Below are 56,731 nucleotides of genomic sequence, written 5' to 3' on the forward strand. Positions count from 1 at the left end.
ATGCGCAGGACATCGACTGGCGTCTGCTGGCGGCCATCGCCTATCAGGAATCTCACTGGGATCCGCAGGCCAAATCGCCGACCGGCGTGCGCGGGATCATGATGCTGACCCGGGCAACGGCGGGAGGGCTTGATGTGGATGACCGCACCGATGCCGAGCAGAGTATCCGCGGGGGCGCACAATATCTGTCGCATCTGATGGCGAAAATGCCGGAGACGATTCCGCAGGATGAACGGATCTGGTTTGCGCTGGCGGCCTATAACATGGGGTACGGACATATGCTCGATGCCCGTAAACTGACGGCACAGCAAAAAGCCAATCCGGACAGCTGGGCCGATGTGAAACAGCGCCTGCCGATGCTGAACCAGAAACGCTTCTTCAGCCGCACGACGTACGGGTATGCGCGCGGCACACAGGCGTATAACTACGTGGAAAATATCCGCCGCTATCAGCTGAGTCTGGTGGGATACCTGATGGAAAAAGAGAAGCAACAGGCGCAGAAAGCCGCGTTACAGGCGCAACTGGGTCAGGGCTATCCGGCCGTGGCTCCGCAGGAAGCACTGGCGCAGTAAGGCCGGTGCGGTTTATTCCTGAGATTTATCGTCGGTTGGTTGCGCGGCCTGCGCCGCACGTTCGGCCTGTCTGAGGGCTTTTTTCTGGCTGCGGCGAAAACGGAAGAAGGCGCTCAGCTGTTCCGAACATTCTTGCGCAAGCACGCCAGCGGTGATGTCGATCTGATGATTCATGCCCGGATGACGCAGGATATCCATCAGGGAACCGGCAGCGCCGGTTTTGGCATCTGCCGCGCCATACACCACGCGGCGGATCCGGCTGTGAACCATCGCCCCGGCACACATAACGCAAGGCTCCAGCGTGATATACAGCGTGGCATCGAGCAGACGATAGTTTTGCACGGCACTTCCGCCCTGACGCAATGCCATAATTTCCGCATGCGCCGTCGGATCATGATGGCCGATAGACCGGTTCCAGCCTTCGCCAATCACCTGATTGTCTAAAACCAGCACCGCGCCGACCGGCACTTCGCCCTCTTCCTGCGCTTTCAGCGCCAGCGTCATGGCGTACCGCATCCAGTGTTCATCGTCATTCATTACTGCCAACTCAGCCTCTGCCACTTCAACCTCAATCATTTTTTACCGGCAGACATGTTATCTGAATTTTGCGCTGGCCGTTATTCCAGTTGCTGTAACTCGCCCTGTTTACTGACGCGGAAACGATGCTCACAGAAGAACAGCAGCGGGTTGTCCTGTTTGCTGTCGCTGTAACCGCTGTACAGTTTAAGCGGTGAACCGATACGGCTTTCCAGCTGGGCGACCTTTTCTTCTCCCAGACAACGCAATGGCAACACCCAGCCGCCTTTACCGCGCGCAATCCGGCTGCCGACCAGACGAACCTGCGGTAAAAACAGAGAGGTGTTGTATACCTGCTGCACCAGATTTTCCGGTGAGCCGGTGATCAGCCACACTTGTGTATCATCGCTGTCGAGATATTCCCGCAGCCTGCGCTGCACCACCGGAAACTCCACCACTTTCTCACGAAACGCAGTGACAAATTGCAGCTCCAGCGCCTTCAGCCGTGCCTCACTGTGACCGAAGGTAATCGACCACAGTAACAGGCTCATCGGCCAGCGCGCGGCGCGTCCGTGGATAAACAATCCTATCCCCACCAGCGGCAGAACCGGCACTACGAGGATCAGATTCTGCGGCATGCGTCTGAGCAAAAACCGCAGAAAGCTGCCGAACATATCCTGCTGGTGCAGCGTGCCATCGAGATCAAAAAAGACCACCCGTCGATCAGGCTTCGTACTCAATCCGTTACTCCTCGGGATCGTTGAACCCCATCAACCAGGTAAAAATAAAACCTGCTATTACCGTAATGACTAAACCGATCAGATACAACATCACCTTGCCGGAAATAATGGTCAGTGCCAGCGGCAGGCCGGAAATGCCGAATGTGATGACAGTCGCGACTTTCCAGTAACAGATTAGCGCACCGCCGACGGCTCCGCCCAAACATGCACCAATAAAAGGACGACCGAGTGGCAGCGTAACACCGAATATCAGCGGCTCGCCGATGCCTAAAATCCCCACCGGCAGCGCCCCTTTGATCACTTTTTTCAGCCGTGCGTTGCGGGTTTTCATGTACACCGCGATCGCCGCCCCCACCTGTCCGACACCGGCCATGGCTAAAATCGGCAGCAGCGGGTTGGAGCCGTGCGCCTGGATCAGTTCAACGTGGATCGGCACCAGCCCCTGATGCAGGCCTGACAGCACCAGCGGCAGGAACGCCCCGGCCAGCACCGCGCCCACCAGTAATCCGCCTTTATCGATAGCAATATTGACGCCGTGAGCAATGCCATCCGAAATGTAACCGCCGATGGGTTGCAGGATCACAATCGCCAGCGTGGCGGTGATCAACGTGGTGATCAGCGGATTGAGGATCAGTTCGACCGATTCCGGCAGCCACTGGCGCAATCTTTTCTCCAGCCAGCACATCAGGGCGACCACCAGCAATACCGCGATCACCCCGCCACGACCGGGCTGTAACGCTTCGCCAAACAGGGTGATTTGCGCCAGCGCAGGGCTGGAGAGAATTCCCGCCATCACGCCACCCATCGCCTGTGAGCCGCCGAAAACCCGCGCCGCATTCACGCCGACCAGAATGTTCATGATGGCAAAAACCGCCCCGCCAAAAATCGCCAGCAGGCCGAGGATATTGGGGTAATCAAGGGCAATGGAACCGGCGATATCAGGCCGTTTGAGCAGATTGATAATGCCCATAATCAGCCCGGAAGCGATAAAGGCTGGGATCAGCGGAATAAAGACGTCAGCCAGTTTGCGCAGCGCCCCGCTCATCGGGGCAGAGTATTTTGCTTTGGCGCTGGCTTTGTTGCGGGCGATCTCGTTTTCACCCGCCCCGCTGACCGCTCCGGCCGGACTCAGCAACAGACGCATCGCATCCACCACTTTTGCCGCCGCACCCGGCCCGACAATAAACTGATGCTGTTCGCCCTGCTTCAGGTACCCTTTGATGCCTTCCAGCGTTTTCAGGCTGGCCAGATCCAGCCGTTCATCGTCGCGCACTTCCACGCGCACGCGGGTCATGCAGTTTTCCAGCTTGCTGATATTGCCCTCGCCGCCGACCCCCAGCAAAATCTGCGAAGCCAGCCGCTGCGTTTTATCCATTGCCATCGCCATGCTCAACTCCTTGAGGTTAATCCGCCAGTGCGGCGCGCAGGAATCCGTGGTGTTTCGCCAGTCGCGTTTTTGCCTGTCCGGCATCAATGCCCGCCAGCAGCATCAGAATGGCCGGTTTCACTTCAAAATCAGTCTGAGAAAGTGCCGCTTCGGCATCACTGCGCGCCGCGCCCGTGGCCTCGACCACAATGCGGGAGGCACGATCGACCAGCTTCACGTTGGTGGCTTTCACGTCCACCATCAGGTTCTGGTAAACCTTGCCACTTTTGACCATCGCACCGGTTGAAATCATGTTCAAAACCAGTTTCTGCGCAGTGCCGGATTTCAGGCGGGTGGAGCCGGTCAGCGCCTCCGGCCCGACCACAGGTGAAATGGCGATAGCCGCTTCGCGGGCAATCGGCGAATCCGGATTACAGGAAATCGCCACCGTGGCGCAACCCAGTCCGCTGGCGTAGCGCAGGGCGCCGATCACGTAAGGCGTCCGGCCGCTGGCCGCCAGCCCGACCACGGTATCTTTTGCGCTGAGGTTGAGATTCTTTAAATCCTCCACACCCAGCGATTCGCTGTCTTCCGCGCCTTCCACCGCTTTGAGCAACGCGCCTGGCCCGCCGGCAATCAGGCCAACCACCATGCCGTGCGGAACACCAAATGTTGGCGGGCATTCTGACGCATCAAGAACGCCAAGACGGCCACTGGTGCCAGCACCAAGATAAATCAGTCGTCCGCCAGCCTGAAATGACGCTGCGGCTTTATCGATGGACTGCGCAATCTGTGGCAGAACAAGGCTGATGGCTTCCGGCACTTTGCGGTCTTCACGGTTGAAGCAGGCCACCAGTTCCAGCGTGGACATTTCATCGAGATTCATCGTGTCCGGATTGCGGCTTTCTGAAACCAGCGCACCGAGATTGAGGGTTGTGTTCATGTTTCTCTCCTGAATTTTTAATTCAAATTTATTACACAATATTTGAATATATTATTCATCAATGCGAGGAATATTTGCTATTTTAGATAACATAATCCGTAAAACGTGATGTAAGTATTCAGAGACGCCGGGATAACCCACCATGAGTTGTATGATCCGTATCCGCCAGCTATATCCGACACTGGCGCAAAATGACCGTAAACTGGCTGATTTTTTACTGGCTCAGCCGGAAAAAGCCCGTCATATGAGTTCGCAAAAGCTGGCTGAGATGGCCGGCGTCAGTCAGTCTGGCGTGGTGAAGTTTGCCCAGAAACTCGGTTATAAAGGCTTCCCCGCGCTGAAACTGGCCATGAGCGAATCGCTGGCCTCAGCCGAACACAGCGAGCCGGTTACCGTCCATAATCAGATTTTAAGCACCGACAGCCTGCATGTGGTGGGCGAAAAACTGCTGACAGAAAAGCAATCGGCATTGCGCGCCACCCTCGATATCAACAGCGAACCCCGCCTGCAAATTGCGTTGTCGATGCTGACGGATGCCCGGAAAATTATCCTCACCGGGATTGGCGCGTCGGGACTGGTGGCGAGAGATCTGGCGTATAAGTTGCTGAAAATCGGGGTCACGGCAATCGCCGAATCAGATACGCATGTGCTGGTGGCGACTGCGCAGGCCCTGTCAAAAGAGGATTTATTGCTGGCGATTTCTTTCAGCGGAGAGCGCAGTGAGATCAATCTGGCGGCACGGGTAGCGCGGGAAAGCGGCGCGAAAGTGCTGGCGATCACCGGCTTTTCGCCTAACCCGTTGCAGCAACAGGCCGACCACTGTTTATACACCGTGGCAGAATTACCGGCGACCCGCGGCGCGGCGCTTTCAGCCACCACGGCACAATACTCCCTGACCGATTTACTGTTTGTGGCGCTGGTTCAGCAAGATACAGCACACGCACCGGAGCGCATCCGCCATAGCGAAGAACTGGTGAAAAAGCTGGTTTGATCAGGATCATTTGGCAGGCGGAAAGGCGCAGGAGCAGAACCTACGCCAGCGCAATTCTGCTATACTGCGCGCCCTGATGACTGAACGATACGAGAAAACGCCATGGCCCTGCTGATCACACACAAATGCATTAATTGCGATATGTGCGAACCGGAGTGTCCGAATCAGGCGATCTCGATGGGTAATGAGATTTACGAAATCGACAGCGATCGTTGTACGGAATGTGTCGGCCATTACGATAAACCGACCTGTCAGAGCGTCTGTCCGATCGACAATACCATCATCATCAATCCGCAACACACCGAAACTAACGAACAGCTTTGGGATAAGTTTGTGGTGTTGCATCACGCCGTGTAAGGGCACGTGATGCATTGTGAAGGATGAAGGGTATTAGTTTTCGATAATCACTGTGGCGCAGGCATAACGGCGCTCATCGGCCAATGTGACATGCACTGATTTCACGCCCATCTGTGCCGCCATTTCTGCCGCGCGGGCATGAAAAACCAGCCCCGGCTTGCCCAGCACATCATTGACCACTTCGAATTGCTCAAACGCCAGCCCGTTGCGGATACCGGTTCCCAGCGCTTTTGCGGCGGCTTCCTTAACGGCAAACCGCTTCGCCAGAAAACGTACCGGCTGCTGATGCTGCTGATAAACCGCCCATTCACTGGCGCACAAAATACGCCGGGCCAGGCGGTCACCACTGCGTTCAATCACTGCCTGGATACGGGAAATTTCTACGATATCCGTACCTAAACCTAAAATGCTCATTACCGGCGCGCTTCCCGCATCAGGTTTTTCATTTCACGCACTGCACCTGATAATCCGTCGATCACTGCCTGACCAATAATGGCGTGGCCGATATTCAGCTCATGCATTTCCGGCAAGGCCGCGATCGGCTGAACGTTGTGGTAAGTCAGGCCGTGGCCCGCATTCACTTTCAGGCCCTTACCCGCTGCGTAAGCCGCGCCCTGTTTGATACGCTCCAGCTCCGCCTGACGCTCAAGATCCGTTTGCGCTTCGGCATAGGCACCGGTGTGGATCTCAATGTAAGGTGCGCCAACGGCCACCGCGGCATCGATCTGACGCAAATCAGGATCGATAAACAAAGACACCAGAATACCGGCTTCGCTGAGACGGGAAACTGCCACCGTCATTTTATCCAGCTGACCGGCAACATCCAGACCGCCTTCGGTGGTCACTTCTTCACGTTTTTCCGGCACCAGACAGCAGAAATGTGGCAGGATTTCGCAGGCAATCCCCACCATTTCATCGGTGACGGCCATCTCGAGATTCATACGGGTTTGGATAGTCTGACGCAGAAGGCGCACATCGCGATCGGTGATATGACGGCGGTCTTCACGCAGATGGACGGTGATCCCATCGGCACCTGCCTGTTCAGCGATAAATGCTGCCTGAACCGGATCAGGATAAGCCGTACCGCGTGCATTACGCAGTGTCGCAATGTGATCAATGTTAACGCCCAACAGCAACTCAGCCATAACAGCTCCAGATTTAAGAATGAATTGATTTATGAATGGAACAACAACGCTAATTTCTGCAGTTTACACCCTTGAGAGTGGCAGCGTGTAGCCCGGAGTCTGAATTAGCTGGAAGAATTGTCAGAAGGTGAAACAGGCTTTTTAACCTGAAACTGGCGGAACAGTTCGCGGCTTTTCAGGGGCTTGCCGCCAAGGTAAGGTTTCAGCGCCATGCGGGTAAAACGTTTTGCGGCGCGCAACGTCGCAACATCCGGAAAATCACGGCTGGCCAGCGCTTTTAAATCCCGCCCCGTAAAGCTGGAATTATCAATCACCAGACTGGCGATAAAGCCTTTTTCTTCACGGTACCGGTAAGTCATGGTGTCGCTGACTTCTTCACCGCTGCCCGCGCAATGCAGAAAATCCACGCCATAGCCCAGATGATGCAACAAAGAAAGCTCGAACTGGCGCAACGCATACTCCGGAGAGCCGCTGGCACCCGCCAGATTTTGCAGACAATTGAGGTAATCGAAGAACAGGGAAGAGTAATTCGCTTCCTGCTCAAGAACCCGGGAAACGAGTTCGTTGACGTACAGGCCGCTGTAAAGCATCAGACCCGACAGAGGAAGGGCGAGAGAGACAGGTTCGGCATTGCGCAGGGTTTTCACTTCTCCCCGCCCGCTCCAGCGAACCAGTAAAGGCGTAAAAGGCTGCAGGCAGCCTTTCAGATTGGACCGGCGGCCACGCGCACCTTTAGCCAGTATGCGTACCCGCCCTTGTCCCTCAGTGAATAAATCCAGCATCAGGCTGGTTTCACTGTAAGGTCGCCCATGCAAAACAAATGCGCGTTGCCAGCCTTCCATAGGCGCGGACCTTATAAGTCGTCTACATAACCCAGACTGCGCAGCGCACGTTCGTCGTCTGCCCAGCCGGATTTAACCTTAACCCACAACTCAAGATGGACTTTCGCTTCGAACATGTTTTCCATGTCCTGGCGGGCTTCAATGCCAATCGTCTTGATTTTAGAGCCTTTGTTACCGATAACCATTTTCTTCTGGCCTTCACGTTCTACCAGAATCAGGCCATTGATGTCGTAACCGCCGCGTTCATTGCTGACAAAGCGTTCGATTTCAACTGTCACGGAATACGGCAACTCTTCGCCCAGGAAACGCATCAGTTTTTCACGGATGATTTCTGAGGCCATAAAGCGTTGTGAACGGTCAGTGATGTAATCTTCCGGGAAGTGATGAACCGCTTCCGGCAGACGCTTACGCACCAGTGCCGCGATGGTATCGACGTTAGTCCCTTTCTCTGCAGAAATAGGCACGATATCCACGAAGTTCATCTGCTCACTCAGGAATTGCAGATGTGGCAATAATTTAGACTTGTCGGTGACGTTATCAATCTTATTGATCGCCAGCAGAACCGGTGATTTCAAATCACGCAGTTTGTTGACCACCATTTCGTCATCGGCAGTCCAGTGGGTGCCTTCGACCACGAAGATCACCAGTTCAACATCACCAATCGAGCTGCTTGCAGCACGGTTCATCAGGCGGTTAATGGCACGTTTTTCTTCAATGTGCAGCCCCGGGGTGTCCACATAGATGGCCTGGTAAGGCCCTTCGGTATGGATACCCATGATGCGGTGACGCGTGGTTTGTGGTTTGCGGGAAGTAATGGAGATTTTTTGCCCCAATAATTCATTCAGCAAGGTCGATTTGCCGACGTTAGGTCGGCCGACGATTGCAACAAAACCACAGTAATTCTTTTCTTCGCTCATTCAAGCTCCAGCTGTATCAGCGCTTGTTCCGCTGCCGCCTGCTCGGCTTTACGGCGACTTGAACCGGTTCCTACAACCGGCTGGCTCAAGCCACTGACCTGGCAGTGGATGGTAAACTCCTGATCGTGCGCTTCACCGCGAACCTGCACAACCAGATAAGAAGGCAACGGCAGATGACGACCTTGCAAAAACTCCTGTAAACGGGTTTTTGGGTCTTTCTGCTTATCACCGGGACTGATTTCGTCCAAACGACTACGGTACCAATCGAGAATCAGCTTTTCGACGGTCTGGATATCACTGTCCAGGAACACGCCGCCAATGAGTGCCTCCACCGTATCCGCAAGAATCGACTCGCGGCGGAAACCACCACTTTTCAATTCGCCCGGCCCTAAGCGTAAACATTCGCCGAGATCGAATTCACGTGCCATTTCAGCTAACGTATTTCCACGTACCAGGGTGGCACGCATACGACTCATATCGCCCTCGTCGACGCGAGGAAAACGATGGTACAGCGCGTTAGCAATGACATAACTAAGAATTGAGTCACCCAGGAACTCTAAACGCTCATTGTGTTTACTGCTTGCGCTGCGGTGAGTCAGTGCCTGCAATAAAAGCTCCTGCTGTTGAAAAGTGTAGCCCAGCTTCCGCTGAAGCCTGTTTATTACGATGGGATTCATGAGTTACCAATAGATCAAGAATGCGTCAAAAACTTCAGCATACGGAACAGGCCTGCTTCGCCCTAAGCCAATCCAAAGCTGTTTCGTTTGCAGTGGCTCCCTCTGTGCGTTTTAAATTTAGATTTAAAATCAGGGGAGCCAACTTTTATCGCCCGAAAGGATATTCTACAACGAGTGGAAATATAATGCTGCGCTAATAGCCACCATTAAATTAATGAATTCCACCGATACGGCTTAAACGAACACCGGTAGGCCATTCACCTTCCTGTTTTTTAAAGCTCATCCAGATAGCAGAGGCTTTACCGACTAAATTCTGTTCCGGAACAAAGCCCCAATAACGGCTGTCAGCGCTGTTATCACGGTTATCGCCCATCATGAAATAGTGCCCTGCTGGCACGACCCATGTTCCCAGCGGCTGACCCGGTTGCTGATAATAAGCACCCAGTTGGTCACGCGCACCCGGTACCGTCAGAATACGGTGTGTCACGTTGCCCAATGTTTCATTGCGCTGAACCAGACGGACACCGTCCTGCGGCACATTGCTGGTTGGTGGCGTTTCAAAGAAACCGCTGCTGGCTTCACCACCGGTAGACTGACCAAACGTCTGCACGAAATCGCTGGCCACACCGGTGTCATACGTCACCGCTAAAGCCGTATTGCAATTTTTACCGCTCTCACAGGCTGGCTGAACCGTGACCTGTTTGCTGAACGGATCGTACGTCACGCGGTCACCGGGCAAGCCGACCAGACGTTTAATATAGTCCACGCTCGGATTCAGGGGATATTTAAATACCACCACATCGCCGCGCTTAGGCTCACCCGTTGGGATCAGCTTGGTCTGAGTAATAGGATCTTTCAGGCCATAAGCATATTTCTCAACCACGATGAAATCGCCAATCAGCAAGGTTGGCATCATGGAGCCGGACGGGATCTGGAAAGGTTCATAAATAAATGAACGCACCACAAACACGACTAACAATACCGGGAATACCGATGCACAGGTTTCCACCCAGCCCGGCTGCTTTGCCACTTTACTCAGTGTTGAATCGTCAACGGCGCCGCCCGTTTCAGCCTTAATTTTGGCAATTTTCGCCCGGCGTGCAGGTGCCAGCTTGAAACGATCAAGGCACCAGATAATCCCTGACACCAGCGTTGCAACCGCCAGAATCAGGGCAAACATGTTAGCCATGCATACTCCCTACGACTCAATTAAGGATTTACTTGCTGTCTTTGCCCACGTGAAGAATGGCCAGGAACGCTTCCTGTGGTAACTCGACGTTACCCACTTGTTTCATGCGCTTCTTACCATCTTTCTGTTTCTGCAAGAGTTTCTTCTTACGGCTGACGTCGCCGCCATAACATTTGGCGAGAACGTTTTTACGCAATTGCTTCACAGTGGAACGGGCAATGATGTGAGCACCAATTGCCGCCTGAATAGCAATGTCGAACTGCTGACGCGGGATCAGTTCCTGCATCTTCTCAACCAGCTGGCGTCCACGGAACTGTGAATTGCCACGGTGAGTGATCAGCGCCAATGCATCCACACGGTCACCGTTGATTAGAACATCAACACGCACCATGTCAGAAGCCTGAAAACGTTTGAAATTGTAATCAAGCGACGCATAACCGCGCGAGGTTGACTTCAGACGGTCGAAGAAATCGAGCACCACTTCCGCCATTGGAATTTCATACGTCAGCGCAACCTGGTTACCGTGATAAACCATGTTGGTCTGAACGCCACGCTTCTCAATACACAGGGTGATCACGCTGCCGAGGTATTCCTGCGGCATCAGCATATGACACTCAGCGATCGGTTCGCGCAGTTCCAGAATGTTGTTCAGGGCTGGCAGTTTGGACGGGCTGTCGACATAGATGGTTTCATTCCCCGTCGTCAGCACTTCATACACTACCGTTGGCGCCGTGGTGATCAGATCCAGATCGTATTCACGTTCCAGACGTTCCTGAATGATTTCCATGTGCAACAGACCCAGGAAGCCACAACGGAAGCCGAAGCCCAGCGCAGTAGAACTTTCTGGTTCGTAGAACAGGGAAGCATCGTTAAGGCTCAGTTTGCCTAATGCATCACGGAAGTTTTCATAGTCATCAGAGCTGACCGGGAACAAGCCGGCGTAGACCTGTGGTTTAACTTTCTTAAAGCCAGGCAACGCTTTTTCAGCTGGCTGACGCGCTAACGTCAGCGTATCGCCGACCGGTGCGCCCAGAATGTCTTTAATCGCACAAACCAGCCAGCCTACTTCGCCGCAGTTCAGGATATCGCGATCGACACGTTTAGGCGTGAAAATACCCAGACGATCGGCGTTATACACCTGTCCGGTACTCATCACTTTAATTTTGTCGCCCTTTCTCATGGTACCGTTTTTGATACGCACCAGAGAAACCACGCCAAGATAGTTATCGAACCAGGAGTCGATGATCAATGCCTGAAGCGGGGCTTCGGGATCACCTTCCGGCGGTGGCACATCACGCACCAGGCGCTCGAGGACTTCAGGCACACCGACACCAGTTTTCGCGGAACAGCGAACGGCATCCGTCGCATCAATACCCACGATGTCTTCGATTTCCTGCGCAGCGCGATCAGGATCGGCGGCAGGCAGGTCGATTTTGTTCAGAACCGGAACGACTTCCAGATCCATTTCCATCGCGGTATAGCAGTTCGCCAGCGTCTGTGCTTCTACGCCCTGACCCGCATCCACGACCAGCAACGCGCCTTCACAAGCTGCGAGAGAACGGGAAACTTCATAGGAGAAGTCGACGTGACCCGGCGTATCGATAAAGTTGAGATGGTAAACCTGACCATCTTTAGCTTTGTAATCGAGCGTAACGCTTTGCGCTTTGATCGTGATGCCGCGCTCACGTTCCAGATCCATTGAATCGAGGACCTGCGCTTCCATTTCACGGTCGGATAAACCGCCGCAAATTTGAATAATACGGTCTGACAGCGTCGACTTACCGTGGTCAATGTGGGCAATAATGGAGAAATTTCGTATATGCTTCATTATAAAAGTTTTTCTACCTTGGTATTTCTGAATCATTCGCCATGAACATACAGCGACGGTTTGTAGGTTGGCTGTCTTTCGCCTAAGTCGCAGCATTCTACATGCCAGCACCGTGAAAACCTAGTCTCGGCAGATGCTAACTCCAGATTATGCGAGCTTTCACGAGACGAAATCCTTCCGTTTTCATTTGTTTTCATCATCGGTGCGTGCCGTCGCCCCTTTTCGGGACATCAGGAAAGTATTTTATGTGTGGGCTTCCCCCGCTCCGTTTTAGGAAAATACCCATTTACAGAAAGCGACTCTGAATCTTAATATATTGTTATAAAAGAAATTACATAATTTCACACTCATAAAGCTCTCATTAAACTTCTTCCTTAAATATCTTTTTTTCTTTTTAATTCAATCCGGTCACAAGGTTATCAATATGATCAATGAAGGGCGGCTGCTCAGTCAGCATGGCTTTGCCAAAGCCAACTCTTGGATCACTCTGGTCCTGTCGGTACTTTTACTGATTGGCGGCGCGGTGCAAATTGCATTCCTGCTGGCTTTTGGCCATACCGCAGAAGGGCTGCACAGCGTGATTCTGTCTGCTCTGCTCAGTATTGCACTTGGTGTGGTTCTCATCATGCTGCGGCGTATTATCAGGCCAAATCAATTCTATCAGCTTCATGAAAACGGTATTTTAGTTATAAGCCAGACGGATCAAAAAAACCGTTTCATCCCTTTTGAACGGATTATGGATATATATCGTTTCAGAACCGGGAAATACACGCGACGTATTTTAAATACCATGACGTTCCGTGAGGAAAATAGCAAAGTCTGGCATCGCATCACGCCTGACATCGCCAATTCTGAAAGACTGATCGAGGTGATTAAGAACGAACAGCTAATGTTCCGCGGCCCATGGGCATTAAATACCCTGGCGCAAGGTGGGGATATTTTATTTACTAAACTCGACAACTCACATTGCGGTTTGAAACGGTTTATCGGTGCCAACCTGCTGGCCGGACATGAAAAAAGGATCCGTCTGAGCGCCCTGATGCTGACTACGGATGAAGGCAAAACTGTGCCTGTTGAGGATATCCAGTTTATTAGTGGCGGCAGTAACAGTCCGCTGATCAGGCTGCTGGACAAGCATGGTCGTATCCTGTTTTCTGTGGCTTATACGTCACTCTCAAGCGCAGATCTCTTCATCGCGCTGATCGAACATATGATCCAGAACCGGATACCGGTCAGAAACTAAAAATGCCACCGGTTTCAGAAACACGGTAGCACATTGGCATGTTGCGGTTTGAGAAATATCAGGAAGGAAGTTTGCTGTCTGAGGCGTACCGGAAGGCATCGGGAGGTAATCCGACCTGTAAGATGACAGGTTGATATCCGGCCTTTCCGTCCACTTTCGCCGCCAGTGCTTTGGCAATCAGAAAACCTAATCCACCACCCAGCACGGCACCAATCACTGCGTACATGTCTGCTTTCAGCAGTGCCTGCAGTATTCCGCCGCCCGCGATCACACCGAATAACGGCGTCATGTAAACCAGAAATGCTGAACGCAGCAGGCTGCCTTCCTGTATCCCCAGTTCAACTTTCTGACCCGGTGCAAGAGGTTCGTTGATGCTGACCTGGAGATTATGTTCGGTCTGCGGCCCCAGCTCGTTCAATACGCGGGCACCACAACCTGAACGGGAATGGCAGCTACTGCAACCAGCCTGCGTTTCACAACGCAGAGTCGCAATACCATCTTGCCACGACACAACCGTGGCCCATTCTTTCATCATGTGATCACCCTGTATTTCTTTCGCTGAGACAGTCGTTGTGAGTAATGCTATTTCGCTGCGAAAACAATGCTCTCTGCGATACGCTTGGCGGTTGAAGGCGGCAATTCGCCCACAACAGTAATTTCGTTGCCGTTACGTATTTCAGTCTGCACCGTTCTGCGCCCTTGCCTGATAAGTTGCTCAGAAGGGCCGTTAGTTGTGGCACTGATATTGACAGAGAAGCTGAACAATCCGTCAGTGTACAACCGTGATTCTATCGTGACTGGCATATTTGGCAAGGTTCGGCGACTGCTGGCGACTTCGGTCACCCCAGCCGGCAGCCATTTCACCTGCCAGCCAAACTTCACCTGCTCGGAAGCGGGTAAAGAAAGCACAGGTGGCAGATTGGCTTTTTCGAGATCAGCAAGCGAGGTAAGCGCCTGTTTCCCGTCATCAAAACTGATGACCCGGAACTGCTCCAGTGTTTCGCCATCGCGATCCAGCAAATCCACGCGCATAGGTAACTTCGTCTCTTCATCAACCCAGATAACATAGCTGAATCGCGTACCATCACGCGAAACAACACGGATCACCTGGCTCAGACGATCGGCGGCACGCGCGCGCCCTACGGCGATAAAATCGTAGTATTTTGTCAGAAGAGAGAAATCACTGAACACAATGGAAGGCAGGGAATCAACGATGTGATCGCCATCCAGCGTAAAAGGCTGCAACCCGGTCTCAAAGTAGCTGATATCTTTTCCGCGCTGGACAATTTCACGGCGCGGTCCATCCATCAGAACCAGTTGAGCGAGTGAGGCTTGATTGGAAACGGCATGACGAAAGCGGAAGGAATCAATCCCTTGCTTCGTGATGTTGATAAAACCCATTTCATAATTCAGCGTCTGACTGGCCTTGCCCATCTCTTGCAGTAACGCCTCGGAAGTGGGATCTGCCGAGGCGATACTTGGAGTAAGCAGGCTGCCCGTTGCTAAACAAACGGCAAACCAAAATTGCTTCATTACTGCGTTTGCGTTCCTAAAGACTGTGTACCAGGGACCTGAACAGCGGCTTGCTGAGGAGTAATCGGTTCGAGTTGAAGCTGCTCTGAATGCAAGCGACGCTGCAATTCGTAATCCTGCAACATCGCGTTAATGCGCTTGCGTTGCTCTTGCACGTTTTGTTGCCCGCTGGCGGTATTGCCTTCATTCGGTACGCCGAAGCTCACCGGAGACGCTTTACCCATCATAGGCAAGGTATTAAATGCAGGGGTTTCCGGAGAAGCGCCTGTCGCATCAGGCTGATTGTAGTGCTGAACACCGACAATCACCGCCAGAGAAACACAGGCTGCAACACCAACCTGAGTCAGCTGGCTCGCCCACGGGCGCACCTTCTGCCAGAAAGGCATTTTTTGCCAGGTATGAGGCTGAGGTTGTGATTCAGTGGCTGAACCCGGAACCAGTTTAACCGGCTCATTTGCCAGCGCTGCGGCCACACGGTCTGCGATATCCAGATGCACCACATTCCCAATATCACCGCGTAAGGTATCGCGGATCAAATGATAACTCTGCCAGTCTTGCTGAAGCTTAGGATCGGTTGATAAAGAACTTAACAGTTCAGAATCAATGGCTTCACCATCCATCAGAGCGGAAAGCTTTTCTTTCTGCATGCCTAAGTACCCTTCCTGTGTCCGTCATCTCTAACGCTGGATGAGCGGTTGAACCTTGTTATCAATTGCTTCCCGGGCACGGAAAATTCGCGATCTTACCGTACCCACCGGACAATCCATGATGGAGGCTATTTCTTCGTAGCTCAATCCATCCAACTCCCTTAAGGTGATCGCCATGCGAAGATCTTCAGGAAGTGCTTCAATAGTACGGAAAACTATCTGCCGTAACTCTTCAGACAACATTAAGTTCTCAGGGTTCGAAATTTCTTTCAGGGCACCGCCACTTTCGAAATTCTCGGCTTCGTTCGCATCAACATCACTGGATGGCGGACGACGCCCCTGAGCGACTAAATAATTTTTCGCTGTGTTGACTGCAATACGATACAGCCAAGTGTAAAAAGCACTGTCGCCGCGGAAAGATTCCAGCGCACGATACGCTTTAATAAAGGATTCCTGAACCACATCAGGCACATCGCCTTGTGGCACATAGCGGGATACAAGGCTCGCTACCTTATGCTGGTAACGAATAACCAGTAAATTGAACGATTTTTGATCACCTTTCTGGACCCGCTCAACCAGAACCTGATCGGCTAACTGCTCGCTCATCCGAGGTAAAATCTCCCCAAAACTATCTCCGCGCATAAAGTCGTACTGCCAGCTTTCATCATTATATTCCTGAGCAAGTACTGCTTGGAGTTCACATGGATCATTAAGTTCCACATCGTCATTGTTTTTTCTATTGAAGTCTCAAGCCCGTGGCTTTTGCACGGAGGTTTAGGCTAACATGAATTTCCCTCTTCTTCTGCAAACATCATACGTTATGCAACCTTCATCTGAATTTGTTAGCGATGTATTGATAATCGGAAGTGGCGCTGCGGGCCTTTCGTTGGCTTTGCGACTAGCAGACCACTGTCATGTCACTGTTCTCAGTAAAGGCCCCCTCAACGAAGGCTCCACGTTCTACGCACAAGGCGGTATCGCCGCAGTTTTCGACGAAGCAGACAGCATTGCCTCACACGTTGATGACACATTAATTGCCGGCGCAGGTTTATGCGATAAAGAAGCGGTTGAATTTATCGCCAGTAATGCGCGTCATTGCGTCCAGTGGTTGATCGACCAGGGCGTGCTGTTTGATACCGAAACCAACGCCAGCTCAGAAGAGCGCTATCACCTGACTCGCGAAGGCGGTCACAGCCACCGCAGGATCCTGCATGCTGCTGATGCTACAGGTAAAGAAGTAGAGACTACGCTGGTAGGGAAAGCAAGGGCGCACGCCAATATTTGCGTGAAAGAGCGCTATAATGCCGTTGATTTAATTACCTCAAGTAAACTCGGATTAGCGGGCACGCAACGCGTCGTGGGCGCGTATGTCTGGAACCGCGATAAAGAACATGTGGAAACCTTGCGCGCCAAAGCCGTGGTTTTGGCGACAGGCGGCGCAGCAAAGGTGTATCAGTACACCACCAACCCGGACATTTCCTCCGGTGACGGCGTGGCAATGGCGTGGCGCGCAGGCTGTCGTGTTGCCAACCTCGAATTTAACCAGTTCCATCCGACCTGCCTTTATCATCCCCAGGCACGCAACTTTCTGCTGACAGAAGCCCTGCGGGGTGAAGGCGCACTGCTCAAACGTCCGGACGGCACCCGTTTCATGCCTGATTTCGATGAACGTGGCGAACTGGCACCGCGCGATGTGGTGGCAAGAGCCATTGACCATGAAATGAAACGTCTCGGCGCGGATTGCATGTATCTCGATATCAGCCACCGGCCACCGGAGTTCATTAAGCATCATTTCCCGATGATTGATGAAAAGCTGCAATCACTGGGGATTGATCTGACCAAAGAGCCGATCCCGATTGTGCCAGCGGCACATTACACCTGCGGCGGCGTCATGGTCGATCAGCACGGCCGTACCGATCTCGACGGGCTCTACGCTATTGGTGAAGTCAGCTATACGGGCCTGCATGGCGCAAACCGTCTGGCATCGAATTCCCTGCTGGAATGCGTGGTCTACGGCTGGTCAGCGGCGGAAGACATCATCAAGCGTCTGCCTCATGCCAGACTGGCAAAAAACATTCCGCAGTGGGATGAAAGCCGGGTGGATAATTCCGATGAGCAGGTGGTGATCCAGCATAACTGGCATGAACTGAGGCTGTTTATGTGGGATTACGTCGGGATTGTGCGCACGACCAAACGACTCGAACGCGCCCTGCGCCGTATCATGACCCTGCAACAGGAAATTGATGAGTATTACGCGAACTTCCGCATTTCCAACAATTTACTGGAACTGCGAAATCTGGTGCTGGTCGCCGAACTGATTGTAAGAAGTGCGCTGGAGCGTAAAGAAAGTCGCGGACTGCATTTCACGCTCGATTATCCGGACTTACAGGAAAATCCGCAGCCGACGATTTTGCAGCCATAACGCCAAAAAGTGCGAAGGAACGCACTTTTCACCACCGCAACACTCTCTGTCAGTAATTCAGATAGAAATCCGTAATCAGTGCGCAAAACGCCTCACTGTAAACCCCTTCCGACTTTCGCAGCGCCAGCTCGTGATCTTCCCGTGCAACGGCTTGCCGGGATAATGTCAGCAGCAAACGGTTTAACGGCTTGCCCGGCCTGTCGCGAACCGCCATCTGCCATGCGCTGTACCAGCCTTTCTGATGCGCGAGCGCCTCAAAGGCCAACCCGATGTCATATGGCAACACGACACTGAATAATCCTTCTGGCGTGATCAGCCTCTGCGCGCAATCCAGCAGGGCTGCATGCGTCAGGGTTTCCGTGTAACGGGCCGCATTTCGGGCCTCGTCGCGGCAGGCTACGGCAGATTCAAAATAAGGCGGATTACTGACAATCAGATCGTATTGCGCGGGATGTTCCTGCGCATACACATTGATGTCCTGCGCAAACACCGCCAGACGGTGTGACCATACGGACTCACGGAAATTCTCATCGGCCTGAGCCGCCGCAGGCGGATCGAGTTCCACGGCATCAATGCGCGTCTCATCGGAACTGCGCTGCGCCAGCATCATGGCAATTAACCCGCTGCCACAGCCGATATCGAGAACGCGCCGCGCTTTACTGACCGGTGCCGTGGCGCCGAGCAGAACGCCATCGGTGCCGACTTTCATCGCACAGCGGTCATGGGCAACGAAAAACTGTTTAAAGGTAAATCCATTACGCCGTAAAGGCTGTGCGGAACTGACTTCTCTGGTCACTGATTTCACCGTAATTACGCCCGCCAACAGGCCTGTAAACGAAAACTGTCGTAGCATAGGGGAAAGAGAAGCAGAGTAAAAGCCACGCAAACCGCTTAAATAGGTGAAGATCGCGTCTAACACGTCTATAATCGGCGCCCCAAGTAGAGGTAGACCATGACTGTAACCACTTTTTCCGAACTCGAACTCGATGAACGCCTGATTGACGCCCTTGGCGACAAAGGCTATAGCCGCCCTACTGTCATCCAGGCAGAGGCCATTCCGCCAGCAATGGACGGACGCGATGTGTTGGGTTCGGCTCCTACCGGCACCGGCAAAACAGCGGCATTCCTGCTGCCTGCATTGCAGCATTTGCTGGATTTCCCGCGTAAGAAATCTGGTCCGCCACGTATTCTGATCCTCACGCCAACCCGTGAACTCGCCATGCAGGTGGCGGAACAGGCGCGTGAGTTAGCCAAACACACCGATCTGGATATCGCTACCATCACCGGTGGTGTGGCGTATATGAACCACGCAGAAGTATTCAGCGAAAACCAGGACATTGTCGTTGCGACAACCGGTCGTCTGCTGCAATACATCAAAGAAGAAAACTTTGACTGCCGTGCCATCGAAACGCTGATCCTCGATGAAGCCGACCGCATGCTGGACATGGGGTTTGCTCAGGATATCGAAACCATTTCTGCCGAAGCACGCTGGCGTAAACAGACGTTGCTGTTCTCCGCAACGCTGGAAGGGGAAGCCATCCGTGAATTCGCAGAACGCATTCTGACAGAGCCGGTAGAAATCGAAGCCGACCCGTCACGCCGCGAACGCAAGAAAATTCTGCAATGGTATTACCGTGCCGACGATCTGGCGCATAAAACCCAGATGCTGATCCATTTGCTGAAACAGGAAGACGTCACGAAATCAGTGATCTTCGTGCGTAAACGTGAGCGGGTACATGAACTGGTCGCGTGGCTGCGTGAAGCCGGGATCAACTCCTGTTATCTCGAAGGCGAAATGGTACAGGTCAAACGCACCGAGGCCGTCAAACGTATGGTTGAAGACCGCGTTAACGTGCTGGTTGCCACTGACATTGCTGCCCGCGGTCTGGATATCAACGACATCAGCCACGTCTTTAACTTTGACCTGCCGCTGACCGCTGACATTTACCTGCACCGTATCGGCCGTACGGGTCGTGCCGGTCGTAAAGGCACCGCGATTTCCTTCGTGGAAGCGCATGACCATCTGCTGCTCGGTAAAATCGGTCGTTATCTGAACGAACCGCTTAAAGCTCGTGTGCTGGAAGGATTCCGTCCAAAAACCAAAGCGCCAAGCGAAAAAGTGACCGGTAAGCCATCGAAGAAAGTGCTGGCGAAACGCAAAGAGAAGCAGAAAGCGGATCAGGAAAAATCGAAGGTGAAAGTGAAAGTTCGCCATCGTGACAGCAAAAATGTCGGCAAGCGCCGCGTTAAACCTGACGCTGCGAAAGACGCCTCGAAATAAGCATTGCCTGATTGAATGCAAAGAAAAACCGCCCCGAAAGGCGGTTTTTTTATATCCAAAATCTGCAGCTCTCTGAAAACTCAGAAGCGATTACAGGCTTTCAGTAAAAGTACGGGTAATCACGTCACGCTGCTGTTCAGCAGTCAGTGAGTTGAAACGTACCGCATAACCAGACACACGAATGGTCAGCTGTGGGTATTTTTCCGGGTGCTTAACGGCGTCTTCCAGAGTCTCACGACGCAATACGTTAACGTTCAGGTGCTGACCCCCTTCCACGCGTACAGTCGGTTGAATTTCCATCGGCACTTCACGGTATTCGAACTGGCCCAGCTCGCTGACAGCAACGATCTGGTCTTCCGCATAACCCGCTTTTGCACATACACAGCGCGCTTCCGCTTTCTCGTCATCCAGCAGCCAGAAAGAGTTTTTCAGCGCTTCGTTGTTGGTTTTGGTAATTTGGATCCCGGTGATCATATGTTGCCTCCATAATTGGCTACGATACTGTTAATTGATGGGTGTCAGGCTTTAACCTGCTTTCCTGTTGTCAGATATAACAGCACGGCACCCTGTATTCTTTGATAAATATCAATCTTTACCGTGTGGGTGTTCTTAGCTCTCAGCATATTTATGTTTTATATCAATTTTTCCAAGGACTCCGATTAAATTATTTTTGTAAATTATCAAAAATAATTTATACAGAAAGGTTAAGTCGCAGATAAACATCAGCAAAAGCTCAGGCGGGTTTCACTCAGCAGGATGAGCAGGTAAGCTACCGTCAGTTAAATTTACCGGTAAAGGAGAGCGTCAATGTCTTCAATTCTCACCTGGCATGACGTGATTGGTCAGGAAAAGGAACAACCCTATTTTGTGGATACGCTGAAGTTTGTGGCCGCCGAACGCGCCGCGGGCAAAACGATTTATCCGCCCCAACAGGATGTCTTCAACGCATTTCGCTCGACGGAACTGGCTGACGTCAAAGTCGTTATTCTCGGGCAGGATCCGTACCACGGCCCAAATCAGGCGCACGGGCTTTCTTTCTCCGTCCGTCCCGGCATTCCGGCGCCGCCTTCTTTAGTGAACATGTACAAAGAACTGATCACTGATATTCCGGGCTTTGAGCGCCCTGTCCATGGCTATTTACAGAGCTGGGCAGATCAGGGGGTGTTATTGCTTAATACCGTGTTAACGGTCGAAGGCGGGCAGGCGCATTCCCACGCCAAACTGGGCTGGGAAACCTTTACAGACAAAGTGATTGCCGCACTGAACGATAATCGTGAGGGCGTGATCTTCCTGCTCTGGGGATCTCATGCGCAGAAAAAAGGCAATATCATTGACCGCAACCGTCATCACGTCCTGAAAGCGCCGCACCCTTCTCCGCTCTCAGCGCATCGCGGGTTTCTGGGCTGTAAACACTTCTCGCAGGCAAATAATTTGCTGGCGCAGCAAGGTCTGGCACCGATTGACTGGGTACCGCGATTGCCGGAATAGTAAAAAAAGAGGCACCCGCAAAGGTGCCTCTTTCGTTATATCAGTCTGCTTAAAACTGAATCAGGCTTTGGCTTTAGAAACTGCCACCATTGCCGGACGCAACAGGCGGCCATTGAGCGTGTAACCCTTCTGCATCACCATCATCACGTGATTAGGTTCCAGCTCTTCTGATTCCATCATGGTCATCGCCTGGTGCAGTTCAGGATTGAATGGCACGTGAATATCACCCACCACTTCCATACCGAACTTGCGAACAGCATCCAGCAGAGATTTCAGGGTCAGCTCGACGCCTTCAATCAGACCCGCCAGTTCTGAATTCGATTTATCAGCCAGATCCAGCGCACGTTCCAGATTATCGATAACCGGCAACAGTTCGCCAGAGAATTTCTCCAGAGCGAATTTGTGGGCTTTCTCAATATCCAGCTCGGTACGACGGCGGATGTTTTCCACTTCCGCTTTCGCACGCAGCAGGCTGTCACGCTCACGCTGCTGGAGTTCTTTCAGCTGTGCTTCCAATTCAGCAATACGTTCATCGCGCGGGTCAACGACATCTGCCGCCTGAGTTTCCGCTTCCGCATGCAGCTCTTGTTCCTGATTGAGTTCTTCAGAGACTTGCTCGTCAGGTGTCTTATGTTCTTTACTACTCATGAATCTCTCCGCGTTTTAGCATTAATCTTGCTAGTTGGCTTATTATGGGGATCAAAACCGGGGTTTCAAGGTTTGGTTTTTAATGAAACCGGTCATAATGCAGGAGTCATCACACCCTGCTGAGGATAACCACAGCGATGAATAAAAAATTTGAGTGCATTGGGATTGTCGGACACCCTCGTCATCCTTCCGCACTTGCCACCCATGAAATGCTTTACCACTGGTTAATCTCCAAAGGTTATCAGGTCATCGTTGAACGACAGGTGGCGCAAGATTTAGCCCTGGAGGGCGCACAGACAGGCAGCCTGGCGGAGATCGGTAAACTGGCTGATCTCGCCGTGGTCGTCGGCGGTGACGGCAATATGCTGGGCGCTGCCCGCGTTCTGGCACGCTATGACATTAAAGTCATCGGTATCAACCGCGGCAACCTGGGCTTCCTGACCGATCTGGATCCGGACAACGCGCTGCAACAGCTCGATGACGTGTTGCAGGGCGAATACATCAGCGAGCAACGTTTCCTGCTGGAAGCGATGGTACGCTGCAAAGACCAGCAATGTCGCGTCAGTACCGCCATTAACGAAGTGGTGCTTCACCCCGGGAAAGTGGCTCACATGATTGAATTTGAAGTCTATATTGACGACAAATTTGCCTTTTCCCAACGTTCAGATGGCCTGATTATTTCTACGCCAACTGGCTCGACCGCCTATTCGCTTTCCGGCGGCGGTCCGATCCTGACGCCGACCTTAGAAGCCATCGCATTGGTCCCTATGTTTCCACACACGCTCTCGGCGCGACCGCTGGTCATCAACAGCAGCAGCACGATTTGCCTGCGTTTTTCACATATGAGCAATGACCTGGAAATCAGCTGCGACAGCCAGATTGCCCTGCCGATCCAGCCGGGTGAAGAGGTCGTCATCCGTCGCAGTGACTTCCACCTGAACCTGATCCACCCTAAAGACTACAGCTATTTCAATACATTAAGCACTAAACTCGGGTGGTCAAAAAAACTCTTCTGATCAGATAAAAATAATTCGCCAGCCCCTTTACTGTATATAAAACCAGTTTATACTGTATGTAATTACAGGTCTGTTGTTATGTACAGGAAGGTGATCATGCTGGCGCAATTAACTATCAGTAACTTTGCCATTGTCCGTGAAGTAGAAATCGATTTTCATGCCGGGATGACGGCTATTACCGGCGAAACCGGTGCTGGTAAATCCATTGCCATTGATGCGCTCGGGCTTTGTCTGGGTAACCGTGCAGACGGCAGCATGGTGCGTCTCGGCGCCAGCCGTGCCGATATCTGTGCACGCTTCACTTTAGCGGATACCCCCTCGGCAAAACACTGGCTGGCTGAGAATCAACTCGATGAAGGTCAGGATTGCCTCCTGCGCCGCACCATCAGCAGCGATGGCCGCTCCCGTGGTTTCATCAACGGTACGCCGGTTCCCCTGTCACAACTTCGTGAACTGGGTCAGCATCTGATTCAAATTCATGGACAGCACGCCCATCAGCTTCTGCTCAAACCTGAGCATCAGAAAGATTTGCTCGACGCTTATTCCGATCAGCCTCTGCTGCTGGCTGAGATGCGCAAAGCTTACCAAAACTGGCATCAGAGCTGCCGCCTGCTGGCGCAGTATCAGCAGCAGGTCAGCGAACGCGAATCGCGCCGTCAGTTGCTGCAATACCAGTTAAAAGAGCTCAATGAATTCGCTCCTCAGGCGGGGGAATATGAGCAAATTGACGAAGAATACAAACGACTTGCCAACAGCGGGCAACTGCTTTCACTGAGTCAAAATGCGCTTTATTTACTGGCGGATGGTGAAGAACAAAATATTGTCAGCCTGCTCTACAGCGCCCGCCATCAGTTGGCTGAGCTTGCAGAACTCGACAGCAAAATGAATGATCTGATTGTGATGCTTGATGATGCGTCCATTCAGGTCAGCGAAGCCAGCGATGAATTACGTCATTACAGCGAACGTCTGGAAATGGATCCCAACCGTCTGTTCGAGCTGGAGCAACGCCTGTCCCGCCAGATGAATCTGGCCCGTAAACACCATGTCAGTGCTGAAGAGTTACCTGAATTACATCGCCAGTTGCTCGAAGAGCAGCAGGCGCTGGACGATCAGGAAACCAATCAGGCAGAACTGAGCGAAGCGGTACAGCACCATTATCAACAGGCCGTGGCTATCGCTGAGCAGTTGCACGAAAAACGCCAATATTTTGCCAATGAATTAACCCATCTGATCACGCAAAGCATGCAGGCGCTTTCCATGCCTCACGGTAAATTTAATATTCAGGTGCAGTTCGAACCTGAGCATTTAAATATGGAAGGGGCAGATCGCCTTGAGTTTCAGGTCACCACCAACCCCGGCCAGCCGCTTCAGGCGCTGGCGAAAGTGGCTTCCGGCGGTGAACTGTCCCGCATCGCACTGGCGATTCAGGTGATCACCGCGCAGAAAATGGAAACACCGGCATTGATTTTCGATGAAGTGGATGTAGGGATCAGCGGTCCGACAGCCGCGATCGTAGGTCGCCTGTTGCGTCAGTTAGGGGAATCCACGCAAGTCATGTGCGTCACCCACTTACCTCAGGTTGCAGGTTGCGGTCATCAGCATTATTTTGTCAGCAAAGAAACCGACGGCGAAGTGACAGAAACCCAAATGCATCGCCTCGATAAAAAGGCGCGATTGCAGGAACTGGCCCGTCTGCTGGGCGGAAGTGAAGTCACCCGAAACACGCTGGCCAATGCAAAAGAGTTGCTCGCAGCGTAAAAAGCTCAACTTTTTTACATTTAAGCGGTCATACAGGTGCCCCGCAAAGGTTTCAAACTGATGAAAGGTCTATTATCATCGGCATCTTATGCCCTAAAGGAATGTAATGACTATGCGCTGTAAAACGCTAACTGCCGCCGCTGTAGCTCTTGTAATGCTTACTGCGGGCTGTTCCACTCTGGAAAAGGTGGTTTATCGGCCTGACATCAATCAGGGGAACTACTTATCTCCTGCTGATGTTCAAAAAATTCATACCGGTATGACTAAACAACAAGTTGCTTATGTTCTTGGCACGCCGATGCTGCACGACCCGTTTGGCAGTGATGTTTGGTATTACGTGTTCCGTCAGGAGCCAGGTCATGAAGGTATCACTCAGCAGACTTTAACGCTGACCTTCAACCAGTCTGATACGCTGACTAACATCGACAACAAACCAAAGTTGAGCGATCAAAAATAAATCGCCCGGTGTGATGGTCTCTGGTAGTTACCAAAAATCATCTTTCAGGGTAAAAAAATAAGGCGCCTGAGGCGCCTTATTTTTTAGAACGTTCGGCTCTGATCCGCCGTAACTCTTTCGGGTCTGCAATCAGTGGCCGGTAGATTTCAATGCGATCACCGTCGCTGACCACGTCGGCAAGCTTCACCGGCCGGCTATAGATACCTAATTTATTTTGTTTTAAATCGATATCCTGACGCAACTCAAGTAAACCGGAAGCCTTTACTGCCTGCTCGACACTGCTCCCCTCTTCCAGTTTTACCGTCCGCAGATACTGACGTTCCGGCAACGCGTAAACCACCTCAACGCGGATCTCAGACACTGTAGACCTCTTTCGCGCGCAAGGTGAAGGCCTGAACCATACTGCCCGCCAGTTCCTTGAAGATTTTACCGAATGCTAACTCAATCAATTTATTAGTAAATTCGAAATCAAGACTGAGCTGAACTTTACAGGCGTCGGGACTGAGTTCGATGAAATCCCAGCCACCTGTTAATTTACGGAACGGGCCATCAACCAGTTGCATATCAATGCGTTTGTTGTTGATTAACGTATTTTTGGTGGTAAAAGTTTTACTGATGCCCGCTTTTGAAACATCAACCGCGGCGGTCATCGACGTATCGCTGTTTTCCAGGATGCGGCTGCCGGTACAACCAGGCAGAAATTGCGGGTAAGCATCAACATCATTCACTAAGGTGTACATCTGTTCCACGCTGAACGGCACAAGCGCAGAACGACTTATCTGTGGCATATCATTTTCCAGGTGTCATAAAACGTACAGATAATACCATTTATCCGCGCGGTAATAAAAACTACGAAGCACAGGACGCCACAAACAGGAAAAACACCCGACTCTGACAGCGTGGGGATTTCAATCGGCATCGCTTACAGTATAATAAGTGTCACTATGACAAAGAAAAAAGCACATAAACCCGGTTCCGCGACTATCGCGATGAACAAACGCGCTCGCCACGAATATATCATCGAAGATGAATTTGAGGCGGGGCTTGCTTTGCAGGGATGGGAAGTCAAATCGATGCGCGCTGGTAAAGCAAACATCACTGACAGCTACGTCACATTCCGCGACGGTGAAGCCTTTTTGTTTGGCGCAACCATTCAACCTCTTAACGTGGCATCCAGTCATATCGTTTGTGACCCGACCCGTACAAGAAAACTACTGCTGAACAAGCGCGAGTTAGAAACGCTGTTCGGCAAGGTCAGTCGCGATGGTTACACCGTCGTCGCACTTTCAATGTACTGGAAAAATGCCTGGTCAAAAGTGAAAATCGGCCTGGCTAAAGGTAAGAAAGAGCACGACAAACGCGATGACATTAAAGATCGTGAGTGGAAAGTAGACAAAGCACGTATCATGAAGCACGCAAATCGCTAAGCCTCTGGCTTAGCTTGGTGTTTTGCTGGTATACTGCGAAATAGTACTTGGGGCTGATTCTGGATTCGACAGGATTTGCGAAGCCCAAGGAGCATGCCGAGGGGCGGTTGGCCTCGTAAAAAGCCGCAAAAAAATAGTCGCAAACGACGAAAACTACGCCCTAGCAGCTTAATACCCTGCTTAGAGCCCTCTCTCCCTAGCCTCCGCTCTTAGGACGGGGATCAAGAGAGGTCAAACCCAAAAGAGATCGCGTGGACACCTTGCCTGGGGTGAAAGCGTTAAACCCAATCAGGATAGTTTGTTAGTGGCGTGTCCATCCGCAGCTAACCGGCGAATGTAAAGATTGGACTAAGCATGTAGTGCCGACGGTGTAGTAATTCTGGACGGGGGTTCAAATCCCCCCAGCTCCACCAAACAAGGTTTCGGTTATTACCAGATCAGGCCGTTACCGCAAAGAAAGCCGCAGCCCGCAAGGGTTTGCGGCTTTTTTACGTCTGTAGAAGTCCGGGAAGATTCGCCTGAAACTGGCGTCTGTTGGTACACGAATTGGTATACGCTAAGATATATACATAAACGTATCCCCGTCACTATTTTTCGCTTGAGCCAAAATTCTAAAGAAGTGAATAAAAGTTACAGTCTGAAAAAATAGTTTGCCGGGATAAATTCATCAATGAGGTCTTTTGGGTGAATATGAATATCAGGATTTTCGTAACCCAACATGAATCTCGCTGATTCCAAAATTTTATTAGGCACCCGATCTGGTATCGTTTCACGTACATCGTAGAAGCTTTTAATTAAATATCTTAAGTTTGTTTAAAATTAAGTTTTATCAAACTCAAAAATAACTGCACCGCCGTATACAGCCGCTTACGCACGGTGGTGCGGGAGAAGGAGGCTCGTGAGTTAAGCCCCTACCCCTTTCTCAATAATTACATTTACATATAATTGCCCGAGTAAGTATTTATTTAAATGATACGGGTATTATTGTTGTTTAAATACATATGGATAAATTTGATTTATTCATCCTTAATATATAATTAAATACTATACAAACAACGCAAATGATATAAAGTCGTGCATTTTTTTGTATCCCTCGTTAATAAACGAGTTTATGGACAAATTTGGAAGATACTTATGCGTTTAAATAAATTAACAGCAGCAATTCTGTTTTCTGCTATTGGATTTCCAATAGTTTCGTCTGCCGCCACCGTGACGGCAAATGATCAAACAAATACCTTCTCCGGCCTCGATTACTCGATGATGATCACCAAAGATGGTGGTCACACCTGGACTGCGTATACCGACGCCTCGCAAAACAACTTCCCGGGGACTGTTTTAGCACAAGTCGCGCCAAAGCAAGAACTGGCTATTATTTCAGAGGATTACGATCCGAACCGCACCTATAAAGGCGGCGATACCGTCCGCTTCCTGGGATACTACTGGACTGCGCAATGGTGGGTTGATCAGGGTATCAACCCGGGAACCGATCCGGTCTGGGTATCTGGCGATGCAATCAACATCAATGCGTATGCAACTTTCCAGTTCACGCCGTATACCGGCCAGAACGCAATCGATCTGCAGAACCGTGAAAAGGCACGCGTGGCCGCGCAACGTAAAGTCATTGGCTACTTCCCGGAATGGGGCGTGTATGAAGCTCATAATTTCTTTACCCCGGATAAAGTGGACTACTCTGGCCTGACCCACCTTAACTACGGTTTTGCGGTAGTGAAAGACGGTGTCGTGACCATGCATGACACCGACAAAGCACCGGGCCTGATCAAAGATCTGGATAAACGGACTGAAGCGGCCAACGTGGCGCATATGATTTCTGTAGGTGGCTGGAATAACTCTCAGGAAGGTGTCTTCGAAGCGGCCACCGCCACGAATGCTGGCCTTGAGAAACTGGCCAACAGCATGGTCAGCTATATGGCGCAGTGGAATTTTGACGGCCTCGACATTGACTGGGAATACCCGGACACCGAAGCTGAGAAAGCCCAGTTCACCAAGCTTATCCAGTCGCTGCGTACCAAACTGGATGCCCAGGGCAAAAAAGATGATAAGTACTATCAACTTTCTGCGGCGGTCACCACTAACCACAACAACATTCAGTTCATCAACCCGGCCGTGACGGCGCCGTTGCTGGATAGCGTGAACGTGATGGCGTATGACATCCACGGTGCTTTTGATCCATTAACCGGTCATAACGCGCCACTGTATGAAAACAGCCATGATGAAGATAAAGACCTGAACGTGGCCGACACCATGAGTGCGTACGTCAACACCTGGCAAGTGCCAAAAGCCAAGCTGATGATGGGGATCCCTTATTACGGTCGTGGCTGGGGCCATGTCCCTGGAACCGAGCTGATCCCTGGTTTGCCGGGCATGTTTAACACCGGTGCAGCGACTGTCAAAGGTGCATGGGACGACGCGGATCAGTTAACCGGTACCAACCCGTGGTATGTGCTGAAACAAAAACTGAACACTGGCGAATACACGCGCTACTGGGACTCAGAGTCACACGTGCCCTATCTCTACAGCGAAACTACGCAAGAGTTCCTGACCTATGACGATCCGCAGTCCATTCGCGAGAAAGTTGACTATATCAATGAGCAAGGCTTTGGTGGCGCGATCCTTTGGGACATCAGCGGCGATACGCCTGAACATGAACTGGGTAATATCGTTAAAGAAGTGAAAAACACGCCACTGCCGGATGATTCCGATGTGCCAGACGACGAACCGGTTCCGGTTATTGATAAGACCGATCTGAAGGGCATTATTGTTAGTCTGTTTGACAATGAAACCCGTGTGACCATCAATCTGGATGCTAAAAAATTCACCAGTGGTAATGCCTATACTGTTGCTGTTGATGGCAAATATCTTTTTGGTACCGAAGGCAGTAAAAATTACTACAGCTATCTGTACCAATATGGGAAAGAGTCTTCATTGCGTACCGGTGACGTCGCGAGCCGCCTGAAAGCGGGTTCTGTCATCACAGTGACACGCGAATACCCGAATAAAGGTGTTATCGGTCAACTTACGGTGACCCAAGACATGCTGGACGGTAACAATCCGGTCATGAGTGATGGCAGTGTGAAGTCTATGAGCGTGTCGAAAATCAATAACGTACCTTACGTTTTCGTTGATTTTGATAAAGAGATGCTTCACAACGCGGACGGTTCTTCTTATGTCGCTAAAGTGATTAATGACGATAAGAAAAAGGGTAACTATATTTTCAGTTGCGATAATGGAAAATGTTACTACAGCTCCATGACTGAAAAAGATGCTATTTCACAGGTTAAATCTGATGAAAAAGATATTTCTATTGGTGAAACAATCGTTATTGAACGTGTGTCACCGAACCCGGCGACTGTAGCCAAAATGGTCGTCACAAGTTTCGAGCCAGAACCGCAGCCAGAACCCGCTCCGCAACCAGATCCGGTTAAAGAAGTGAAGGCTGTACTGTATGTAAATGCTAATTACACAGGCTCATCTCTTTCTGTCGAGGGGGATATACCCCAGCTTATCACGCATAATAACTTTAACGATGTGGTGTCCTCATTAAAAGTCACTCCGGGCTGGACTGCCCAAGTTTATGAAGATGAACATTACAAAGGTTATCACCTTGATTTTAAAGGTGGAGAAAATGTGCCTGATTTGAAGGGAAGGAATTTCGACAACCGAGCATCGTCAATCAAGTTCATCAAAGACAATTAATCTTCCATGAACGGCGTTTGACAATATCATATTAAGTCACAGGTAAACCTTACATCGCCTTTATCCCTGTGGGTAAAGGCGTTTTTTTTGCCGGTTACCTTGAGAAATTGGAAGATTTATCCTGTTGTTTTGGAAATATTATTCAGAACTTACCCTCTAATACACCCCCATAGCATTCTCATTTATTCCGCCCAAAAACCAATCTTCCCTATGTCACACTGATGCCCGTTTTGAACATAAGCTTGCCGCTTGACCACAATGAGTCCGGTCGTCATATTCAAAATATGAATAATTCTTTTACCCTCGCGGCATCCTGGCGGGGATTTGTTTTTTTATTGCATACCACCGGAGAAGACTTGTGAAAAAAAGCACTTTGCTGATCATCGCGGCATTATCGGCCGCCAGCAGCCTGGCACATGCGGAGACGACTTTACGATTTGGTGTAGATCCGTCGTTTCCGCCTTTTGAATCAAAAGCGCCAGATGGCAAGCTGGTCGGTTTTGATATCGATTTAGGCAACGCCATTTGTCAGCAGGCAAAAGTGAAATGTGAATGGGTCGAAACCGCGTATGACGGAATTATTCCTGCGCTGAATGCCAAAAAATTTGATGCCGTGCTCTCCGCGATGTCGATGACCCCAAAACGTAAAACGCAGGTCACTTTCTCTGACATGCTTTATCACGTACCCAGTGTGCTGATTGCGAAGAAAGGCAGCGGCCTGCAACCCACTGCGGATTCACTGAAAGGAAAAACAGTGGGCGTGGCTCAGGGCACGACGCAGGAAGCCTACGCACAGGGCGAATGGCAGAAAAAAGGGGTGGATGTGGTTTCCTATCAGAATCAGGATTTTGTGAATCAGGATCTGGCATCCGGTCGCATTGACGTGACCCTGACCAATGCCGCAGCCGCAGAAACCGGCTTCCTGAAAACCCCGGAAGGCACGGGTTATGCCTTTGCCGGGCAACCCTTAAACGACACCCGTTATTTGGGTGAAGGCACGGCCATTGGCCTGCGCAAGGATGATCAGGCACATCTGACATTGATTAATAATGCACTGGCAGAAATCCACAAAAACGGCACATACGAAAAGCTGGAGAAAAAATACTTCACCTTTGAGGTCTATAACAAGAAGTCCTGATTTTCGCTGCTCCCTGCCGCGCGACCGATTCGCACGGCAGTCTGTTTTTTCGGATCCCCTTCCCATAAAAAATGTCTGCGGCTGCAAGTTATTCTGTTGTTCAGACGACGTTACGCAACAATCAAAATATCCGCTGTTCCCTGATTTATTGCTGGCATAAAGTCAGCGGCAACAGGTCACATCACAAACAGGGTTATACAAGAATGAGTGTTGTTGAGGTCTCTTTCAGCGCCAGCTTCGCTTCCTCGCTGATCCCCGTATCGGTAACGATGGTGTCGATTTTTTCCATCGGCAGCACCAGGTTATATCCGCGACGCCCAAACTTGCTGGAATCAGTGACCACCACAACACGCTGAGCCGCACCGGCCATGATGCCGCTGATGCTATAGCCTTCGTTGAACGTGGTGATACCTGTAGCCGCATCCAGCCCGTCGGCACCGACAAACATCAGGTTAGCGACAATGCCCTGCAAAGCGTACTCCGTGATGTTGCCATGCAGGGAACGGGTTTTATGGCGCAACGTTCCGCCGCAGACCACCAGTGTAATGTCCGGATTTTCAGACAGCACAAAAGCAGCGGGCAGGTTATTCGTGATGACAGTGATATCGCCTGATTTCACCAGCTCTTCTGCCAGCAACATGGTGGTACTGCCGCTGTCGAGGATCACGGTATCTCCCGGTTTCACCATTCCAGCCGCCTCCTGCGCAATCCGTTTTTTAGGATCGGTGGCCTGAAGATAACGCTGCTCAAGCATCATCTCATCCTGCGGCTTTTCATGCTCCGTAACCGCCTCCTCTTTCCGTTTTGATGCGCCCCCATGGAAACGGCTAAGCAGCCCTTTTTGCGCAAGCAAACTTAAATCAGAGCGCACCGTAACCTCAGAGACTTCGAAAGCACTCGAAAGATCAGCCACCAGCACGCTGCCACTCTCATTCACTAAATCAATGATTTTATTACGACGTTCATAGGTATTCATGATTGGCGATCCGAAAGGTCACATTCCTTCTAGTGTAAACAAAAGGCCAGGTAATGAGGAGAAAAAATTTTACACGATGTGAATCATCCCTCTTTCCCTGCCTGTGGCAAGGCATGACGTCATCTTATCTTTCATTTCAAGATCCGTCACGAAAAACGAAAGATATCGAATGAAATTCACTTATGAAATATTACGATCTCTGTCACGAAAACCAAAAACCGCTATTGTTTACCTTTCGAAAAGATATGATCCTCTTCGAAAACAAACGGAGGCATGAAATGAAAGATATTATTGCTAAACACAAGAAAGGCGAAAGCATAGGCATTTGTTCTGTCTGTTCCGCGCATCCTTTGGTGATTGAAGCCGCCCTGCGCGAAGACCTTCTCACTGACCGCAAGGTACTGATAGAAGCCACCTCCAATCAGGTGAATCAGTTTGGTGGCTATACCGGCATGCAGCCGATCGATTTTCGGGATTTTGTTCTCGCGATTGCGGAAAAACTTAACTTCCCTCTTGAGCGTCTGATTTTAGGGGGCGACCACCTGGGGCCGAATTGCTGGCAAAGCGAAAATGCTGACAGCGCGATGAGTAAAGCAGAAGTGTTGATCGCCCGCTATGTGGAAGCCGGTTTCAGCAAAATACATCTGGATGCATCGATGTCCTGTGCAGACGATCCTGTCCCTCTGGATCCGCTCATCGTGGCACAACGCGCAGCGCGGCTGTGTCAGGTCGCAGAACGTGTTGCCACACCGAAGCAAAAACAGCTTCTGACCTATGTGATTGGCACAGAGGTGCCGGTACCGGGCGGCGAGGCATCGGCTATTCAGCAGGTCCATGTCACCAAAAGGGAAGACGCGAAAGCGACGCTGGATATGCACCATCAGGCATTTCGTGAACTTGGGTTAACGGATGCCATTGATCGGATCATCGCTGTCGTGGTCCAGCCAGGCGTCGAATTTGATCACAGCCGGGTGATCCACTATCAGCCTGAACTTGCGCAAGATCTCTCCGCATACATCACCACAACACCGCTGGTGTATGAGGCACATTCCACCGATTACCAGACCCGTGAGTCCTACCGTAAGCTGGTGAACGACCACTATGCGATCCTCAAAGTCGGCCCGGCGCTGACGTTTGCATTACGTGAAGCCATCTTTGCCCTGGCCAACATCGAACAGGTGCTGATCGCGCCTGAATCACGCAGCCACATCCTGACAGTGATCGACGGCGTCATGCTCGATGAACCGGCTTACTGGAAGAAGTATTACAACCCGACGTTCAGCCTGTCGCTTATCGATCTGCGCTACAGCTTATCGGACCGGATCCGTTATTACTGGCCGCACGCCCGTATCAACCGGGCAATGGAAGTGCTGATCACGAATCTGCGTTCCGTCGACATTCCTCTCGGCCTGCTGAGCCAATATCTTCCCGCCCAGTTCGAACGAGTGATGACCGGCGAACTCGCCAGCGAACCCCATGAACTGATCATCGATAAAATTCAGGATGTTTTGCGCGCCTACCACTTTGGCTGCACACCTCATCACACCTTTCAGCAGGAGCCTGCTCATGCATAACTGCGAGGTATTCGTTAAAACCGGTATCACATTTACCGACTATCACGAGGCACTCACGCATATCGGTGAACGCATGGTGCAGGCGGGTGTGGTCGGGGCCACCTATCCGCAAGCGCTGGTTAAGCGTGAAGCTGAATTCCCGACAGGGATCCAGCTGGAACGCCACGCAGTGGCTATTCCCCATTGCGAAGCGACACATGCACGCTGTCCGGCTATTTATCTGATCCGTCCTGACACCACTGTGGAATTTTTCCAGGCTGATGATGACGGCACGGTTCCCGCGTCACTGATCATTGCGTTGATTGTCACCCACCCGTCCGAGCAACTGAAGTTACTGCGCCAGTTGTTCAGCCAGTTACAGGAGCCTGCTTTTTTAGAAAGCTTACTGACCGCGCCAGAAGATCAGCTGTCCGCGCTGTTTAAACAACACATCTTTGTCCCGGCTCCCGTGCCAGAGCAGCGCGCGCCGGTGTGTACCTGAACGTCTTTTTGAGCCAATGAATCTGACGTCTTACCTAAAAAAATAATACCTACAACAACCTGTTAAGGAGCCTTAACGTGAAGCGAAAAATTATTGTCGCCTGTGGCGGAGCCGTTGCCACATCTACGCTGGCAGCGGAAGAAATCAAAGAGTTGTGCGAAGCCCACGGCATCGCTATCGACCTTGTGCAGTGCCGTGTCACGGAGATCGAAACCTATATGGACGGCGCTCACCTGATCTGCACAACAGCCAAAGTCGACAGGACGTTTGGCAATGTTCCGGTGGTCCACGGAATGCCGTTTATCTCCGGCGTTGGCATGGATATTTTGCGCAAACAAATACTCACCCTGTTGCAGGAGTAAGCCATGTTTACCGACATAATGCGCTACATCCTCGACCTCGGGCCGACCGTCATGTTACCCGGCGTGATCATCGTGTTCTCCCTGATACTGGGGATGAAACTGGGGGATTCTTTTAAATCGGCCATCCACATTGGCATTGGGTTTGTCGGGATCGGGCTGGTTATCGGTCTGATGCTTGATTCTATCGGGCCTGCGGCGAAAGCCATGGCCGAGCATTTTGAAATTAATCTGCAAGTCGTGGATATCGGCTGGCCAGGTTCTTCGCCGATGACCTGGGCGTCACAAATCGCACTGGTCGCGATCCCGATTGCGATTGGTGTGAATATCCTGATGTTGCTGACCCGCATGACACGCGTCGTCAATGTGGACATCTGGAACATCTGGCACATGACCTTTACCGGTGCCATGTTGCATCTGGCGACGGGTTCTTACTGGCTTGGGATTATGGGTGTAGTGCTACACGCCGCGTTCATCTACAAACTGGGCGACTGGTTTGCAAAGGACACGCGTGACTTCTTTCAACTTGAAGGGATCGCTATTCCGCATGGTTCTTCAGCCTACCTCGGCCCGATCGCGGTGCTGGTTGACGCCATCATTGAGAAAATCCCCGGCCTGAACAAAATCCATTTCAGCGCAGACGACGTTCAAAAACGTTTCGGGCCGTTTGGCGAACCGGTCACCGTCGGTTTTGTCATGGGATTGATTATCGGCTACCTCGCCGGATATGACGTCAAAGGCGTGTTGCAACTGGCTGTCAAAACCGCAGCCGTCATGTTGCTGATGCCACGGGTGATCAAACCCATTATGGACGGCCTGACACCCATTGCCCGCCATGCGCGTACCCGTTTGCAGGCCCGCTTCGGAGGGGAGGAGTTCCTGATTGGTCTGGATCCTGCGCTGTTGCTCGGCCATACCGCTGTGGTATCGGCCAGCCTGATCTTTATTCCTCTCACGATCCTCATTGCGGTACTGGTGCCGGGAAATCAGGTTCTGCCGTTTGGTGACCTCGCCACCATCGGTTTCTTCGTGGCTATCGCCGTTGCCGTGCATCAGGGCAATCTGTTCCGCACCCTGATTTCCGGTTGCATCATCATGAGCATCACACTGTGGATAGCCACGCAAATGATTGATCTGCATACCCAACTGGCGGCAAATGCAGGCGCGCTGACGGCGGGGGGCAGAGTCGCCTCAATGGATCAGGGCGGCTCACCGATCACCTATCTGCTGATTCAACTCTGCACACTGAAGAACATGGCAGGGCTGAGCATCATTGGCGTGATTTATGCCCTCGGCGTCTTCCTGACATGGCGTCGCGCCCGTCAGTTCACTCAGGCTGAAAAGCTGGCAGCGGTTTCGCTGACCCATTCTTAACTTTCATCTACGCGGGGGAATTGGATCCCCCGCTTAAGGAAACCGACTATGAAATCTGTTGTTGTCCATGCGGGCGGTAAGATGACCGTTGAGGAGTGCCCGATGCCGGTGATCAGCGCTGCCGATGACGTGCTGGTGCGTATTGCGTACTCCGGTCTGTGCGGTTCAGATATCCCGCGTATTTTTGCTAACAGTTCGCATTTTTACCCGATCACTCTCGGCCATGAATTTAGCGGTCAGGTAGTCAGTACCGGAGAAGACATTCACGATTTACAGGAAGGGGATGCTGTGGCTTGCGTACCTTTATTGCCATGCTTTCAGTGCGAAGAGTGCAAACAAACCGCTTATTCCCAGTGTAAACATTACCAGTTTATTGGATCCCGACGTCACGGCGGCCACGCTGAATATGTTGTAGTGCCGCGTCATAACTTATTCAAATTGCCGCAAGGTGCTTCCCTGTTACACGGGGCATTTCTGGAACCGGTCACCGTCGGTTTACACGCATTGAAACTGGCGGGAGGCTGCCGCGGAAAAGAAGTGATCGTGATTGGTGCCGGTACTATCGGCCAGTTGATCATCCAGGCGGCCAGCGCATCAGGTGCCAGCTCGGTCACAGCTATCGACATCAATCCACAGCGTCTGGCACTTGCACGCGAAACCGGTGCCAGCCATGTCTTTAACAGTGCGACAACGGGTGCAGACGACATCCGCCAGCAAACCCACGAGCGCCGTTTTAATCAGCTGATCATTGAAACCGCCGGTACACCGCAAACCGTTGCGCTTTCGCTGGACATTGCCGGCCCCAAAGCGCAGGTCGCACTGGTCGGCACCTTACACAAAGATCTGACCCTCAATGTGGCGACATTCAGCCATATCCTGCGCAAGGAACTGACCTTACTGGGGAGCTGGATGAATTACTCCGCCCCGTGGCCGGGCAGCGAATGGCAACAGGCCATGCAATTGTTTGCTGAGAATAAATTAAATCTTGAGCCGTTAATCGCCAGTATCGGTGATCCGGACGAATTCGTGCGGGAAGTCACGGCGCTGGCAGGTAAACCGATGACGGGCAAGATCCTGCTGAACATGACAGGGAGCTGAAATAATGTATCTGATTTCAAACAGGGAAATGCTGCTGGCAGCACAGCGCGAAGGTTACGCCGTACCGGCTTTCAATATCCATAATCTCGAGACCGTGCAGGTGGTGGCAGAAACTGCCGCGATGATGAACTCTCCGGTGATCCTCGCCGGAACACCGGGAACATTTAGCTACGCAGGCACAGACTATCTGATTTCGATTTGTCAGGAAGCGGCCCGGCAATACCGCGTTCCTCTGGCACTGCATCTGGATCACCATGAAGATCTGACTGATATCGAAAGCAAAGTCAGGGCCGGGATCCGTTCGGTCATGATCGATGCTTCGCATTTTCCGCTGGCCGAAAACATCACGAAAGTGCAGGCGGCCGTCAGATTGTGTCATGCCTTTGATGCCAGCGTCGAAGCTGAGCTGGGTCGTCTCGGCGGTCAGGAAGACGATTTGATGGTGGAAGAAGGCGACAGCTTCTTCACTGATCCTGTGGTGGCAAAGCATTTTGTTGAATTCACGCGTATTGATTCTCTGGCCGTCGCCATCGGTTCCGCACACGGTTTGTATCAGGGTGAACCCAAGCTGGACTTCTGCCGCCTTGGGCAAATCCGCCAGCAGGTGGATATTCCTCTGGTACTGCACGGCGCGTCGGGGATCCCTGAAAGCATGATCCGTCATGCTATTGAGCTGGGGATCTGCAAAGTCAACGTCGCGACAGAACTGAAAATCGCCTTTGCCGGTGCCGTAAAAGACTATTTCAACGCGCACCCCGACGCGGATGATCCACGCAAATACATCGTGCCGGGGAAACGGGCGATGCAGAAAGTCGTAGAGGAAAAAATCAGGATCTGCGGAAGTGCAGGGAAATTATAAGGTAATGCTGTCTGGGAGACGGGGGAATTACCCTGTTTTCCAGCCGTTTAGAGGTACTCAGGTTGCAGCTGACGTGCCATTCTGATTTTATGGAAGCGTCTTTATAAACCAAATGGTGAGCAGAACCGCTATGACAACCCTTAATCACTTTGGCCAGCCCATTGGCGATGCCCTACCCGACTGGCAACCCCGCGAACGTCCTTCCCATGTTCAGCTTGATGGCCTCTGGTGTCGTCTTGAGCCGCTGAGTGCTGAGCGCCACAGTCAGGATCTCTTTAACGCCTGGCACAGCATTGATGACAATCGCGACTGGACGTATCTTTCCGTCGATCGTCCTGCGACACAGGCAGAGTGCGATCTGTTTATTGCGCAGCAATCGAGAAGCGAAGATCCGCTGTTCTTCGCCGTTGTGGATATCCGGACGCAACGCGCCGTCGGCAGCGTTTCACTGATGCGAATTGATGCGGTGAATGGCGTAGCGGAAATTGGCTGGGTGAACTGGTCGCCGCTGATGAAACGTACACGTTTTGGCACCGAGGCGATTTATCTGCTGCAACGCTATCTGTTCGATACCCTGAAATACCGTCGCTGCGAATGGAAATGTCACAGCCTGAATGAACCGTCAAAACTGGCTGCACAGCGTTTTGGTTTTCAGTATGAAGGTATGTTCCGGCAGGCCATTGTCAATAAAGGCCACAACCGCGATACCTGCTGGTATTCCGTTCTCGACCACGAATGGCCTGCGTCAAAAATCATGTTTGACCGCTGGTTAAGCGCAAATAACTTCACTGCCGAAGGTCAGCAAAAACAGCGTCTGGAAGAATTGCGTTAATCCGCATTGCCTGCGTTGTTGGCTGACGCAGGCAGACGAAAGGGTTTATGGATTAATGTTCAGGGGACAGCGCCGCCAGCACTGAAATATCGGGCCATGCATAGATTATGTTAGGCGAGCGCCAGAGTGGCCCGGCATCGGTATATCGTCCGGCTTCGCGGCCACCTAAAGCCTGGTAAAAACGAATGGCCGGTTGGTTTCCTTCGACAACGCCCAACCCTGCGCTGCGGAAACCTTCAGCGGAAAGATGCTTTGCAGCTTTGGCGATCAACAGTCGGCCAATTCCCCGACGTTTAAATGCCGGAGAAACATACAGGAATTTGATTTCGGCCATCTCACCAAATTCCGGGTTAGAAGATGCCGACGCCAGGCAAAACCCGGCGAATGCACCGTCAGTTTCAGCAATAAAAGTGCCCTGACCGACAGCAGGATGGGCAAATTTGTCCTGCCAGAAAGCTTTCCGGCGCGGGACATCCAGCGCTGCAAAAGCTTCCGGCGGTGCCAGTTCACGATAAGTATCACGCCATATGGCAACATGTAATTCCGCAAGAGCATCGATATCTTTGGGTTCAGCAATCCGTAAAGTGCAGGCTGGCACGGCATCCCTCGTTATTAAAAATATTCAGGAAGATCATAAGGTCAGCTCAGTATAGTCAGCCTTTCTCTTCCCGCGCCAGTAAACTGCGTTTCCGTTCCACGCCCCAGCGATAACCGGAGATATTGCCGTCAGTTTTTACCACCCGATGGCAGGGGATCGCGACGGCCAGCAGGTTCGCGGCGCACGCACCGGCCACGGCACGGACGGCTTTCGGTGAACCGATTTTGCTGGCAATCTCGGCATAGCTGGCGGTGGTTCCCGGCGGAATATCACGCAATGCCTGCCAGACTCGCTGCTGGAAAGCCGTGCCGCGAATATCCAGCGGCAAATCCAGCCCGATATCGGGCGCTTCCACAAAGCCGACCACGATGGCAATTCGTTGCTCAAAATCCGCGTCGCCGCCCAGTAATTCCGCCTGCGGAAAACTGTTTTGCAATTCGTTGATCAGCTTTTCAGGATCGTCGCCCAGTAAAATGGCGCAGATCCCCCGCTGGCTTTCAGCCACGAGAATGTTGCCGAGGGAAGATTTTCCGACAGCAAACCAGACGCGGACGTTGCGGCCTCCGGCGCGGAAATTTTGCGGCGTCATGCCCAGCGTCGCCGCAGAGGTTTCGTAAAAACGGCTGTCAGAAGGATATCCGGCAGCATAAATCGCTTCGGTGACTGTCGCAGAATCGGTCAGATTTTCACGGACCCGGCGGACGCGCTGCGCCTGCTGATACTCTTTTGGCGTCACACCGGTCTGCGCTTTAAACAGGCGATGAAAATGATAAGGGCTGATGCCCACTTCTGCCGCCAGCTGATTCAGTGTCAGCATGTGGGCGGATTGCTCCAGCAACCGGCACGCCTGCAACACCCGGCTGGCATGAAACTGCGCCAGTGAAATCAGTCCCTGACGGCAGCGTTTGCAGGGGCGAAAACCGGCACGTTCCGCCGCTTCGGCATCGTCAAAATAGAGAATGTTTTCCGGTTTCGGTTGCCGTGACGGACAGGAAGGCGCGCAGTAAATACCGGTCGTTTTTACCGCATAGACAAATTTGCCGTCGGCGTTTGCATCACAACTGACAACCGCCTGCCAGCGCGGATCCTGCCTCTGAGCATAAGCCGCGTTTTCCGCTGTCGTTTCTTTAATGTCGTCTGTTTTACCTGACATGTTATGCCTCACGTTTCCTGACTTGATGACTGTCAGCATAATCCGCCGTGCCGCGCTGCACCCTCCGGCTCTTGCTTTCTCATTCAGCGCCGATGTTTCAGCCCGCCACCGGTTTAAAAGGGGTGTCGAGGATCATCTGATAAAAGGCCAGATCCAGCCAGCGATCAAATTTAAAAGCGGCCTGTTTAATCGTCCCGGTATGGCTGAACCCATTTTTTTCATGCAGGGCAATGCTGCCGCTGTTGGCCGCATCAATCGCGCCAATCAGCGTGTGCACGCCGCGTTCACGGGCGGCCTCCACCAGAGCATTGAGCAGAATTTTTCCCAGCCCTTCTCCGCGGTGATCTTTATGAATATAAATCGAATGTTCGACGGAATATTTATAGGCAGGCCAGGCGCGGAACGTGCCGTAACTGGCAAATCCCAGTAATCTCCCCTGCTCATCCTCCAGCCCGATCACCGGAAAGTTATTGGTCAGTTTAGTGGCAAACCAGGACGTCATGCTGTCGATGTGGCGCGGTTTATAATCATACAATGCTGTCGAGGTCAGGATGGCATCATTAAAAATATCCAGAATGGCGACGGCATGCAGGCGTTCCGTACAGGTGATCATCTTCATCGAACTTTCCCCCGGTGGCTTTCTTTAGCGGCTAAATTCCACTATAGTAGAATTAATTCCACCAAAGTAAACAACGGAACTCCCCTTATGTCAATCGACCAACTGATCGCTACGCGTCTGCAGTCATTACGTAAAGCGCAAGGATTGAGCCTCGAACAGCTCGCTAGCAGTTCAGGTGTCAGTAAAGCGATGATCTCGAAAATTGAACGACAGGACAGCAGCCCGAGCGCCAGTCTGTTAGGCCGTCTGGCAGCCAGTCTGGGCGTTTCGCTGGCGCAGTTGCTGTCAGAAGAAAATACCCGCCCCGCCCCTTTGCGTCTCCGCGATCAGCAGGAAATCTGGCAGGATCCGGACATCGGATATGTGCGGCGTCAGGTAACACCGCATGAAGAAAATGGCGGACCGGAACTGGTTGAGATTACGCTGCCGGGCGGCGCCCGCGTCAGTTATCCGGGCTGGAGTCATCAGGCTTATAAACAACGTCTGTGGCTGGTGGAAGGGTTGCTGACTGTTGATTATGGTGCAGAAAAGTATGCGCTATCCCCAGGTGATGCGCTGACATTTGGCGTGGATTTGCCCATCACATTCAGTAATACCGGCACTGAGCCGTGCCGGTATTTGCTGGTCATGAGTGACAAATAGTTTTCATGCTTTCCGGCAGGGCCAGCGCACGGCCCTGCAGATCAGAGATCTAACGTGCCGTCGATCAGCGTACAGCTGTCGCCACCGACCCAGGGTTCGCCGTCCACGAAGGTGACGGTCACACGGCCATCGCGCTGCAACCGGGTGCCCTGACGGACATGGTACATCTGCGCCATATGCTTACCATCCGGGAAATCAGCCGCTTTCAGCACCCGCGCCAGACAGGCATTGGCGCTGCCGGTGACCGGATCTTCTTTCAGCACGCCATCCTCATCAATGATCGCCCGCACTTCGTAATCTGCCAGGCCGCCTCTCTCATGCAAGCCGTAGACCGCGATACCGTTAATACCCAGCTGCTTTTGCAACTGGCTGACGGCGGCGGCATCAGCGGTAATATTCAGGCACTCCTGCGCGCTCTCCATCCGCACGACCAGCCAGATAATGCCCATATCCGCCGCGACCGGCGCGACATCCGCCTGAATTTTGCCTCCGCGCAACGCAGTGGAAAGCAAAGCATAATGTTCCGCATCCAGCGGTTTCAGCGCAGCCGGAGGCGCAGAAAAGGCCTGACCGCCTTCCGTCAGTTGCTTCACCTGTACCAGCCCGACGCCGCATTCCTGCACCAGATAACCGGGATTTTTAGACTTCAGCCCGTCCTGCAATAACGCATATGCCGTGCCCAGCGTCGGGTGTCCGGCGAACGGCAGTTCCTTATCGGTGGTAAAAATTCGCACGCGATAATCGGCTTCCGGCGATGCTGGTTTGAGCACAAACGCCGTTTCCGCAAGATTAGTCCAGCGCGCCATCGCGAACATCTGCTCATCGCTCAGCCCTTCGGCATCCAGGATCACGGCCAGTGCATTGCCTTTCAGAGGCTCAGCGGTAAACACATCAACTTGTTTAAAACGGCGCAGGCGGGTCATAGCAAATCCTTGTCTTGTCGTAAGGGAAACCATTTTGGAGAAAGCGCGAAGCCTCTGAGTTTAGGAATATTTCTATAAGTTATCGAGAAAAATGTCAGTGTCGGGCGGCTGGCCTATGCTTAACACACAGTCCGGTCGTCTCCATAAAACAGAAGGAAAAGAAAATGCCCGCGAAGGATTTGATTGGTATTGGTATCGGCCCCTTCAATTTAAGCCTCGCCGCCATGGCAAGGGATACGGGGAAACTCGACGCCGCCTTTTTTGATGCCCACACCGAATTCAGCTGGCACCCCGGCATGCTGTTACCCACGGCAACCATGCAGACCTACGTCCTGCAGGATCTGGTCACCACCATTGCGCCGCGCAGCGAATTTTCATTTATTAATTATCTGGTTGAACAGAAAAAGATTTACCGTTTTCTGGCCACCGAGCAGCTGATCATCAGCCGCGATGAGTTTTCGGATTATCTGCGCTGGGCATGTGACCGCATTCCCGGCCTGCATTTTTCCGCGCCGGTAGAACGTATCGACTTTGACGATAACAAGCAGGAATTCATCGTACAGAGCCAAAAAGGTGAGCACCGCGCCCGCAACATTTGCCTCGGTACCGGACACGCCCCCTGGATCCCCAAACCGGCCCGGGCGGCGCTGGGGGAAAACTGTTTTCATGCGGCGGAGATTGAACTGCGCGAACCGGATTTCACGGGCAAACGCGTGGCCGTGGTCGGCGGCGGGCAGAGCGGTGCCGACATTATTCTCAATGCGCTGAGCGGTCACTGGGGAGAATTTGCGGAACTGACCTGGCTTTCGCGCCGTCCGAATTTTCAGCCGCTGGATGAGTCGATTTTCTCCAACGAATATTTCACGCCGGAGTACGTCAATTACTTTTATACGCTGCCGGAGGATGTACGCGAGCGCGAGATAAAAACGCAAAAACTGCCTTCTGACGGCATCAGCTATCACACTCTGGAAGACATTTATAAGCAGTTGTATCACCGTTTTGACGTGCTGCATCAGCCGCGTAACGTGCGATTACTGCCGCATCGCGCGCTCGATCATATCGTGCGTAATGCAGGGGGTGATTTCAGCCTGCAGGCCAGACACGGGCTGGAAAAATGCGAGGAACATTTCAGCGCGGATATCGTGATTCTGGCGACCGGTTACCGCCCCGGTTTGCCGGATTATCTCGAGCCGCTGCTGGATCGCATTCCTTATGACCGCGAGCAGCATTTGCCGCTGCAACAAAATTTCAACCTGCGCTGGGATGGCCCGTCAGAAAACCGGATCTACGCGGTGAACGCCGGTATCCACAGTCACGGCAGCGCCGAAGGACAACTGACACTGACCGCGTGGCGCTCGGCCAAAATTCTCAATCATCTGCTGGGCGAAGCGCATTACGATCTGCGTCCTGTGCCCTCGCTGGTGCAATGGTGGCCGGACGACACGGGCAAATAGCAGGCACAAAAAAGCGGAGCATCAGGCTCCGCTTGTTCAGACAATCCGCCCATCAGACGTAAAAGTAGATGGCTAAAAAGTGGCAGGCACTGCCGCCGAGGACAAATCCGTGCCAGATAGCATGACCAAAACGAAAGCGTTTTGAGGCGTAGAAAATGACGCCCAATGTGTACACCACACCGCCCAATGCCAGCAAGGTGACGCCGCCCAGCGAAAGTTTAGTCGCCAGCTGGTAAATCACGATCAGCGACAGCCAGCCCATCGTCAGATAGGTGACCAGCGACAACACTTCAAATCGGTGTGCAAACGCCAGTTTGAAAATCACACCAAACAGCGCCAGCCCCCAGATCACCGCCATCAGTCCCTTTGCCAGCGGGGAGTTCAACCCGACCAGCAGGAACGGCGTATAGGTTCCGGCGATCAGCAGATAAATCGCGCAGTGGTCAAATTTTTTCAGCCAGTATTTGGCTTTCTGATGCGGTATCGCGTGATACAGCGTGGAGGCCAGATACAGCAAAATCATGCTGCCGCCGTACAAACTGTAGCTGGTGATCGCCATGGCGCTGGCGTTATCGCCTACCGCCTGAACCAGTAAAAGTACCAGTCCGACAATCCCGAACACCAGACCCACGCCGTGGCTCAGGCTGTTGGCTATTTCTTCAGCCCACGGATATCCCTGTGGTGATGGAGACAACTTACCCATACGTTGAGAACCCTCAAGGCAAAACAAGTGAAAATGATTGTTTATAAAACGTTCCGTACAGGATCAGCTTAACTGAGAACGATTCCAGTGTACATCTGTAAGCTTAAATTGAGTATTATCTGATGTAACAGTCTCTTAGCCGGATCATCATTTCACTTCTCACTCACTTTGAAGCCCTTCAAATCATTCAATTTGTTTATAATTCCAACGCGTTACATTTAGAAGACAAAAGGAAATTCCGCACCCAAAAACATGATTTTTTTATATCAAGCGATTAAGGTGTAGCGGAAAAGTGAAATAACGCCGTTTACCATGCCGTCAATATGACTAAGGTTTGACTATGTCTGCAGTAACTCCCCCGCTGAATTTCGGTGCAATGACCGAAGTTTTTCAGTTCCTGATGGAAATCGACAAGCTGAAAAGCGTGCAGCGCCGCACCAAAGTGTTAGGCACTGAGCGTCAGGAAAACTCCGCGGAACATAGCTGGCATTTCGCCGTCGCGGCGATGTCACTGGCCCCTTTTGCGCCGGAAGGCACTGATATCAATAAAGTCATCCGGATGGCGTTGATCCACGACATCGTAGAAATCGATGCAGGCGATGTGCTGGTTTACGATCTCGCGGCCCGCGCGGCGGTTCACGATCAGGAAATCATTGCCGCGAAACGCCTGTTCGGCCTTTTGCCCGCGCCGCTGAACACGCAGTTTCTGGATTTGTGGAACGAATATGAAACGGGCGAAACCCCGGAAGCACGCTTTGCACTGGTGATCGACCGCGTCATGCCGATGATCATGAACCTGAACAATCAGGGTCAGAGCTGGGTGGAAAACAACATCCGCCTTGAACAGGTTCTGGCACGCAACGCCTTCATCGCCGATATTCACCCGGAACTGTGGCTGCACATCCGCGCCCATCTGGATAACGCGCATCAGCAGGGCTGGCTGAAGTAATGTGTTCGCTCATCCCCCTTCGCTGGGGGATGAGTAAACCTGGGCTGGGTAGACACACGTTTGGGAACATAGTGAACACTTTTAGCCGTGTTTACTCACCGTGATCTCTCCGGGTAGTTAAATATATCTGCCCAATAGTGACACCCTTGCCATCAGCCCCCCCTTCAGGTACCGGGGCGAGGTTTGGCTGCAAAGCTGCGAGGAGAAAAAATAAAGCCGATATCACACAATCAATATGTCTGATTATTTTTTCCTTTGGGATAAGTCATCTGTAGTTAGAAAATTAATAGTATTTTCGATATGCAATTATTGACGGTATAGCGTATGAGTAATCACATACAAACCCTGTGATAACCGCAAGCCACCCTTCCCCCAAATCAATCGGAATGTTAACTAATGGTAAAACACCTGTACTTAAGAACGCATAATGAAACACACCACATAAGGGGCCTAAGAACACGGCAAGCAAGTTTAAAGAAGCCTTTTCAGAAAAATAAAGATGAGACACAATAAAATAAAATGGAAATAGTGACAAAAAAGTCAAAAACACGTAGATAAAAATCGTCACTCGAACCTCTCAACTTTCACCCATTAATCATTTTAATAATATCTCTTTTTGGCAAGATATATTGGAATGCCATATGAGTACATGCAGGCCCCTCTCACAATCACAACGAACAAACTGTCCCCCATTTCAATTTTTATGTTAAAAACAGGGAGAACATCCGTCAGCATAAACAAATAATGAGTGACAGTGCAGCATCCCATAAGTACAAAAGCTAATAAATTAAGATATAATTTTTCAGAATAGAAAAGATGCGCAGCGATATAATAAAGTGGAAATAATGAAATAAAAGTCAAAAAAACATAGATAAATAAAGTCATTGGTACGCCCTGTACTGTCCTGCTACTGTATTGACATCTCCGATTAACTCAACAATTAATTCATCTGCGGACATTGTTTTATATCCTATCTCTTTCATGCCCCACAATAAATCTGCATTAACATACCGGTATAATCTCGCTGCATCTTCAGCTAATTTGCAACCAAGCAGACCGTTCACTGACAACGCAATATCAACAAAGGTATAAATGACATCAGAGTCTTGCTTGCTAATGCCAAACAACTCACCCGCTCCCTCATACACAAACTTCAATGGCCCCGTATAACTTTGCCTGTAAAGCAGATAATATCCGTTTTCAATAACATTATTTACACCATGCGCTATCATTAACCCACCAATTCCAGTTTCAACTAAACCAACACCGGCAACAACCTGAAGTCCTCCGGAGATAAACCCCACGCCAGCTATAAACAGGTCAACGTTATTTCCAGATTTTTTTATTGCAACTGGCTTAACCATGATCACTTGCCTGACATCTTTGGCACTCATCGCTTCATCTTGTATCCTCAGGTAAGCCATTTCATTATCCATGGCATGAATGATTTCAGTCTCACTCATTTCCCCGGTTATTCTTTTCTCATGAAGATCCAATAAAAACCTCGTTTCCTCACTGATAAAATGATCTTTTGCCATGCTCCACTTCATAAACTTATTAGAGACACGTGTAATTAAAGAATTAATCTCGAGTTCCTTATCCATCAATAGCATCGTAATGGCTTGTTTATCGCTAACCCACCCGATTTTCTCCGGATGTCTGGCAAAGAATTCCTCTAACACATCCATGTTACTCACCTTCTAAAACGATTTATCAAATACACATTTTCGAGGTGTAAACTATCTTATCGATAAATTCCAAAACAAGATGTCTGTCATGTTTTTTCAATTTTTAATTTCAACCAATTAACCCTGGTTATAATTCGATTTCGTCTCATTAAACAGAAAGCAAAAAAACACTGCCTGCACTTTTTTATTATTCATTCCGTGTACTAAAATTCTGATATTCATACCGCGTGAGTTTTTATTTCCGCAACTCAATCAGCGCAAGTGCGTAAAGCCGGGGATCGTTGACATCGCGCAAATCCAGACCGGCAATCATGACCTGGAAGACGGTAAGAGGATTTTCGGGATGGGGGGTTTAAGGAGTTTGTTTGAAATCCGGAAGATATCTCGCAGAAATGACGCCGTCCGGTTCCCTCACCTGCGAAGGAGCGATCAGGCTTTGTGCAGAACATCACAGCGATCTTTTTTTGATTCCTGTTTACTACAGGCTCATTGTTGCGGAGATACCGATGCTGTTATTCCCTTTTATTAAAAGCCTGTCTCTCATTTTGCTGACGTTCGTCCGCGGAATGACAGGTTTTATATCTGGGTGCTGCTGCTTTAATTCTGTCGATAATCTCTCTGCCACCACGGAACAACCTGAAGAAATAAACCCGGCGGATTTCAGCGAGCAATGGCAACAACTCTGGCAGTGCGCCGGACATTCCCTGCTGCCCTGCCTCAACGTAAAACGTTTTATTTCCCACACACATATTCAGGTTATTTCCATCAGCGTCCGGCTGGGCGTGCAATTACGCCATATCCTGGCCTTCAGCCATTTATCCAATCTGGTCAGTCAGTTACGCTGCTGCCATCGTCTGAGTGGTACGCCAGCCGCCGACGCGACTTTTATACCTTCTGTTTCATTCAAAAGCACAACGCGCCCTTTCGCCGTTGTGCTTTTTTTATGTCTGTCATCACTCAAAACCCGAGGATTTATATTATGTATTTCGTCTGTATTGCTGCCTGCCCGACCGGTGTTGCCCATACTTATATGGCCGCAGAATCTCTTGAAGTGCTGGGAAAAAAACGCGGACACGAAATCAAAGTGGAAACTCAGGGAAGTCTGGGCGCTGAGAATATTATTACTGAAGAAGATCTGGCGCGCGCCGATGGCGTCATTCTCGCTGCCGATGTTGCGGTCATCAATAAAGAACGCTTTAACGGCATGATCACGCTCGAATGCAGTGTCAGTGATCCGATCAAACACGGCGATGCGGTATTCGACGCGATCGAACAGGAGGTGGCGAATGGCTAAATTCAGGGCAGAAGACGGCGGCGGGCATGTTGGCACGGATGTGAAAAACGCCATCATGACCGGCGTTTCTTACATGCTGCCGTTCGTGATTGCGGGCGCGGTGATCATGGGCATCGCGCGTATTGGCGCATCAATGTACGGCATCGACAATATCTGGGACAGCAGCCATGCGCAGGCCGCCAGCCAGATTGTGAAACTGCTGCATCAGTTTGATGGCTTCGGCGGGCTGGCGCTTTCGCTGATGTTGCCGGTGGTCGCCGGATACATCAGTTTCGCACTGGCCAATAAACCGGGCATCGCGCCGGGCATGATTGGCGGGTTGCTCGCCAGCAATCTGGGCACCGGGTTTATCGGTGCGCTGGTGGCCGGATTTGTCGCCGGTTATATCGTCCGCTGGATGGTGCGGTTTATCAAATTGCCGCGCTCACTGGCCTCCGCCGGACCGATCTTTATTCTGCCGGTCGGCGGTACGCTCCTGACCTGCATCATCATGGCGCTGGTGGTCGGCACGCCGCTGGCGGCGCTCAATCGCGGAATGGAAGCCTGGCTGATGGCCATGTCTGGCACCAACAAAGTGGTGCTGGCAGCGGTAATTGGCGGCATGGTGGGCTTTGATCTTGGCGGGCCGATCAACAAGGCGGCAGTGACCACCGCCATGGCGCTGCTGGCTTCCGGCATTTATGACCCGAATACGGCCGCGCAGGTGGCGATTATCATTCCGCCGATCGGGCTGGGCGTGGCGACACTGTTGTGGAAGAAGCGGTTCCCCGAATCCCTGCGCGAGGCGGGAAAAGCCTCAACGCTGATGGGGCTGATCGGCGTGTCAGAAGGCGCGATCCCGTTTGCGCTTTCTAACCCAAAAATCATTGTGATTAACGTCATCGGCTCTGCGCTGGGTTCGGCAATGGCCGTCGGTTTAGGGGCGGTAAATCATGCGCCGATTTCAGGGTTTTACGGCTGGCTGGCGGTGGACGGCTGGCCGGTTTATATCATGTCGATTGCTGCCGGTTCTGCGGTTGTCGCCTTCGGCTCGCTGCTGGTATTCCGCCATGGCGATACAGAGTCGCTGATTAAACCTGCCGCTTCTCCGGCGCCTAAATTCAAGGTGAACCGCCAATGAAAACCGTCCATCTGATTCAGCATACTCACTGGGATCGTGAATGGTATTTCACCGAAAATGATTCCAAAGCCGTCCTGTATTATTTTATGGATGACCTGCTCAACCGGCTGGAAGCCGATCCGCAATTACCGCCGTTCGTGCTGGATGCGCAGACGGTGATCCTCGACGATTATCTTGAGGTCGCGCCGGAAAATCTGCCGCGCCTGACCGCGCTTATCCGCGACGGGCGGATCCTCACCGGTCCGTGGTATACGCAAACCGATTTTCTGGTGGTCGGTGCGGAATCCATCGCCCGTAATTTGTTGTTAGGTATTGAGGGCGCAGGCAAATACGGCACGCCGATGCCGGTGGGTTATGTGCCGGACTCCTTCGGTCAGAGTGCGCAGTTACCGATGTTTTTAAATCAGTTCGGCATCCGCCACGCGGTACTCTGGCGCGGCTGGAGCGAGCATGACGTCGCAAAAACGGAGTTTGTCTGGCACAGCGACGACGGCAGTAAAGTCACCACGGCGGTGCTGCCGTGGGGTTACGGTTGTGCCAAATGGTTACCTGCAGACGTGGGAAAAGCCTTGCCGGGGGTAATGAAAGCCAGCCACAAACAGGCGCAGTTCGCCGCCACGGATCATATCTTATTGCCGAACGGCAATGATCAGTCACCGTTCGAATATCAGGTGCCGGAAATGTTGCAGGCACTGAATCGGCAGCAGGATGAATTCCGTTACGTGAACAGCAGTTTCAGTGAATTTTTTGAGGTTATCGACACACAGCGGGACCGTTTGCCGGATTATCACGGCGAACTGCTCAGCCCGAAATACATGCGTATCCATCGCGGTATTTTTTCCACCCGCACCGACATTAAAAAACTGAATGCCAGGCTGGAGAAAACCCTCAGTCAGTATCTCGAACCGCTGCTGACGGTGAATGCTTCGCTTGGTCTGCCGTATCCGCAAACTGCCGTGGATAACATCTGGCGCGAAGCGATGAAGTCCCATGCCCATGACAGCATCGGCGGCTGCAATTCGGATCGCGTCAATGCGATGGTGAAAAACCGGCTGCTTTCCGGCATGGAAATGGCGCAACAGTTGCTGGATTTAAACTTCCAGACACTCAGCGAAGGGATCACCGCCACACAGGACGGCACAAAAATCCTGCTGTTTAACAGCCTGCCCCGTCAGCGCAGCGGGATCGTGACGTTGACGGTGATGACGCCGGAACGTGATTTCCGCCTGTGCGACAGCGAGGGGAACGACTGTCACTGGCAGCTTGTGAGTGAACAGCCGCAGGATATGTCGACGGTGGTACAGGAGCTGTCGAACAGCACGGAAACCACCTGGTTCCGTAAATGTGAGTTGCAGGTGGAAGTCAGAAATGTGCCAGCGTGCGGCTACACCACGCTGTGGTTTAAGCCCGGCGAAGTATCGCAACATCCGGCACATACCATGAACGCGCGCCAGCTGGAGAATCATTTTCTGCATCTGCGTGCCGATGCGCACGGCGTGCTGACGCTGACCGATAAACGCAGCGGTCAGCATTATCACTCTCTGCTGCAACTGGTCGACGGCGGTGATGCGGGCGATAACTACAACTATTCGCCGCCGGTGGAAGACTGGAAAATTACCGGCGACGGCCATTTGATCGAATGCCGCACCGACGGCGGCAGCCTGTTTAACCGCATGGTGCTGCGCTACCGGCTGCCGGTTCCGCAGGATCTCGATTCGCGCCAGCAGCGGCTGACGGACGCCAGGCTGGATGTCACGCTGACCCTGACGCTGGCGCATAACTCGCCGCAGCTGAACGTGGATATCACCGTGGATAATCAGATCCGCGACCACCGGTTGCAGCTATTGATGCCCACCGGCGCGGTCAGTCAGGTGCATTTCGCCGACCAGCCGTTCGGATTGATCCAGCGGGATAATCAGCCTGCTGCCATGAAAATCTGGCAGGAAGAAAACTGGGCCGAAGCGCCCGCTGCGCTGTATCCGATGCAAAGCCTGGTGATGATGCACGATGAAATCCGCGGGCTGTGTGCGGTGACCGAAGGACTGCGCGAGTATGAAATTCCTGAGGAACACAACGACGTTCTGGCGATCACGTTGCTGCGCAGCGTCGGCTGGCTGGGGCGCGCCAATATGCCTTACCGGCCGGGACGCGCATCGGGGATGGTTCTGCCCTCGCCTGACTCGCAAATCCCCGGCATTCATCATTGTTCACTGGCGGTGATGCCACTGACCGGCGCACCTGATGCGGATGTCTGGCGGCGCGTGGAAGAATGGAAAACGCCGATGCTGGCGTATCTGGCCACCGGCTGGTCGCGCTTCCGGCTCAATCCGCACGGACTGAAATTCCCGGCGGATTACAGTTTAATGAGCTGGGACACGCCGCTGCATTTCAGTACGCTGAAAAAATCACAACGCGGCGATCACTGGGTGATACGCGGATGGAATCCGACGGCACGACCGGTGAAAAGGGGTGAAGTGAAATCATCGAAAAAGGTCACGCCATCGACACTGGCGGAGGGGAAGCTGAGCGAAGCACATTCCCGGGACATCACCGAAGCCGGTGAACCGGTGACATTTTTAATCGAAAAGTAAGCGGTAAAAACGGGGAGCCATCCCCGTTTTCCCTCATTATCTGCCGCCAGCCAGCTCAATAAAGCTGCCGGTGACGTAAGAGGCAGCGTCCGACAGCAGCCATGCAATGCCTTGTGCCACTTCTTCCGGCTGCCCGCCGCGTTGCATCGGCAGATTGGATTTTACGCGATCGACGCGTCCCGGCTCACCGCCGCTGGCGTGCATGTCGGTATAAATCAGACCCGGACGTACACAGTTAACGCGGATACCGTACGCCGCCACTTCCAGCGCCAGCCCCGTGGTCAGGGTATCCACCGCCCCTTTCGACGCCGCGTAATCCACATATTCCCCCGGCGCCCCCAAACGGGAAGCCGCCGAGGACACATTCACAATCGCGCCGCCTTTTCCGCCATGACGATGCGACATGATTTTTACCGCCTCACGACAGCACAGGAAATACCCCGTCACATTGGTGGACAGCACTTTATTGATACGTTCAGCGGAGAGATTTTCAAGGGTCGTCTGCTGGAACAAAATCCCGGCGTTATTCACCAGCGCGGTGACCGGCCCGAGTTCGGCGCTCAACTGTCTGAACATCGCGACAACCTGTACTTCATCGGCAATATCGGCTTTCAACGCTATCGCTTTACCACCGGCCTGATGGATTTCATCGATAACAGATTGCGCTGCGATGTCGTTATTAAGGTAATTCACGCCGACAGCATAACCCTGCTGCGCAAGAAGAAGTGCCGTTGCACGGCCGATACCGCGACTGGCGCCGGTGACGAGAGCGATTTTCATGAGTGACTCCATTGGGGATGTGAGGAAAGTGTAGGAGAAACAGAAAGAAAGGGGAATTTGGCTTAGCTCCTCCCCCTGCGAAGAGGGAGGCTGGGAGGGGGTTCTAAAGGCTAACACTCGGCAAAAGCATACTTCAACTTATTGATTTTACTTTAATACCCCACCCCAACCCTCCCCTTCGCAGGGGAGGGAGCAGACCGAGTTTTTAACTCCTCACCCTTCTCAGCGAGGAGGAGAACGGAGTCTTACTCGTAATCTGACATCGGTACACATGAACAGAACAAATTCCTGTCCCCGTACACGTCATCCAGACGTTTTACCGTCGGCCAGTATTTGTTGTCGTAACCTGCCGGGAAGACTGCCACTTCGCGGGTGTACGGGTGGTTCCAGTCGCTGACCAGCTCGTTCTGCACGTGCGGTGCATTCACCAGCGGGTTATCTTCCAGCGGCCATTCGCCTTTCGCTACGCGATCAATTTCACTGCGGATTGCCAGCAGCGCATCGATAAAGCGATCCAGTTCCACCTTGCTTTCGGATTCGGTCGGCTCAACCATCAGCGTACCGGCCACCGGGAAGGACATGGTCGGGGCGTGGAATCCGTAATCGATCAGACGCTTGGCGATATCCATTTCACTGATACCGGTGGTTTCTTTCAGCGGACGAATATCCAGAATGCATTCGTGCGCCACGCGACCATCACGGCCGGTATACAGCACCGGATAGGCGTCTTTCAGACGGGTCGCAATGTAGTTGGCATTCAGAATTGCCACCTGGCTGGCTTGCTTCAGGCCTTCCGCGCCCATCATACGGATATACATCCAGCTGATAGGCAGGATGGAAGCACTGCCGAACGGAGCCGCAGAAACCGCGCCGTTTTGCGTCAGTACGCCGTCAATCTGCACCACGCTGTGACCCGGAACGAACGGAGCCAGATGCGCTTTCACACCGATCGGACCCATGCCCGGACCGCCGCCGCCGTGCGGGATACAGAAGGTTTTATGCAGGTTAAGGTGCGACACGTCCGCGCCGATGTAACCCGGCGTGGTGATGCCGACCTGGGCGTTCATGTTCGCGCCGTCGAGGTAAACCTGACCGCCGTACTGATGCACAATCTGGCACACTTCGCGGATGGTCTCTTCGTAAACGCCGTGCGTTGAAGGGTAAGTCACCATGATACAAGACAGCTCATCGCCCGCTTTCGCCGCTTTCTCACGCAGGTCACTCAGATCGATGTTGCCCTGTTTGTCACACGCGACAACCACTACGGTCATGCTCGCCATCTGCGCAGATGCCGGATTGGTGCCGTGCGCTGAGCTTGGGATCAGGCAGATGTGACGACCACTTTCGTTACGGCTTTCGTGGTAGCGGCGGATGGCCAACAGACCCGCGTACTCACCCTGCGCACCGGAGTTCGGCTGCATGCACACCGCGTCATAACCGGTGAGCTGAACCAGCCATTGTGACAACTGACCAATCATCTGCTGATAACCGCCAGCCTGTTCTGTCGGGCAGAACGGATGCAGCTCGGCAAATTCCGGCCAGGTAATCGGGATCATTTCTGCTGCGGCATTCAGTTTCATGGTGCAGGAACCCAGCGGGATCATCGCCTGATTCAGCGCCAGATCCTTTTTCTCCAGACGGTGCATATAACGCATCATCTCGGTTTCGCTGTGGTACTGATTGAATACCGGATGGGTCAGGATCGGATCCACACGCAGCATCGCCGCTGGAATGGCATTGCTGTCGGTCGATGCGGCTTTGTCCAGTTTGTCGATATCCAGACCGTTGTCGTCACCCAGCAGGGCAGCAAACAGAATCTGAACGTCTTCGCGGGACGTCGCTTCGTCGAGAGTGATACCGACTGCGCCATGAATGTCAGTACGCAGGTTCAGACCGAAACTCAGCGCACGTTCCAGCACAGCGGCTTTGTCTTTCACTTCGACGGTCAGCGTATCGAACCAGGTGTTGTGACGCAGCGTCAGGCCACCCTGTTTCAGGCCAGCGGCCAGAATGTCGGTCAGACGATGAATGCGTGAGGCAATGCGTTTCAGGCCTTCAGGGCCGTGGAATACCGCATACAGGCTGGCAATGTTGGCCAGTAAAACCTGCGAGGTACAAATGTTGGAGTTGGCTTTTTCTCGGCGGATATGTTGCTCGCGGGTCTGCATCGCCATACGCAGTGCCGTTTTGCCGGCAGCATCGCGGGAAACCCCGATGATACGGCCCGGCATGGAACGTTTGAATTCGTCTACGCAGGCAAAGAAGGCCGCGTGCGGACCGCCGTAGCCCATCGGCACACCAAAGCGTTGCGCGGAACCAAAGACCACGTCAGCGCCCTGCTTGCCCGGTGCGGCCAGCAGCACCAGCGCCATAATGTCAGCGGCGACGCTGGTAATAATTTTGCGTTTTTTCAGTTCGCCCAGCAGCGCGGTGTAATCGTGCACTTCACCGGTGGTGCCAACCTGCTGCAACAGCACGCCGAACACGCCTTCCAGCTCGAGCACTTTTTCGGCTTTATCAACAATGATGTCAAAACCGAAGGTTTCCGCACGGGTACGGACCACGTCCAGCGTTTGCGGATGCACGTCGTCAGCCACGAAGAAACGGTTGGCATCTTTCAGTTTGCTGGCGCGTTTTGCCAGTGCCATGGCTTCGGCGGCGGCAGTCGCTTCATCGAGCAAAGAAGCAGACGCCAGATCCAGACCGGTCAGATCCAGGGTCAGTTGCTGGAAGTTCAGCAGCGCTTCAAGACGGCCCTGCGACACTTCCGGCTGATACGGCGTGTACGCGGTATACCAGCCCGGATTTT

The 56,731-nt window shown here is 52.2% G+C and carries 56 protein-coding genes and 1 other RNA gene (2 of these 57 running past the window's edge); 27 read left to right on the forward strand and 30 right to left on the reverse strand.

All coding sequences use genetic code 11. The features are described 5' to 3' along the window. Positions 1 to 572, forward strand: partial view of a membrane-bound lytic murein transglycosylase MltF gene (mltF, locus tag J9880_RS02845; protein ID WP_232770049.1) — the 3' portion only. The gene continues 889 nt to the left of window position 1, outside the view; only the last 572 of its 1,461 coding nucleotides appear in the window; the start codon falls outside the window, past its left edge; it ends in the stop codon at positions 570 to 572. A 12-nt stretch (positions 573 to 584) separates the two neighbouring features. On the opposite strand, the gene tadA is transcribed toward mltF, so the two are convergent. Genes tadA through murQ form a run of 4 tightly spaced genes read right to left on the reverse strand, consistent with a single transcriptional unit; the run spans position 585 to position 4,137 of the window. Beyond that, entirely contained in the window at positions 585 to 1,148 is a 564-nt protein-coding gene (gene tadA / locus J9880_RS02850) for a tRNA adenosine(34) deaminase TadA (protein WP_232770050.1), read from the reverse strand. Positions 1,149 to 1,189: 41 nt separating this feature from the next. Further along, positions 1,190 to 1,828 carry a phosphatidylglycerophosphatase C gene (gene yfhb / locus J9880_RS02855; protein WP_095924895.1) on the reverse strand — a complete coding sequence of 213 codons (639 nt, stop codon included), beginning with the start codon at positions 1,826 to 1,828 and terminating at the stop codon, positions 1,190 to 1,192. A 4-nt stretch (positions 1,829 to 1,832) separates the two neighbouring features. Then, on the reverse strand, positions 1,833 to 3,203 hold the full coding sequence (locus J9880_RS02860; protein WP_095925289.1) for a PTS transporter subunit EIIC: 1,371 nt from the start codon (positions 3,201 to 3,203) through the stop codon (positions 1,833 to 1,835). A gap of 28 nt (positions 3,204 to 3,231) precedes the next feature. Beyond that, a complete protein-coding gene (murQ, locus tag J9880_RS02865; protein ID WP_119826836.1) occupies positions 3,232 to 4,137 on the reverse strand; it encodes an N-acetylmuramic acid 6-phosphate etherase in 906 nt (301 codons plus the stop codon). 142 nt (positions 4,138 to 4,279) lie between these two features. Here murQ and J9880_RS02870 point away from each other — a divergent pair, with 142 nt between their 5' ends. After that, positions 4,280 to 5,128 (forward strand): MurR/RpiR family transcriptional regulator, encoded by an 849-nt coding sequence (locus J9880_RS02870; RefSeq protein ID WP_095924893.1) that lies wholly within the window; start codon positions 4,280 to 4,282, stop codon positions 5,126 to 5,128. 102 nt (positions 5,129 to 5,230) lie between these two features. Continuing rightward, positions 5,231 to 5,485 (forward strand): YfhL family 4Fe-4S dicluster ferredoxin, encoded by a 255-nt coding sequence (locus J9880_RS02875; RefSeq protein WP_095924892.1) that lies wholly within the window; start codon positions 5,231 to 5,233, stop codon positions 5,483 to 5,485. A gap of 33 nt (positions 5,486 to 5,518) precedes the next feature. Here J9880_RS02875 and acpS read toward each other — a convergent pair whose 3' ends face one another. From acpS to lepA, 7 genes are all read right to left on the reverse strand, one after another. After that, positions 5,519 to 5,899, reverse strand: coding sequence for a holo-ACP synthase (gene acpS, locus J9880_RS02880; RefSeq protein ID WP_095924891.1), 381 nt, complete (start codon positions 5,897 to 5,899; stop codon positions 5,519 to 5,521). Further along, the gene (gene pdxJ, locus J9880_RS02885; protein ID WP_095924890.1) at positions 5,899 to 6,630 is read right to left on the reverse strand and encodes a pyridoxine 5'-phosphate synthase; all 732 of its coding nucleotides are present in this window, start codon (positions 6,628 to 6,630) and stop codon (positions 5,899 to 5,901) included. Before pdxJ ends, acpS begins: the two co-directional genes overlap by 1 nt. 104 nt (positions 6,631 to 6,734) lie before the next feature. Further along, positions 6,735 to 7,472, reverse strand: coding sequence for a DNA repair protein RecO (gene recO / locus J9880_RS02890; protein ID WP_095924889.1), 738 nt, complete (start codon positions 7,470 to 7,472; stop codon positions 6,735 to 6,737). Positions 7,473 to 7,483: 11 nt separating this feature from the next. Next, positions 7,484 to 8,389: a GTPase Era gene (era, locus tag J9880_RS02895; RefSeq protein WP_095924888.1), complete on the reverse strand. Its 906-nt coding sequence runs from the start codon at positions 8,387 to 8,389 to the stop codon at positions 7,484 to 7,486. Further along, complete coding sequence (gene rnc / locus J9880_RS02900) at positions 8,386 to 9,066, reverse strand: ribonuclease III (protein WP_015698392.1); 681 nt, start codon at positions 9,064 to 9,066, stop codon at positions 8,386 to 8,388. Before rnc ends, era begins: the two co-directional genes overlap by 4 nt. A 211-nt stretch (positions 9,067 to 9,277) precedes the next feature. Next, on the reverse strand, positions 9,278 to 10,255 hold the full coding sequence (gene lepB / locus J9880_RS02905) for a signal peptidase I (protein WP_095924887.1): 978 nt from the start codon (positions 10,253 to 10,255) through the stop codon (positions 9,278 to 9,280). Between the two features lie 28 nt (positions 10,256 to 10,283). Next, positions 10,284 to 12,083 (reverse strand): translation elongation factor 4, encoded by a 1,800-nt coding sequence (lepA, locus tag J9880_RS02910; protein ID WP_095924886.1) that lies wholly within the window; start codon positions 12,081 to 12,083, stop codon positions 10,284 to 10,286. Positions 12,084 to 12,507: 424 nt separating this feature from the next. On the opposite strand from lepA, the gene J9880_RS02915 reads away from it, so the two are divergent. Further along, the gene (locus J9880_RS02915; protein ID WP_095924885.1) at positions 12,508 to 13,326 is read left to right on the forward strand and encodes a DUF6585 family protein; all 819 of its coding nucleotides are present in this window, start codon (positions 12,508 to 12,510) and stop codon (positions 13,324 to 13,326) included. Between the two features lie 58 nt (positions 13,327 to 13,384). Here the strand turns inward: J9880_RS02915 and rseC are convergent, their stop codons facing one another. The 4 genes from rseC to rpoE are packed head-to-tail and all read right to left on the reverse strand — an operon-like array spanning position 13,385 to position 16,112. Beyond that, positions 13,385 to 13,861 carry a SoxR-reducing system protein RseC gene (gene rseC / locus J9880_RS02920; RefSeq protein WP_095924884.1) on the reverse strand — a complete coding sequence of 159 codons (477 nt, stop codon included), beginning with the start codon at positions 13,859 to 13,861 and terminating at the stop codon, positions 13,385 to 13,387. A gap of 47 nt (positions 13,862 to 13,908) precedes the next feature. Continuing rightward, complete coding sequence (rseB, locus tag J9880_RS02925) at positions 13,909 to 14,859, reverse strand: sigma-E factor regulatory protein RseB (RefSeq protein ID WP_095924883.1); 951 nt, start codon at positions 14,857 to 14,859, stop codon at positions 13,909 to 13,911. Next, positions 14,859 to 15,506: an anti-sigma-E factor RseA gene (rseA, locus tag J9880_RS02930; RefSeq protein ID WP_095924882.1), complete on the reverse strand. Its 648-nt coding sequence runs from the start codon at positions 15,504 to 15,506 to the stop codon at positions 14,859 to 14,861. Before rseA ends, rseB begins: the two co-directional genes overlap by 1 nt. A 30-nt stretch (positions 15,507 to 15,536) precedes the next feature. Beyond that, complete coding sequence (rpoE, locus tag J9880_RS02935) at positions 15,537 to 16,112, reverse strand: RNA polymerase sigma factor RpoE (RefSeq protein ID WP_095924881.1); 576 nt, start codon at positions 16,110 to 16,112, stop codon at positions 15,537 to 15,539. Positions 16,113 to 16,326: 214 nt separating this feature from the next. Between rpoE and nadB the strand changes: the two genes are divergently transcribed. After that, positions 16,327 to 17,928, forward strand: a complete 1,602-nt coding sequence (nadB, locus tag J9880_RS02940; protein ID WP_195816767.1) for an L-aspartate oxidase — start codon at positions 16,327 to 16,329, stop codon at positions 17,926 to 17,928. Positions 17,929 to 17,977: 49 nt separating this feature from the next. Here nadB and trmN read toward each other — a convergent pair whose 3' ends face one another. Then, positions 17,978 to 18,724, reverse strand: coding sequence for a tRNA(1)(Val) (adenine(37)-N(6))-methyltransferase TrmN (trmN, locus tag J9880_RS02945; protein WP_408637215.1), 747 nt, complete (start codon positions 18,722 to 18,724; stop codon positions 17,978 to 17,980). Positions 18,725 to 18,880: 156 nt separating this feature from the next. Here trmN and srmB point away from each other — a divergent pair, with 156 nt between their 5' ends. After that, complete coding sequence (gene srmB / locus J9880_RS02950; RefSeq protein ID WP_095924878.1) at positions 18,881 to 20,209, forward strand: ATP-dependent RNA helicase SrmB; 1,329 nt, start codon at positions 18,881 to 18,883, stop codon at positions 20,207 to 20,209. 90 nt (positions 20,210 to 20,299) lie between these two features. On the opposite strand, the gene grcA is transcribed toward srmB, so the two are convergent. Next, positions 20,300 to 20,683 (reverse strand): autonomous glycyl radical cofactor GrcA, encoded by a 384-nt coding sequence (gene grcA / locus J9880_RS02955; protein WP_056770823.1) that lies wholly within the window; start codon positions 20,681 to 20,683, stop codon positions 20,300 to 20,302. A 333-nt stretch (positions 20,684 to 21,016) separates the two neighbouring features. Between grcA and ung the strand changes: the two genes are divergently transcribed. Continuing rightward, positions 21,017 to 21,697: a uracil-DNA glycosylase gene (gene ung / locus J9880_RS02960; protein ID WP_232770051.1), complete on the forward strand. Its 681-nt coding sequence runs from the start codon at positions 21,017 to 21,019 to the stop codon at positions 21,695 to 21,697. A 60-nt stretch (positions 21,698 to 21,757) separates the two neighbouring features. On the opposite strand, the gene grpE is transcribed toward ung, so the two are convergent. Beyond that, positions 21,758 to 22,345, reverse strand: a complete 588-nt coding sequence (gene grpE / locus J9880_RS02965) for a nucleotide exchange factor GrpE (protein WP_095924876.1) — start codon at positions 22,343 to 22,345, stop codon at positions 21,758 to 21,760. Between the two features lie 137 nt (positions 22,346 to 22,482). On the opposite strand from grpE, the gene nadK reads away from it, so the two are divergent. From nadK to bamE, 3 genes are all read left to right on the forward strand, one after another. Continuing rightward, positions 22,483 to 23,361, forward strand: coding sequence for an NAD(+) kinase (nadK, locus tag J9880_RS02970; protein WP_119826847.1), 879 nt, complete (start codon positions 22,483 to 22,485; stop codon positions 23,359 to 23,361). Positions 23,362 to 23,457: 96 nt separating this feature from the next. Continuing rightward, positions 23,458 to 25,119 (forward strand): DNA repair protein RecN, encoded by a 1,662-nt coding sequence (gene recN, locus J9880_RS02975; RefSeq protein ID WP_166654443.1) that lies wholly within the window; start codon positions 23,458 to 23,460, stop codon positions 25,117 to 25,119. 112 nt (positions 25,120 to 25,231) lie between these two features. Next, the gene (gene bamE / locus J9880_RS02980; RefSeq protein ID WP_095925288.1) at positions 25,232 to 25,576 is read left to right on the forward strand and encodes an outer membrane protein assembly factor BamE; all 345 of its coding nucleotides are present in this window, start codon (positions 25,232 to 25,234) and stop codon (positions 25,574 to 25,576) included. 76 nt (positions 25,577 to 25,652) lie between these two features. Here bamE and J9880_RS02985 read toward each other — a convergent pair whose 3' ends face one another. Then, positions 25,653 to 25,937: an RnfH family protein gene (locus J9880_RS02985; protein ID WP_232770052.1), complete on the reverse strand. Its 285-nt coding sequence runs from the start codon at positions 25,935 to 25,937 to the stop codon at positions 25,653 to 25,655. Beyond that, positions 25,930 to 26,364: a type II toxin-antitoxin system RatA family toxin gene (locus tag J9880_RS02990; protein WP_095924872.1), complete on the reverse strand. Its 435-nt coding sequence runs from the start codon at positions 26,362 to 26,364 to the stop codon at positions 25,930 to 25,932. Before J9880_RS02990 ends, J9880_RS02985 begins: the two co-directional genes overlap by 8 nt. Before the next feature lie 156 nt (positions 26,365 to 26,520). Here J9880_RS02990 and smpB point away from each other — a divergent pair, with 156 nt between their 5' ends. The 4 genes from smpB (at position 26,521) to J9880_RS03010 (ending at position 31,855) form a co-directional block, all read left to right on the forward strand. Continuing rightward, entirely contained in the window at positions 26,521 to 27,003 is a 483-nt protein-coding gene (smpB, locus tag J9880_RS02995; protein WP_015698410.1) for an SsrA-binding protein SmpB, read from the forward strand. Positions 27,004 to 27,052: 49 nt separating this feature from the next. After that, positions 27,053 to 27,416: a transfer-messenger RNA gene (gene ssrA / locus J9880_RS03000) on the forward strand. A 721-nt stretch (positions 27,417 to 28,137) separates the two neighbouring features. Next, entirely contained in the window at positions 28,138 to 30,717 is a 2,580-nt protein-coding gene (locus tag J9880_RS03005; RefSeq protein WP_232770053.1) for a glycosyl hydrolase family 18 protein, read from the forward strand. 358 nt (positions 30,718 to 31,075) lie between these two features. Continuing rightward, positions 31,076 to 31,855 carry an ABC transporter substrate-binding protein gene (locus tag J9880_RS03010; protein WP_095924863.1) on the forward strand — a complete coding sequence of 260 codons (780 nt, stop codon included), beginning with the start codon at positions 31,076 to 31,078 and terminating at the stop codon, positions 31,853 to 31,855. A gap of 193 nt (positions 31,856 to 32,048) precedes the next feature. Here the strand turns inward: J9880_RS03010 and J9880_RS03015 are convergent, their stop codons facing one another. Next, positions 32,049 to 32,831: a DeoR/GlpR family DNA-binding transcription regulator gene (locus J9880_RS03015; protein WP_095924862.1), complete on the reverse strand. Its 783-nt coding sequence runs from the start codon at positions 32,829 to 32,831 to the stop codon at positions 32,049 to 32,051. A 278-nt stretch (positions 32,832 to 33,109) separates the two neighbouring features. On the opposite strand from J9880_RS03015, the gene gatZ reads away from it, so the two are divergent. The 7 genes from gatZ to J9880_RS03050 all read left to right on the forward strand — a co-directional run bounded on the left by gatZ (position 33,110) and on the right by J9880_RS03050 (position 39,408). Continuing rightward, positions 33,110 to 34,405 (forward strand): tagatose-bisphosphate aldolase subunit GatZ, encoded by a 1,296-nt coding sequence (gene gatZ / locus J9880_RS03020; protein ID WP_232770054.1) that lies wholly within the window; start codon positions 33,110 to 33,112, stop codon positions 34,403 to 34,405. Beyond that, positions 34,398 to 34,886, forward strand: coding sequence for a PTS galactitol transporter subunit IIA (gene gatA / locus J9880_RS03025; protein ID WP_133822765.1), 489 nt, complete (start codon positions 34,398 to 34,400; stop codon positions 34,884 to 34,886). Before gatZ ends, gatA begins: the two co-directional genes overlap by 8 nt. A gap of 77 nt (positions 34,887 to 34,963) precedes the next feature. Beyond that, positions 34,964 to 35,248 (forward strand): PTS galactitol transporter subunit IIB, encoded by a 285-nt coding sequence (gene gatB, locus J9880_RS03030; protein ID WP_095924860.1) that lies wholly within the window; start codon positions 34,964 to 34,966, stop codon positions 35,246 to 35,248. 3 nt (positions 35,249 to 35,251) lie between these two features. After that, positions 35,252 to 36,619: a galactitol-specific PTS transporter subunit IIC gene (locus J9880_RS03035; protein ID WP_095924859.1), complete on the forward strand. Its 1,368-nt coding sequence runs from the start codon at positions 35,252 to 35,254 to the stop codon at positions 36,617 to 36,619. A 48-nt stretch (positions 36,620 to 36,667) separates the two neighbouring features. Further along, positions 36,668 to 37,717 (forward strand): galactitol-1-phosphate 5-dehydrogenase, encoded by a 1,050-nt coding sequence (gatD, locus tag J9880_RS03040; protein WP_131694507.1) that lies wholly within the window; start codon positions 36,668 to 36,670, stop codon positions 37,715 to 37,717. 4 nt (positions 37,718 to 37,721) lie between these two features. Next, positions 37,722 to 38,576 (forward strand): tagatose bisphosphate family class II aldolase, encoded by an 855-nt coding sequence (locus J9880_RS03045; RefSeq protein ID WP_131694508.1) that lies wholly within the window; start codon positions 37,722 to 37,724, stop codon positions 38,574 to 38,576. 130 nt (positions 38,577 to 38,706) lie between these two features. Then, complete coding sequence (locus J9880_RS03050) at positions 38,707 to 39,408, forward strand: GNAT family N-acetyltransferase (RefSeq protein ID WP_232770055.1); 702 nt, start codon at positions 38,707 to 38,709, stop codon at positions 39,406 to 39,408. Between the two features lie 52 nt (positions 39,409 to 39,460). Here J9880_RS03050 and J9880_RS03055 read toward each other — a convergent pair whose 3' ends face one another. The 3 genes from J9880_RS03055 to J9880_RS03065 all read right to left on the reverse strand — a co-directional run bounded on the left by J9880_RS03055 (position 39,461) and on the right by J9880_RS03065 (position 41,778). Then, the gene (locus J9880_RS03055; RefSeq protein WP_131694510.1) at positions 39,461 to 40,006 is read right to left on the reverse strand and encodes a GNAT family N-acetyltransferase; all 546 of its coding nucleotides are present in this window, start codon (positions 40,004 to 40,006) and stop codon (positions 39,461 to 39,463) included. Between the two features lie 55 nt (positions 40,007 to 40,061). Continuing rightward, the gene (gene ada / locus J9880_RS03060; protein WP_095924854.1) at positions 40,062 to 41,159 is read right to left on the reverse strand and encodes a bifunctional DNA-binding transcriptional regulator/O6-methylguanine-DNA methyltransferase Ada; all 1,098 of its coding nucleotides are present in this window, start codon (positions 41,157 to 41,159) and stop codon (positions 40,062 to 40,064) included. Positions 41,160 to 41,256: 97 nt separating this feature from the next. Then, positions 41,257 to 41,778 (reverse strand): GNAT family N-acetyltransferase, encoded by a 522-nt coding sequence (locus J9880_RS03065; protein WP_232770056.1) that lies wholly within the window; start codon positions 41,776 to 41,778, stop codon positions 41,257 to 41,259. 87 nt (positions 41,779 to 41,865) lie between these two features. On the opposite strand from J9880_RS03065, the gene J9880_RS03070 reads away from it, so the two are divergent. Next, positions 41,866 to 42,420 carry a helix-turn-helix domain-containing protein gene (locus tag J9880_RS03070; RefSeq protein ID WP_131694512.1) on the forward strand — a complete coding sequence of 185 codons (555 nt, stop codon included), beginning with the start codon at positions 41,866 to 41,868 and terminating at the stop codon, positions 42,418 to 42,420. A 41-nt stretch (positions 42,421 to 42,461) separates the two neighbouring features. Here J9880_RS03070 and J9880_RS03075 read toward each other — a convergent pair whose 3' ends face one another. Continuing rightward, on the reverse strand, positions 42,462 to 43,343 hold the full coding sequence (locus J9880_RS03075) for a PhzF family phenazine biosynthesis protein (protein ID WP_232770057.1): 882 nt from the start codon (positions 43,341 to 43,343) through the stop codon (positions 42,462 to 42,464). A 164-nt stretch (positions 43,344 to 43,507) separates the two neighbouring features. On the opposite strand from J9880_RS03075, the gene J9880_RS03080 reads away from it, so the two are divergent. Further along, positions 43,508 to 44,797 carry a lysine N(6)-hydroxylase/L-ornithine N(5)-oxygenase family protein gene (locus J9880_RS03080; protein ID WP_095924850.1) on the forward strand — a complete coding sequence of 430 codons (1,290 nt, stop codon included), beginning with the start codon at positions 43,508 to 43,510 and terminating at the stop codon, positions 44,795 to 44,797. A 52-nt stretch (positions 44,798 to 44,849) separates the two neighbouring features. Here the strand turns inward: J9880_RS03080 and trhA are convergent, their stop codons facing one another. Continuing rightward, complete coding sequence (trhA, locus tag J9880_RS03085) at positions 44,850 to 45,500, reverse strand: PAQR family membrane homeostasis protein TrhA (protein ID WP_095924849.1); 651 nt, start codon at positions 45,498 to 45,500, stop codon at positions 44,850 to 44,852. Between the two features lie 340 nt (positions 45,501 to 45,840). Between trhA and J9880_RS03090 the strand changes: the two genes are divergently transcribed. After that, positions 45,841 to 46,449 carry an HD domain-containing protein gene (locus J9880_RS03090; protein ID WP_119826861.1) on the forward strand — a complete coding sequence of 203 codons (609 nt, stop codon included), beginning with the start codon at positions 45,841 to 45,843 and terminating at the stop codon, positions 46,447 to 46,449. An 881-nt stretch (positions 46,450 to 47,330) separates the two neighbouring features. Here J9880_RS03090 and J9880_RS03095 read toward each other — a convergent pair. Both J9880_RS03095 and J9880_RS03100 read right to left on the reverse strand, forming a co-directional pair. Next, on the reverse strand, positions 47,331 to 48,137 hold the full coding sequence (locus J9880_RS03095; protein WP_232770058.1) for a DUF4225 domain-containing protein: 807 nt from the start codon (positions 48,135 to 48,137) through the stop codon (positions 47,331 to 47,333). 512 nt (positions 48,138 to 48,649) lie between these two features. After that, the gene (locus J9880_RS03100) at positions 48,650 to 48,925 is read right to left on the reverse strand and encodes a hypothetical protein (protein ID WP_232770504.1); all 276 of its coding nucleotides are present in this window, start codon (positions 48,923 to 48,925) and stop codon (positions 48,650 to 48,652) included. 191 nt (positions 48,926 to 49,116) lie between these two features. Between J9880_RS03100 and J9880_RS03105 the strand changes: the two genes are divergently transcribed. From J9880_RS03105 to J9880_RS03115, 3 genes are read left to right on the forward strand one after another with little or no spacing between them, the layout of a single operon-like run. Beyond that, positions 49,117 to 49,431 (forward strand): PTS fructose transporter subunit IIB, encoded by a 315-nt coding sequence (locus J9880_RS03105; RefSeq protein WP_095924846.1) that lies wholly within the window; start codon positions 49,117 to 49,119, stop codon positions 49,429 to 49,431. Further along, on the forward strand, positions 49,424 to 50,551 hold the full coding sequence (locus J9880_RS03110; RefSeq protein ID WP_232770059.1) for a PTS fructose transporter subunit IIC: 1,128 nt from the start codon (positions 49,424 to 49,426) through the stop codon (positions 50,549 to 50,551). Before J9880_RS03105 ends, J9880_RS03110 begins: the two co-directional genes overlap by 8 nt. Beyond that, on the forward strand, positions 50,548 to 53,142 hold the full coding sequence (locus tag J9880_RS03115; RefSeq protein ID WP_232770060.1) for a glycoside hydrolase family 38 N-terminal domain-containing protein: 2,595 nt from the start codon (positions 50,548 to 50,550) through the stop codon (positions 53,140 to 53,142). Before J9880_RS03110 ends, J9880_RS03115 begins: the two co-directional genes overlap by 4 nt. A 36-nt stretch (positions 53,143 to 53,178) precedes the next feature. Here J9880_RS03115 and J9880_RS03120 read toward each other — a convergent pair whose 3' ends face one another. Beyond that, positions 53,179 to 53,922 (reverse strand): SDR family oxidoreductase, encoded by a 744-nt coding sequence (locus J9880_RS03120; RefSeq protein ID WP_232770061.1) that lies wholly within the window; start codon positions 53,920 to 53,922, stop codon positions 53,179 to 53,181. A 245-nt stretch (positions 53,923 to 54,167) separates the two neighbouring features. After that, positions 54,168 to 56,731, reverse strand: partial view of an aminomethyl-transferring glycine dehydrogenase gene (gene gcvP, locus J9880_RS03125; protein WP_095924842.1) — the 3' portion only. Its footprint extends 310 nt past the window's final position; the window shows 2,564 of its 2,874 coding nt (coding positions 311-2,874); the start codon falls outside the window, past its right edge — the gene reads right to left on this strand; the stop codon is at positions 54,168 to 54,170.

The sequence above is a fragment of the Rahnella victoriana genome, from assembly GCF_021276285.1.
In the GTDB taxonomy this organism is placed as follows: Bacteria; Pseudomonadota; Gammaproteobacteria; order Enterobacterales; family Enterobacteriaceae; genus Rahnella; species Rahnella victoriana.

What these genes read in the sequence shown, in the direction of transcription:
- gatA (WP_133822765.1), top strand. Translation starts at nt 34,398, where the DNA reads ATGCATAACTGCGAGGTATTCGTTAAAACCGGTATCACATTTACCGAC.
- J9880_RS03045 (WP_131694508.1), top strand. Translation starts at nt 37,722, where the DNA reads ATGTATCTGATTTCAAACAGGGAAATGCTGCTGGCAGCACAGCGCGAA.
- recN (WP_166654443.1), top strand. Translation starts at nt 23,458, where the DNA reads ATGCTGGCGCAATTAACTATCAGTAACTTTGCCATTGTCCGTGAAGTA.
- J9880_RS02860 (WP_095925289.1), bottom strand. Translation starts at nt 3,203, where the DNA reads ATGGATAAAACGCAGCGGCTGGCTTCGCAGATTTTGCTGGGGGTCGGC.
- srmB (WP_095924878.1), top strand. Translation starts at nt 18,881, where the DNA reads ATGACTGTAACCACTTTTTCCGAACTCGAACTCGATGAACGCCTGATT.
- J9880_RS03065 (WP_232770056.1), bottom strand. Translation starts at nt 41,778, where the DNA reads ATGAAGATGATCACCTGTACGGAACGCCTGCATGCCGTCGCCATTCTG.
- grcA (WP_056770823.1), bottom strand. Translation starts at nt 20,683, where the DNA reads ATGATCACCGGGATCCAAATTACCAAAACCAACAACGAAGCGCTGAAA.
- tadA (WP_232770050.1), bottom strand. Translation starts at nt 1,148, where the DNA reads ATGATTGAGGTTGAAGTGGCAGAGGCTGAGTTGGCAGTAATGAATGAC.
- J9880_RS03120 (WP_232770061.1), bottom strand. Translation starts at nt 53,922, where the DNA reads ATGAAAATCGCTCTCGTCACCGGCGCCAGTCGCGGTATCGGCCGTGCA.
- J9880_RS03050 (WP_232770055.1), top strand. Translation starts at nt 38,707, where the DNA reads ATGACAACCCTTAATCACTTTGGCCAGCCCATTGGCGATGCCCTACCC.
- J9880_RS03110 (WP_232770059.1), top strand. Translation starts at nt 49,424, where the DNA reads ATGGCTAAATTCAGGGCAGAAGACGGCGGCGGGCATGTTGGCACGGAT.
- lepB (WP_095924887.1), bottom strand. Translation starts at nt 10,255, where the DNA reads ATGGCTAACATGTTTGCCCTGATTCTGGCGGTTGCAACGCTGGTGTCA.
- gatZ (WP_232770054.1), top strand. Translation starts at nt 33,110, where the DNA reads ATGAAAGATATTATTGCTAAACACAAGAAAGGCGAAAGCATAGGCATT.
- J9880_RS03075 (WP_232770057.1), bottom strand. Translation starts at nt 43,343, where the DNA reads ATGACCCGCCTGCGCCGTTTTAAACAAGTTGATGTGTTTACCGCTGAG.
- nadB (WP_195816767.1), top strand. Translation starts at nt 16,327, where the DNA reads ATGCAACCTTCATCTGAATTTGTTAGCGATGTATTGATAATCGGAAGT.
- rseA (WP_095924882.1), bottom strand. Translation starts at nt 15,506, where the DNA reads ATGCAGAAAGAAAAGCTTTCCGCTCTGATGGATGGTGAAGCCATTGAT.
- trhA (WP_095924849.1), bottom strand. Translation starts at nt 45,500, where the DNA reads ATGGGTAAGTTGTCTCCATCACCACAGGGATATCCGTGGGCTGAAGAA.
- J9880_RS03080 (WP_095924850.1), top strand. Translation starts at nt 43,508, where the DNA reads ATGCCCGCGAAGGATTTGATTGGTATTGGTATCGGCCCCTTCAATTTA.
- J9880_RS03090 (WP_119826861.1), top strand. Translation starts at nt 45,841, where the DNA reads ATGTCTGCAGTAACTCCCCCGCTGAATTTCGGTGCAATGACCGAAGTT.
- rseC (WP_095924884.1), bottom strand. Translation starts at nt 13,861, where the DNA reads ATGATGAAAGAATGGGCCACGGTTGTGTCGTGGCAAGATGGTATTGCG.
- gatD (WP_131694507.1), top strand. Translation starts at nt 36,668, where the DNA reads ATGAAATCTGTTGTTGTCCATGCGGGCGGTAAGATGACCGTTGAGGAG.
- pdxJ (WP_095924890.1), bottom strand. Translation starts at nt 6,630, where the DNA reads ATGGCTGAGTTGCTGTTGGGCGTTAACATTGATCACATTGCGACACTG.
- bamE (WP_095925288.1), top strand. Translation starts at nt 25,232, where the DNA reads ATGCGCTGTAAAACGCTAACTGCCGCCGCTGTAGCTCTTGTAATGCTT.
- J9880_RS03115 (WP_232770060.1), top strand. Translation starts at nt 50,548, where the DNA reads ATGAAAACCGTCCATCTGATTCAGCATACTCACTGGGATCGTGAATGG.
- J9880_RS02870 (WP_095924893.1), top strand. Translation starts at nt 4,280, where the DNA reads ATGAGTTGTATGATCCGTATCCGCCAGCTATATCCGACACTGGCGCAA.
- rnc (WP_015698392.1), bottom strand. Translation starts at nt 9,066, where the DNA reads ATGAATCCCATCGTAATAAACAGGCTTCAGCGGAAGCTGGGCTACACT.
- recO (WP_095924889.1), bottom strand. Translation starts at nt 7,472, where the DNA reads ATGGAAGGCTGGCAACGCGCATTTGTTTTGCATGGGCGACCTTACAGT.
- J9880_RS03070 (WP_131694512.1), top strand. Translation starts at nt 41,866, where the DNA reads ATGTCAATCGACCAACTGATCGCTACGCGTCTGCAGTCATTACGTAAA.
- J9880_RS02990 (WP_095924872.1), bottom strand. Translation starts at nt 26,364, where the DNA reads ATGCCACAGATAAGTCGTTCTGCGCTTGTGCCGTTCAGCGTGGAACAG.
- J9880_RS03015 (WP_095924862.1), bottom strand. Translation starts at nt 32,831, where the DNA reads ATGAATACCTATGAACGTCGTAATAAAATCATTGATTTAGTGAATGAG.
- nadK (WP_119826847.1), top strand. Translation starts at nt 22,483, where the DNA reads ATGAATAAAAAATTTGAGTGCATTGGGATTGTCGGACACCCTCGTCAT.
- J9880_RS02875 (WP_095924892.1), top strand. Translation starts at nt 5,231, where the DNA reads ATGGCCCTGCTGATCACACACAAATGCATTAATTGCGATATGTGCGAA.
- era (WP_095924888.1), bottom strand. Translation starts at nt 8,389, where the DNA reads ATGAGCGAAGAAAAGAATTACTGTGGTTTTGTTGCAATCGTCGGCCGA.
- smpB (WP_015698410.1), top strand. Translation starts at nt 26,521, where the DNA reads ATGACAAAGAAAAAAGCACATAAACCCGGTTCCGCGACTATCGCGATG.
- J9880_RS03005 (WP_232770053.1), top strand. Translation starts at nt 28,138, where the DNA reads ATGCGTTTAAATAAATTAACAGCAGCAATTCTGTTTTCTGCTATTGGA.
- acpS (WP_095924891.1), bottom strand. Translation starts at nt 5,899, where the DNA reads ATGAGCATTTTAGGTTTAGGTACGGATATCGTAGAAATTTCCCGTATC.
- J9880_RS03095 (WP_232770058.1), bottom strand. Translation starts at nt 48,137, where the DNA reads ATGGATGTGTTAGAGGAATTCTTTGCCAGACATCCGGAGAAAATCGGG.
- rpoE (WP_095924881.1), bottom strand. Translation starts at nt 16,112, where the DNA reads ATGAGCGAGCAGTTAGCCGATCAGGTTCTGGTTGAGCGGGTCCAGAAA.
- murQ (WP_119826836.1), bottom strand. Translation starts at nt 4,137, where the DNA reads ATGAACACAACCCTCAATCTCGGTGCGCTGGTTTCAGAAAGCCGCAAT.
- ada (WP_095924854.1), bottom strand. Translation starts at nt 41,159, where the DNA reads ATGTCAGGTAAAACAGACGACATTAAAGAAACGACAGCGGAAAACGCG.
- J9880_RS03105 (WP_095924846.1), top strand. Translation starts at nt 49,117, where the DNA reads ATGTATTTCGTCTGTATTGCTGCCTGCCCGACCGGTGTTGCCCATACT.
- grpE (WP_095924876.1), bottom strand. Translation starts at nt 22,345, where the DNA reads ATGAGTAGTAAAGAACATAAGACACCTGACGAGCAAGTCTCTGAAGAA.
- lepA (WP_095924886.1), bottom strand. Translation starts at nt 12,083, where the DNA reads ATGAAGCATATACGAAATTTCTCCATTATTGCCCACATTGACCACGGT.
- J9880_RS02915 (WP_095924885.1), top strand. Translation starts at nt 12,508, where the DNA reads ATGATCAATGAAGGGCGGCTGCTCAGTCAGCATGGCTTTGCCAAAGCC.
- ung (WP_232770051.1), top strand. Translation starts at nt 21,017, where the DNA reads ATGTCTTCAATTCTCACCTGGCATGACGTGATTGGTCAGGAAAAGGAA.
- J9880_RS03035 (WP_095924859.1), top strand. Translation starts at nt 35,252, where the DNA reads ATGTTTACCGACATAATGCGCTACATCCTCGACCTCGGGCCGACCGTC.
- rseB (WP_095924883.1), bottom strand. Translation starts at nt 14,859, where the DNA reads ATGAAGCAATTTTGGTTTGCCGTTTGTTTAGCAACGGGCAGCCTGCTT.